Origin of the sequence: Sphingobium sp. DC-2, assembly GCF_000722555.1 — a bacterium.
In the GTDB taxonomy this organism is placed as follows: Bacteria; Pseudomonadota; Alphaproteobacteria; order Sphingomonadales; family Sphingomonadaceae; genus Sphingobium; species Sphingobium quisquiliarum.
The window spans coordinates 1-42,775 of sequence record NZ_JNAC01000066.1 but is presented as its reverse complement, the minus strand read 5'-3'; the positions used below and the strand labels follow the sequence as shown (position 1 = coordinate 42,775).

48 protein-coding genes and 2 tRNA genes are annotated in these 42,775 nt (G+C 63.7%); 28 read left to right on the top strand and 22 right to left on the bottom strand.

The window, feature by feature from the left end:
- Window positions 1–437: 437 nt before the first annotated feature.
- Together ET21_RS27720 and ET21_RS0114825 are read left to right on the top strand one after the other, a co-directional pair.
- Window positions 438–614, top strand: coding sequence for a hypothetical protein (locus tag ET21_RS27720; protein ID WP_156029197.1), 177 nt, complete (start codon window positions 438–440; stop codon window positions 612–614).
- A 1-nt stretch (window position 615) separates the two neighbouring features.
- Window positions 616–1,689, top strand: coding sequence for a tyrosine-type recombinase/integrase (locus ET21_RS0114825; RefSeq protein ID WP_030540293.1), 1,074 nt, complete (start codon window positions 616–618; stop codon window positions 1,687–1,689).
- Window positions 1,690–1,713: 24 nt separating this feature from the next.
- On the opposite strand, the gene ET21_RS0114820 is transcribed toward ET21_RS0114825, so the two are convergent.
- Window positions 1,714–1,790, bottom strand: a tRNA-Arg gene (locus ET21_RS0114820).
- An 87-nt stretch (window positions 1,791–1,877) separates the two neighbouring features.
- Between ET21_RS0114820 and ET21_RS0114815 the strand changes: the two genes are divergently transcribed.
- The gene (locus tag ET21_RS0114815; RefSeq protein ID WP_030540292.1) at window positions 1,878–2,597 is read left to right on the top strand and encodes a queuosine precursor transporter; all 720 of its coding nucleotides are present in this window, start codon (window positions 1,878–1,880) and stop codon (window positions 2,595–2,597) included.
- A gap of 10 nt (window positions 2,598–2,607) precedes the next feature.
- On the opposite strand, the gene truA is transcribed toward ET21_RS0114815, so the two are convergent.
- Both truA and fmt read right to left on the bottom strand, forming a co-directional pair.
- Entirely contained in the window at window positions 2,608–3,351 is a 744-nt protein-coding gene (gene truA / locus ET21_RS0114810; protein WP_030540291.1) for a tRNA pseudouridine(38-40) synthase TruA, read from the bottom strand.
- A 74-nt stretch (window positions 3,352–3,425) separates the two neighbouring features.
- Window positions 3,426–4,334: a methionyl-tRNA formyltransferase gene (gene fmt, locus ET21_RS0114805; protein WP_030540290.1), complete on the bottom strand. Its 909-nt coding sequence runs from the start codon at window positions 4,332–4,334 to the stop codon at window positions 3,426–3,428.
- 53 nt (window positions 4,335–4,387) lie between these two features.
- Here fmt and recR point away from each other — a divergent pair, with 53 nt between their 5' ends.
- Window positions 4,388–4,984 carry a recombination mediator RecR gene (recR, locus tag ET21_RS0114800; RefSeq protein ID WP_021237609.1) on the top strand — a complete coding sequence of 199 codons (597 nt, stop codon included), beginning with the start codon at window positions 4,388–4,390 and terminating at the stop codon, window positions 4,982–4,984.
- Between the two features lie 31 nt (window positions 4,985–5,015).
- Entirely contained in the window at window positions 5,016–5,546 is a 531-nt protein-coding gene (gene def / locus ET21_RS0114795) for a peptide deformylase (protein ID WP_021237610.1), read from the top strand.
- 194 nt (window positions 5,547–5,740) lie between these two features.
- Here the strand turns inward: def and phoB are convergent, their stop codons facing one another.
- From phoB to ET21_RS0114760, 7 genes are all read right to left on the bottom strand, one after another.
- On the bottom strand, window positions 5,741–6,442 hold the full coding sequence (gene phoB, locus ET21_RS0114790; RefSeq protein ID WP_021237611.1) for a phosphate regulon transcriptional regulator PhoB: 702 nt from the start codon (window positions 6,440–6,442) through the stop codon (window positions 5,741–5,743).
- 2 nt (window positions 6,443–6,444) lie between these two features.
- Entirely contained in the window at window positions 6,445–7,140 is a 696-nt protein-coding gene (gene phoU, locus ET21_RS0114785; protein WP_021237612.1) for a phosphate signaling complex protein PhoU, read from the bottom strand.
- A gap of 61 nt (window positions 7,141–7,201) precedes the next feature.
- Entirely contained in the window at window positions 7,202–7,990 is a 789-nt protein-coding gene (gene pstB / locus ET21_RS0114780; protein ID WP_051209621.1) for a phosphate ABC transporter ATP-binding protein PstB, read from the bottom strand.
- Between the two features lie 5 nt (window positions 7,991–7,995).
- Complete coding sequence (gene pstA / locus ET21_RS0114775) at window positions 7,996–9,240, bottom strand: phosphate ABC transporter permease PstA (protein WP_030540289.1); 1,245 nt, start codon at window positions 9,238–9,240, stop codon at window positions 7,996–7,998.
- A gap of 49 nt (window positions 9,241–9,289) precedes the next feature.
- Window positions 9,290–10,684 (bottom strand): phosphate ABC transporter permease subunit PstC, encoded by a 1,395-nt coding sequence (gene pstC / locus ET21_RS0114770; protein ID WP_021237615.1) that lies wholly within the window; start codon window positions 10,682–10,684, stop codon window positions 9,290–9,292.
- Window positions 10,685–10,693: 9 nt separating this feature from the next.
- Window positions 10,694–11,752 carry a substrate-binding domain-containing protein gene (locus ET21_RS0114765; RefSeq protein WP_030540288.1) on the bottom strand — a complete coding sequence of 353 codons (1,059 nt, stop codon included), beginning with the start codon at window positions 11,750–11,752 and terminating at the stop codon, window positions 10,694–10,696.
- A 145-nt stretch (window positions 11,753–11,897) separates the two neighbouring features.
- Entirely contained in the window at window positions 11,898–13,154 is a 1,257-nt protein-coding gene (locus tag ET21_RS0114760; protein WP_030540287.1) for an ATP-binding protein, read from the bottom strand.
- Between the two features lie 97 nt (window positions 13,155–13,251).
- Here ET21_RS0114760 and ET21_RS0114755 point away from each other — a divergent pair, with 97 nt between their 5' ends.
- From ET21_RS0114755 to ET21_RS0114740, 4 genes are all read left to right on the top strand, one after another.
- Complete coding sequence (locus tag ET21_RS0114755; protein WP_030540286.1) at window positions 13,252–13,677, top strand: hypothetical protein; 426 nt, start codon at window positions 13,252–13,254, stop codon at window positions 13,675–13,677.
- A 61-nt stretch (window positions 13,678–13,738) separates the two neighbouring features.
- The gene (locus ET21_RS0114750) at window positions 13,739–14,026 is read left to right on the top strand and encodes an HPr-rel-A system PqqD family peptide chaperone (protein WP_051209619.1); all 288 of its coding nucleotides are present in this window, start codon (window positions 13,739–13,741) and stop codon (window positions 14,024–14,026) included.
- Window positions 14,023–14,886 (top strand): HprK-related kinase A, encoded by an 864-nt coding sequence (locus ET21_RS0114745; protein ID WP_030540285.1) that lies wholly within the window; start codon window positions 14,023–14,025, stop codon window positions 14,884–14,886. Before ET21_RS0114750 ends, ET21_RS0114745 begins: the two co-directional genes overlap by 4 nt.
- On the top strand, window positions 14,883–15,875 hold the full coding sequence (locus ET21_RS0114740) for a nucleotidyltransferase family protein (RefSeq protein WP_030540284.1): 993 nt from the start codon (window positions 14,883–14,885) through the stop codon (window positions 15,873–15,875). Before ET21_RS0114745 ends, ET21_RS0114740 begins: the two co-directional genes overlap by 4 nt.
- Before the next feature lie 43 nt (window positions 15,876–15,918).
- Here the strand turns inward: ET21_RS0114740 and ET21_RS26690 are convergent, their stop codons facing one another.
- The 5 genes from ET21_RS26690 to ET21_RS0114710 all read right to left on the bottom strand — a co-directional run bounded on the left by ET21_RS26690 (window position 15,919) and on the right by ET21_RS0114710 (window position 20,592).
- Window positions 15,919–16,197 (bottom strand): hypothetical protein, encoded by a 279-nt coding sequence (locus ET21_RS26690; RefSeq protein WP_162180710.1) that lies wholly within the window; start codon window positions 16,195–16,197, stop codon window positions 15,919–15,921.
- A 137-nt stretch (window positions 16,198–16,334) separates the two neighbouring features.
- Window positions 16,335–17,687: an amidohydrolase gene (locus ET21_RS0114730; protein ID WP_030540282.1), complete on the bottom strand. Its 1,353-nt coding sequence runs from the start codon at window positions 17,685–17,687 to the stop codon at window positions 16,335–16,337.
- Window positions 17,688–17,883: 196 nt separating this feature from the next.
- Window positions 17,884–18,438 carry an opacity-associated protein gene (locus tag ET21_RS0114720; protein WP_021237624.1) on the bottom strand — a complete coding sequence of 185 codons (555 nt, stop codon included), beginning with the start codon at window positions 18,436–18,438 and terminating at the stop codon, window positions 17,884–17,886.
- 187 nt (window positions 18,439–18,625) lie between these two features.
- Window positions 18,626–19,417 carry a 3-hydroxybutyrate dehydrogenase gene (locus ET21_RS0114715; protein WP_021237625.1) on the bottom strand — a complete coding sequence of 264 codons (792 nt, stop codon included), beginning with the start codon at window positions 19,415–19,417 and terminating at the stop codon, window positions 18,626–18,628.
- Window positions 19,414–20,592 (bottom strand): DUF3734 domain-containing protein, encoded by a 1,179-nt coding sequence (locus ET21_RS0114710; RefSeq protein WP_021237626.1) that lies wholly within the window; start codon window positions 20,590–20,592, stop codon window positions 19,414–19,416. Before ET21_RS0114710 ends, ET21_RS0114715 begins: the two co-directional genes overlap by 4 nt.
- A 140-nt stretch (window positions 20,593–20,732) precedes the next feature.
- On the opposite strand from ET21_RS0114710, the gene ET21_RS0114705 reads away from it, so the two are divergent.
- A complete protein-coding gene (locus ET21_RS0114705) occupies window positions 20,733–21,605 on the top strand; it encodes a neutral zinc metallopeptidase (RefSeq protein WP_030540281.1) in 873 nt (290 codons plus the stop codon).
- A gap of 192 nt (window positions 21,606–21,797) precedes the next feature.
- Here ET21_RS0114705 and ET21_RS28780 read toward each other — a convergent pair whose 3' ends face one another.
- Window positions 21,798–21,923, bottom strand: a complete 126-nt coding sequence (locus ET21_RS28780; RefSeq protein WP_272945217.1) for a hypothetical protein — start codon at window positions 21,921–21,923, stop codon at window positions 21,798–21,800.
- Between the two features lie 137 nt (window positions 21,924–22,060).
- Here ET21_RS28780 and ET21_RS0114695 point away from each other — a divergent pair, with 137 nt between their 5' ends.
- From ET21_RS0114695 to ET21_RS0114665, 7 genes are all read left to right on the top strand, one after another.
- Window positions 22,061–24,760, top strand: a complete 2,700-nt coding sequence (locus tag ET21_RS0114695; RefSeq protein ID WP_030540279.1) for a bifunctional [glutamine synthetase] adenylyltransferase/[glutamine synthetase]-adenylyl-L-tyrosine phosphorylase — start codon at window positions 22,061–22,063, stop codon at window positions 24,758–24,760.
- Between the two features lie 2 nt (window positions 24,761–24,762).
- Window positions 24,763–25,224 carry a peroxiredoxin gene (locus tag ET21_RS0114690; RefSeq protein ID WP_030540278.1) on the top strand — a complete coding sequence of 154 codons (462 nt, stop codon included), beginning with the start codon at window positions 24,763–24,765 and terminating at the stop codon, window positions 25,222–25,224.
- Window positions 25,221–26,030 carry a ferritin-like domain-containing protein gene (locus tag ET21_RS0114685; protein WP_030540277.1) on the top strand — a complete coding sequence of 270 codons (810 nt, stop codon included), beginning with the start codon at window positions 25,221–25,223 and terminating at the stop codon, window positions 26,028–26,030. The genes ET21_RS0114690 and ET21_RS0114685 overlap by 4 nt, the downstream gene beginning before the upstream one ends.
- Window positions 26,031–26,134: 104 nt before the next feature.
- Window positions 26,135–26,854 (top strand): M23 family metallopeptidase, encoded by a 720-nt coding sequence (locus ET21_RS0114680; protein WP_030540276.1) that lies wholly within the window; start codon window positions 26,135–26,137, stop codon window positions 26,852–26,854.
- Between the two features lie 81 nt (window positions 26,855–26,935).
- A complete protein-coding gene (erpA, locus tag ET21_RS0114675; protein WP_021237633.1) occupies window positions 26,936–27,262 on the top strand; it encodes an iron-sulfur cluster insertion protein ErpA in 327 nt (108 codons plus the stop codon).
- 80 nt (window positions 27,263–27,342) lie between these two features.
- Window positions 27,343–28,116: an exodeoxyribonuclease III gene (xth, locus tag ET21_RS0114670; RefSeq protein WP_021237634.1), complete on the top strand. Its 774-nt coding sequence runs from the start codon at window positions 27,343–27,345 to the stop codon at window positions 28,114–28,116.
- 62 nt (window positions 28,117–28,178) lie between these two features.
- A complete protein-coding gene (locus ET21_RS0114665) occupies window positions 28,179–28,709 on the top strand; it encodes a DUF2239 family protein (protein WP_030540275.1) in 531 nt (176 codons plus the stop codon).
- Window positions 28,710–28,717: 8 nt separating this feature from the next.
- On the opposite strand, the gene ET21_RS0114660 is transcribed toward ET21_RS0114665, so the two are convergent.
- On the bottom strand, window positions 28,718–29,602 hold the full coding sequence (locus ET21_RS0114660; RefSeq protein WP_030540274.1) for a metallophosphoesterase: 885 nt from the start codon (window positions 29,600–29,602) through the stop codon (window positions 28,718–28,720).
- Window positions 29,603–29,675: 73 nt separating this feature from the next.
- Between ET21_RS0114660 and ET21_RS0114655 the strand changes: the two genes are divergently transcribed.
- Window positions 29,676–30,566, top strand: coding sequence for a diacylglycerol kinase family protein (locus tag ET21_RS0114655; protein WP_030540273.1), 891 nt, complete (start codon window positions 29,676–29,678; stop codon window positions 30,564–30,566).
- A 12-nt stretch (window positions 30,567–30,578) separates the two neighbouring features.
- Here ET21_RS0114655 and ET21_RS0114650 read toward each other — a convergent pair whose 3' ends face one another.
- The gene (locus ET21_RS0114650; RefSeq protein ID WP_030540272.1) at window positions 30,579–31,736 is read right to left on the bottom strand and encodes a GNAT family N-acetyltransferase; all 1,158 of its coding nucleotides are present in this window, start codon (window positions 31,734–31,736) and stop codon (window positions 30,579–30,581) included.
- Between the two features lie 130 nt (window positions 31,737–31,866).
- Here ET21_RS0114650 and ET21_RS0114645 point away from each other — a divergent pair, with 130 nt between their 5' ends.
- A complete protein-coding gene (locus tag ET21_RS0114645) occupies window positions 31,867–32,934 on the top strand; it encodes a fatty acid desaturase (protein WP_030540271.1) in 1,068 nt (355 codons plus the stop codon).
- Window positions 32,935–32,971: 37 nt separating this feature from the next.
- Here the strand turns inward: ET21_RS0114645 and lptG are convergent, their stop codons facing one another.
- Complete coding sequence (gene lptG / locus ET21_RS0114640) at window positions 32,972–34,072, bottom strand: LPS export ABC transporter permease LptG (RefSeq protein ID WP_021237640.1); 1,101 nt, start codon at window positions 34,070–34,072, stop codon at window positions 32,972–32,974.
- A gap of 4 nt (window positions 34,073–34,076) precedes the next feature.
- Window positions 34,077–35,297, bottom strand: coding sequence for an LPS export ABC transporter permease LptF (gene lptF, locus ET21_RS0114635; RefSeq protein ID WP_030540270.1), 1,221 nt, complete (start codon window positions 35,295–35,297; stop codon window positions 34,077–34,079).
- 133 nt (window positions 35,298–35,430) lie between these two features.
- On the opposite strand from lptF, the gene ET21_RS0114630 reads away from it, so the two are divergent.
- Window positions 35,431–35,922 carry a DUF2141 domain-containing protein gene (locus ET21_RS0114630; RefSeq protein WP_021237642.1) on the top strand — a complete coding sequence of 164 codons (492 nt, stop codon included), beginning with the start codon at window positions 35,431–35,433 and terminating at the stop codon, window positions 35,920–35,922.
- Between the two features lie 6 nt (window positions 35,923–35,928).
- A complete protein-coding gene (locus ET21_RS0114625) occupies window positions 35,929–36,897 on the top strand; it encodes a diacylglycerol kinase family protein (protein WP_021237643.1) in 969 nt (322 codons plus the stop codon).
- A 72-nt stretch (window positions 36,898–36,969) separates the two neighbouring features.
- On the opposite strand, the gene ET21_RS0114620 is transcribed toward ET21_RS0114625, so the two are convergent.
- Window positions 36,970–37,818: a methyltransferase domain-containing protein gene (locus tag ET21_RS0114620; protein ID WP_030540269.1), complete on the bottom strand. Its 849-nt coding sequence runs from the start codon at window positions 37,816–37,818 to the stop codon at window positions 36,970–36,972.
- Window positions 37,819–37,862: 44 nt separating this feature from the next.
- On the opposite strand from ET21_RS0114620, the gene ET21_RS0114615 reads away from it, so the two are divergent.
- The 7 genes from ET21_RS0114615 (at window position 37,863) to ET21_RS0114585 (ending at window position 41,279) form a co-directional block, all read left to right on the top strand.
- On the top strand, window positions 37,863–38,612 hold the full coding sequence (locus ET21_RS0114615; protein ID WP_193378979.1) for a ComF family protein: 750 nt from the start codon (window positions 37,863–37,865) through the stop codon (window positions 38,610–38,612).
- Between the two features lie 49 nt (window positions 38,613–38,661).
- Complete coding sequence (gene grxC, locus ET21_RS0114610) at window positions 38,662–38,919, top strand: glutaredoxin 3 (RefSeq protein ID WP_021237646.1); 258 nt, start codon at window positions 38,662–38,664, stop codon at window positions 38,917–38,919.
- Between the two features lie 5 nt (window positions 38,920–38,924).
- Window positions 38,925–39,755: a carbon-nitrogen hydrolase family protein gene (locus ET21_RS0114605; RefSeq protein ID WP_030540267.1), complete on the top strand. Its 831-nt coding sequence runs from the start codon at window positions 38,925–38,927 to the stop codon at window positions 39,753–39,755.
- Complete coding sequence (locus ET21_RS0114600; protein ID WP_030540266.1) at window positions 39,752–40,228, top strand: DUF1178 family protein; 477 nt, start codon at window positions 39,752–39,754, stop codon at window positions 40,226–40,228. Before ET21_RS0114605 ends, ET21_RS0114600 begins: the two co-directional genes overlap by 4 nt.
- Before the next feature lie 34 nt (window positions 40,229–40,262).
- Window positions 40,263–40,339, top strand: a tRNA-Arg gene (locus ET21_RS0114595).
- On the top strand, window positions 40,312–40,755 hold the full coding sequence (locus ET21_RS27715) for a hypothetical protein (RefSeq protein WP_156029194.1): 444 nt from the start codon (window positions 40,312–40,314) through the stop codon (window positions 40,753–40,755). The genes ET21_RS0114595 and ET21_RS27715 overlap by 28 nt, the downstream gene beginning before the upstream one ends.
- A 167-nt stretch (window positions 40,756–40,922) precedes the next feature.
- Window positions 40,923–41,279: a hypothetical protein gene (locus ET21_RS0114585; RefSeq protein WP_202807131.1), complete on the top strand. Its 357-nt coding sequence runs from the start codon at window positions 40,923–40,925 to the stop codon at window positions 41,277–41,279.
- 293 nt (window positions 41,280–41,572) lie between these two features.
- Here ET21_RS0114585 and ET21_RS0114575 read toward each other — a convergent pair whose 3' ends face one another.
- Complete coding sequence (locus ET21_RS0114575; protein ID WP_030540263.1) at window positions 41,573–42,700, bottom strand: TIR domain-containing protein; 1,128 nt, start codon at window positions 42,698–42,700, stop codon at window positions 41,573–41,575.
- Between the last annotated feature and the right edge of the window lie 75 nt (window positions 42,701–42,775).

Here is a 42,775-nt window from a genome sequence, read left to right as displayed (position 1 = left end):
GAGCGCGCCCGCACCTTCCTCCAGGAACAGGAGAAGCAGAATGGATAGCAACCTAGAGGATGGGCGCGTCCTGCCGGACCGGGCTCTCGTGAACCAAGCCCCTGCGGGTCTTGGCCCTTCGGGCTTCGATCCCTCGCGCATCGGCCCTTGGGCCTGTGCAGAAATAATGAGCACCGAGGAGGCGAGCGCAGTCAACCACGCGATGTATGATCGGTGGGTAGCGCAATCGAAGGTGCTGCCGCCACTGGAGCGGAATGATTGTGGGTGGTCCGACATTGCGGCCATCGCCATCATGTGCCTTCGCTATATCCGCGATAGCGATGGAAACCCGAAGGGCGGAGACAGCGAAGCGGCTCCTTCGCGAAGCGATGACAGCGCGGGCCGTGAGGCATCGCCCGTCTCTAGTCGCCTCTCCGACACAGAGGGGAGGTAGGGGGATGACTGCTCCTGCACGCATCACGCAGGCAGACATGGATCGGGCGGCCAAGGCGGTCAGGGCGGGCGGCTTTGAGCGCGCTCGCATTGTGATGGATTTGGAGAAGCGCCGCATTGAAGTCATCATTGGGGACGCGGTAGCCGAATCGGACGGCCCGAACCCATTTGACGAGGACTGACATGCGCCGCCGCTGGCTGCCTGACAATGTAACACCCTTCAAGGATAAGTGCGGCCGCACCCGCTACCGCTTCCGCAAGAAGGGCCTGCCTCAATATCTCTTCCGCGCCGAACCCGGCTCGCCAGAGTTCATGGAGGAATATGACCGGGCAAAGAATGCTGTCGCGGTCAAGAAGGAGAAGCACGCAGCCGGGACGTTCAACGCCGTAATAGAAAGCTACTACCGTTCGAAGCGCTGGGCGCGGATGCAGGAAAGCACCAGAGCGATGCGCCGCAATATTCTGGAACGGTTCCGCGCCAAGCAGGGGCATAAGCCGGTAAACCGCCTGGAAGCCCGCCACGTGGATAAGTGGATGAGCGAGATGGCCGACACGCCTCACGCCGCGAATAATCTACGGAAGATTCTTGCCCAGATCATGAAGCACGCCATCATGCTCGGACTTCGCCGCGATAACCCGGTGGACGTGATCGACGCAATCCAGACCGATGGCGATGGCTTCCATTGCTGGAGCGAAGAAGAGATCGCGCAGTATGATGCCAAGTGGGCGCTTGGAACCCGTGAGCGGCTCGCGAAGGAATTGCTGCTCTATACCAGCCTGCGCCGGGGTGACATGGTGAAGATCGGTCGCCAGCACCGGAAAGGCGACAAGCTCATACTGCGCCACGCCAAGAACAAGAGCGATACGGTGATCAGGATATTGGACCCGCTGGCGAAGGCGCTTGACGCCATCGAGGCGCAACATTTGACCTATCTCGTCACGCAGACAGGGAAGCCGTTCACGCCCGCAGGCTTCGGCAACTGGTTCCGGGAGCGCTGCGATCAGGCGGGATTGAACCACTGCACCGCGCACGGATTGCGCAAGGCAATGGCCCGGAGGCTCGCAGAATCCGGGGCCACAACAATGCAGGGGAGGGCAGTCACCGGCCATCGCTCCGACGCCATGTTTATCCACTACGCAGCAAAGGCGAACCGGGAAGCGATGGCCGACGAAGCGCTCGAAAGGATGGCGGAAAATATTGGCATCGGTGGCAAACCAGTTGATAAGTTTGCCAATTCAGGCCAAGATAATGGCTGATTTCTGCGGTTTTCGGGAGGTGGATGGCGACCCCGGCAGGATTCGAACCTGCGACCATTCGCTTAGAAGGCGAATGCTCTATCCAGCTGAGCTACGGGGCCGCACCGGCGCTTCGATAGCGGGGCTTGTGCCCGCGCGCAATCATGCGCGCCATTGCATTTGCGCTGCGGCCCGATATGCAAGTGGCCATGGCGGATATGGGGGTTCGGAAAATCGATGCGCAGGCGCTCGCTGAGCGGCCGATGCGCTATTTCGATTTCTTCATCGCCGCCTTTGTCGCCATATTGCTGCTGTCCAACCTGATCGGCGCGGCGAAGCTGTCGACGCTGTTCGGCTTCACCTTTGGCGCTGGCATCCTTTTCTTCCCGCTGGGCTATGTGCTGGGCGACGTGCTGACCGAAGTCTACGGCTATGCCCGCGCGCGCCGCTGCGTCTGGGCGGGGTTCGGCGCGATGCTGTTCATGGCGCTGATGAGCTGGGTGGTGGTGAAGCTGCCCCCGGCGGAAGGATGGCCGGACCAGAAAGCCTATGAAGCGGTGTTCGGCAGCACATGGCGCATCGTCTTTGCATCCCTGACCGCCTTCTGGGCGGGCGAGTTCGCCAACAGCTTCGTGCTGGCGAAGATGAAGCTGCTGACGCAGGGCAAGCATCTGTGGATGCGCACCATCGGCTCCACCATCGTCGGGCAGGGGGTGGACAGCCTGCTTTTCTACCCGCTCGCCTTCTACGGCCAGTGGACCAATGCCCAGGTGCTGACCGTGATGGTCACCAACTGGCTGCTGAAGGTCAGTTGGGAAGCGGTGCTGACGCCGGTCACTTATCTGGTCGTGAACAGCCTGAAGCGCGCCGAAGGGCTCGACATCTATGACGAAGGCACGGACTTCACCCCGTTCCGCACGCGGCTGTAAGGGAAGAACGTCAGCCGGGATACCGCGCCCGCACGAAATACAACCCATCCGGCGGAGCATTAAGCCCCAGCGCTGCGCGATCCTTTGCGTCGCGCGCGGCACGCATGTCCTCTACGGTCCAGCGGCCCATGCCCACCAGGGCGAGGCAGCCGGCCATCGAGCGGACCTGATGATGGAGGAAGGAGCGCGCTTCCGCATGGATGGCGATGCGGTCGCCGTCGCGTTCCACGTCGAGGCGGTCGAGCGACTTTAGCGGGCTCTCCGCCTGGCAATGCGCCGATCGGAAGGTGGTGAAGTCATGCCGTCCCACCAGCAGTTGCGCGGCCTCCTGCATCGCGGCGGCATCCAGCGGCTGGATGACGCGCCAGACGAGCCCGCTTTCGAAGGTCAGCGGCGCTCGCCGGTTGGCGATGCGATAGACATAGGAGCGGCCGGTGCAGGAAAAGCGCGCATGCCAGTCACCAGGCACGATCTCGCAGCCCATTATGGCGACGGGCTGGGGCCGCAGCCGCGCATTCATCGCTTCCATCAGGCGAAAGGGCGTGATCGGCTTTTCAATGTCCGCATGGGCGCGCATGGCGAGGCCGTGGACGCCCGCATCGGTGCGGCCAGCCGCGTGGATCACCGCCTGTTCGCCGGTGATGGCGTGGATCGCGTCTTCCAGCGCCTGCTGCACGCTCGGCCCATGCGCCTGCCTCTGCCAGCCCATGAAGGGGCGGCCGTCAAATTCGACGGTGAAGGCGAAGCGGGTCATGCGGTCACTTCCGTTCGCTTCGAGCGTGTCGAGAAGCGCTCTCCGGCCTCGCTCGAAACGGACGGTGAACGGCTTCAACCATCGACGCGGGTGCCTGCGGGCATGTCGTAGCCGCGAAGCAGTTCGCCCGGCGGCATGGCCCCCTTGCCCGCGCGCTGGATAAGGGCGGGGCGGATCGAACCATGGCCGCAGCCGATGAGCAGGCTGTTGTCCAGCAGTTCGCCGCTCGGGCCGCCATGCTCCTCGACATGGGCGGCCAGGATGCGGAAGCGTTCGCCGCGATATTCGAAGAAGGCGCCGGGAAAGGGATTGAAGGCGCGGATTTGCCGTTCGACCTGATGCGCGTCGCGCGTGAAGTCGATCCGCGCCTCGCTCTTGTCGATCTTGGCGGCGTAGGTGACGCCGTCCTCTGGCTGGGGCACGGGCGGGTGAGCAGGCAGGTCGTCCAGCACCTCCACCATCAATTCCGCTCCGGCCTGCGCCAGTTCCCCGGTCAGCGCGCCTGCCGTCTTGTCCTCGATCGGGGTCACATGCTTGGCGCGCATGGGCCCGGTGTCGAGTCCCGCTTCCATGTCCATGATGGTGACGCCGGTGACATTATCGCCCGACAGGATCGCGCGCTGGATCGGCGCGGCGCCGCGCCAGCGGGGGAGCAGCGAGGCATGAATGTTGAGGCAGCCGAAGCGGGGCGCCTCCAATATGGCGCGCGGCAGGATCAGGCCGTAGGCGGCGACCACCGCCACGTCTGCGTTCAGCGCGGCGAAGGCGGCCTGCACCTCCGCATCCTTGAGCGAAACCGGCGTGCGCACCTCTATGCCCATTTCCTCGGCCTGGCTTTGCACGGGTGAGGGGCGCAGCGCCTTGCCGCGCCCTGCCGGACGGGGCGGCTGGCTGTAGACCGCCGCGACCTCATGCCCGGCTTTGGCCAGCGCGACGAGCGCGGGGACGGCGAAATCGGGGGTTCCCATGTAGATGATGCGCATGGCGGCCTCTCAACTCTTTTGACCCCGGACTTGCAAGCCCCTATCTCGGTTCCATGGCTTCTCCCGAGATCGATGCGTTGACGCAGGCGCTGTCCCGTCTGCCCGGCCTTGGCCCGCGTTCGGCGCGGCGCGCCGTCCTGCACCTGCTCAAGAAGCGGGAAAGCGCGCTGGAACCGCTGCTGCGCGCACTTGATGCGGTGAACGACCGGCTCGTCACCTGTCATATATGCGGAAATGTCGACACGGTCGACCCTTGCGGCATCTGCGCCGATCCGCGCCGCGACGCGCGGGCGCTGTGCGTGGTGGAGGATGTGGCCGACCTGTGGGCACTCGACAAGTCGCGCCTCTTCCCCGGCCGCTTCCATGTGCTGGGCGGGCGATTGTCGGCGCTGGAAGGGGTGCGGCCGGAGGATCTTTCCATCGACACGCTGATCGCGCGGGTCGAGGCGGGCGGCATCGATGAAGTAGTGCTGGCGATGAACGCCACGCTGGAGGGGCAGACCACGGCGCATTATCTGGCCGAGCGGCTGGAGCGCTTCCCGGTGCGCCTGACGCAGCTTGCGCATGGCGTCCCAGTAGGCGGCGAACTCGACTATCTGGACGAAGGCACGCTGGCGCAGGCGTTGCGCGCGCGCCGTCCGGTCGCTTGAAAAAGCCCGGCATTAGGGCTATTTTAGCATCATGGCCATTCTTCCGATCCTTGAGGCGCCTGATCCGCGCCTGCGTACCATTTCGTCTCCGGTGGAGACGATCGATGACGATCTGCAACGCCTGATCGACGATATGTTCGAAACGATGTACGATGCGCCGGGCATCGGCCTTGCGGCGATCCAGGTGGGCGTGCCCAAGCGCGTGCTGGTGATCGACTTGCAGGAACCCGAATCGGATGAAGAGGGCGCGCCAGCGGTCAAGAAGCCGATGGTGTTCATCAATCCTGAGATATTGGAAGGATCGGCGGAACTGTCGGTCTATAATGAAGGCTGCCTGTCGGTGCCGGACCAATATGCCGAGGTGGAACGCCCCGCGACGATCCGGGCAAGCTGGATGGACCGCGACGGCCGCATCCATGAGGAGCAGCTGGAAGGGCTGCTCGCCACCTGCCTCCAGCATGAGATGGACCATTTGCAGGGTGTGCTGTTCATCGATCATCTCTCACGCCTCAAGCGCGACATGCTGATGAAGAAGCTGGTGAAGGCGCGCAAGGCGGCCTGAACGCTGGATTGAAGTGTCAAGGAAGGCGCTCCGGCTGAAAAGCTGGGGCGTCTTTGCTTATGAGCTATGAGCCGTGCGCTCTGCTCACGATTATTGGCCGCGCTTAAAATCCTCCCCATGCGCCATGGGGAGGATTCGAGTAGCTGCAAACCTTCCTTTTGCGTTCCTTTGGCTCAGCCGGAGGCCATTCCGGCTCAGCCCACCCCGTCCGTGTCCAGCGCATATCCGGCAGACCGGACCGTGCGGATGATGTCGCGATATTTCCCGTCCGCGTTGATTGCCTTGCGCAGGCGGCGGATATGCACGTCGACGGTGCGCAGTTCGATGTCGCTATCCTGTCCCCAGACGCTGTCGAGCAGCCGCTCGCGCGAAAACACCCAGCCCGGATGCTCCAGGAAATGCTTGAGCAGCCGGAATTCGGTGGGGCCGAGCGGGATCACCTGGCCGCCACGGCGGACCTTGTGGCCGACCGTGTCCATCTCGACATCGGCGAAGGTCAGCGTCTCGCCCGCCAGCGCAGGGCGGACGCGGCGCAGCACCGCGCCGACGCGGGCGACCAGTTCGCGGGGGGAAAAGGGCTTGGTCACATAATCGTCCGCGCCCGTTTCCAGCCCGCGCACGCGATCTTCTTCCTCCCCGCGCGCCGTCAGCATGATGATGGGCACATTGGCCGTGCCGTTCATGCGGCGCAGGCGGCGGCAGACCTCGATCCCCGACAGGCTTTCGACCATCCAGTCGAGCAGAACGATGTCAGGCACATTTTCCTGCGCCAGGATCAGCGCTTCCTCACCATCGACGGTGTGGGCGACTTCGAAATCTTCACGCTTGAAATGCCAGATGAGAAGTTCTGCGAGCGCCGCGTCATCTTCGACCAGAAGCATCTTGGCTCTCGCCATATTCAGTCCTCCAGGGGCTGGGTGCCGCCGCGCTCGCGCTCCGGCAGGGTCTGGCCGGTGGCGGCATAATAGACCATCTCGGCGACGTTGGTGGCATGGTCGCCGATCCGCTCGATATTCTTGGCGATGAACAGCAGATGCGCGCATTCGCTGATCGTCTTTGGATTTTCGACCATGAAGGTGACGAGCGTGCGGAACACGCTGTTGTAGAAATCGTCGACCACCGTATCGCGCTTGCATACCGCCACGGCCAGGTCCGCATCGCGCGCGGCGAAGGCGTTCAGCGCGTCATGCACCATCTCGCCCGCGACCTGGCCCATCGAAGGAAGAAGCGCGATCGGCTCCTGCGTGCGCTGGTTGGACGCGACCAGCGGCACGCGCTTGGCGATATTCTTGGCATAGTCGCCGATGCGTTCGACCACGCCGACGATCTTCAGCGCCGCGATCACGTCGCGCAGGTCGTTGGCCATGGGCGCGCGCAGGGCGATGATCTCGATCGCCAGTTTCTCGACCTCCGCCTCGATCGCGTCGATGCGCTTGTCGCCGGTCACGACTTCCGCCGCCAGCGCCTTGTCATGGCGTTGCAGCGCCAGCATCGCGTTTTCGATCGCCGATTCCGCGCGCCCGCCCATTTCGGCGATCAGGCCGCGCAGCTTGTCCATTTCCTCGTCAAAGGCCTTGATCGTATGTTCTGCCATGTCTCGTCTCTCCGCTGGCATCGTTTCTTGCAGGCCGATGCCGGGTGTTTCGTTCGCCGGCTCAGCCGTAGCGGCCGGTGATATAATCCTTGGTCCGCTCCTGCCGCGGATTGGTGAAGATGTCAGACGTCACGCCATATTCGACCAGTTCGCCCAGGTGGAAGAAAGCGGTGCGCTGCGACACGCGCGCGGCCTGCTGCATATTGTGGGTGACGATGACGATGGCGTAGCGGCCGCGCAGTTCGTGGATCAACTCCTCGATCTTGGCCGTGGCGATCGGGTCCAGGGCCGAGCAGGGCTCGTCCATTAATATGACTTCGGGTTCGACGGCAATGGCGCGGCCGATGCACAGGCGCTGCTGCTGACCACCCGACAGGGCGGTGCCGCTGTCGTTCAGGCGGTCCTTCACTTCCTCCCACAGGCCAGCGCGGCGCAGCGACTTTTCGACGATGACGTCAAGGTCCGCCTTGCTGCTGGCAAGGCCGTGGATGCGCGGCCCGTAGGCGATATTCTCGTAGATCGACTTGGGGAAGGGGTTGGGTTTCTGGAACACCATGCCGACCCGCGCGCGCAGCTGCACCACGTCCATGCTGGGGGCGTAGATATCCTCGCCGTCCAGCGTGATCGTGCCTTCGACCCGCGCGCTCGCCACCGTGTCGTTCATGCGGTTGAGCGTGCGCAGGAAGGTCGACTTGCCGCAGCCCGACGGGCCGATGAAGGCCGTGACATTGTCCATGTCGACGTCGATGGAGACGCCCTTGATCGCCTGCTTTTCGCCGTAAAAGACCTTCACGTCGCGCGCGGTCATCTTGGTTTCGGTGGCTGGCACCAGGGTTTGCGGTTCGTGCATCATCGTTACCACCGTTTTTCAAACTTGTTGCGCAGGTAGATGGCGAGGCCGTTCATCGCGAGCAGGAAGATCAGCAGGACGATGATGGCGGCGGATGTCTTTTCGACGAAGCCCTTGGAGACTTCGTCCGACCAGAGGAAGATCTGCACCGGCAGCACCGTTGCGGGATCGGTGATCCCGCCCGGCGGCGTGGCGATGAAGGCGCGCATGCCGATCATCAGCAGCGGCGCGGTTTCGCCCAGGGCGCGGGCCATGCCGATGATCGTGCCGGTGAGGATGCCGGGCAAAGCGAGCGGCAGGACATGGTGGAACACCACCTGCACGGGGCTGGCCCCGATGCCGAGCGCGGCGTCGCGGATGCTCGGCGGCACCGACTTGATGGCGTTGCGGCCCGCTATGACGATGACCGGCATGGTCATCAGCGCCAGCGTCATGCCCCCGACGAGCGCGGCCGAGCGCGGCAGGTGCAGGAAGTTGAGGAAGATCGAAAGCCCCAGCAGACCGAAGATGATGGAGGGGACGGCCGCCAGATTGTTGATCGACACTTCGATGATGTCGGTCAGCCAGTTCTTGCGCGCATATTCCTCCAGATAGACGGCGGTCGCAACGCCGATGGGGAAGCTCAGCACCAGCGTCACCAGCATCGTGAGCAACGATCCCTTGAACGCGCCCCAGATGCCGACCTGCGTCGGATCGGTGCCGTCGCTGCCCGTCAGGAAGCCAGTGTTGAAGCCGGTCGACAGCAGGCCCGCCTTTTTCAGGCGATCGACGGCCGCTTCGGCTTCGGGCGCGCCATCGCTCTTGGCGGCAAGGTCGATCGCGGTGGAGGCGGGCAGGCGCAGCGTTTCCGTCCGCCCAAGGATTTCGGGATCAGCCTTGATCGCGTCGCGCAGCACGGTCCAGGCGGTGGGGGACACCCATTCTTCGGCATCGGGGCCGAGCGCCTTCTTCACGACTTCGCCCGTCACCATCGGCAGGTTGGCGTTGGCGAGCGCCTGATCAGTGATCGCGGCGGGGTCCAGCAGGATGGGGGAGGCAGGGAAGTCGGTCTTCACCGCGATCTCCGTGCGCGTGAAGCCGTTGAGGCCGTTGCCCAGCATGCTGAACAGCAGGAAGGCGAGGAAAGCGGCGGACAGCAGCACCGCGAGCAGGCCCGCGGCCTTGAACCGGCGCTCCGACGCATAGCGCCGCGCGATCCGCCTGCGCATGGCGTCCGACTGCCAGTCGGTGGGGAGGCGTTTTGCGGTCATAGCGCTTTCCCGTTCGGACTCAGGATGAACGGCGTAGGTAAGGACAGGCTCATTCGTAGGCCTCGCGATATTTCTTCACGACCCGCAGGGCCACGATGTTGAGCAGCAGCGTCACCACGAACAGGACGAGGCCCAGGGCGAATGCCGCCAGCGTCTTGGCGCTGTCGAATTCCTGGTCGCCGGTCAAAAGCTGCACGATCTGCGTCGTCACGGTCGTCACGCTGGCGAACGGGTTCAGGGTGAGGTTGGCGGCAAGGCCAGCAGCCATCACCACGATCATCGTTTCGCCGATCGCGCGGCTCACCGCCAGCAGCACGCCGCCGACCACGCCCGGCAGGGCGGCGGGGATCAGCACCTTGCGGATCGTCTCGCTGGTGGTCGCGCCCATGGCCAGGCTGCCGTCTCGCATCGATTGCGGCACGGCGGCGATGCTGTCGTCGGCCATGGAGGAAACGAACGGGATGATCATCACGCCCATGACCAGACCAGCCGCCAGCGCGCTTTCCGACGATGCGCCATGAATGCCGATCGCAACGGCGAAGTCGCGCAGCGCGGGCGCGATGGTGAGCGCGGCGAAATAGCCGTAGACCACCGTTGGAACGCCCGCCAGCACCTCAAGCATCGGCTTCATCCACCTGCGGACGGCGGGCCGGGCATATTGGGTCAGATAGACGGCGCTCATCAGCCCCAGGGGGATGGCGACGACCATGGCGATGATCGCGCCGATGAAGATGGTGCCCCAGAAAAGCGGCACCGCCCCGAACGCATCGTCATTGCCATAGCCGAGCGCCGCGGATTGGGGGCTCCATTTCGTGCCGAACAGGAAATCGACGGGGCTCACCATCGAAAAGAAGCGGAAGCTTTCCCACAATAGCGACACCACGATCCCCAGCGTCGTGACGATCGCCAGCAGAGAGGCGATCAGCAACGCCGCCATCACCAGCCGCTCGACCCGCGTGCGCGCCCGGAAATCGGGGCGAACGCGGGTAAAGGCGTAAGCGCCCCCAGCAAAGGCGAGGACGATCGCCAGCGCCGCCCCGGCATAGCCGAACTTGTCGCTCGCCTGCCGGTAGGGTTCGACAAGGCCCTGCGAGAGAGGGTTGAACGCGCCCGCCTGACGCCCGGTCGCAATCGCGCGGGCTTCTGCCAGCACGGCGGAGCGCGAAAAGGCGTCGGCGGGCAGGTCCTGCGCCGCCGGGCTTTGCAGCACATCCTGCGTCACGAGGCCCGGCGCGACATTCGACCAGACGGCAAGGAAGATGGCCGCCGGAATGAGCGTCCACAGCGCGACATACCAGCCATGATAGCCCGGAAGGCTGTGCACCGCGTCGCGCCGTCCCGACGCCCGCGCCGTGGATTGCAGCCGCAGCGCGCGGGCGCGGGCGCTGACCCAGGCGATCGCGCCAAGCCCGGCCAGCAGCAGGAGGATTGCAGGACCTGTCATCGTCTTCGCTTATTTCAGCTTCGAACCGTCAAGCACGGCCAGCGATTTGACCGCTTCGGCGTTCGCCTTGCGGACATCCTCAGGCGCGGCGACCATGCCGCGCTTGGTCAGGGCGCCGTTCGGGGCCCAGTTCGCGACGAAGGTGTTGAGATAGGCCTGAAGGCCGGGGATGGCCGTCATGTGCGCTTTCTTGATGTAAAGATAGAGCGGACGCGCGCCGGGATATTGGCCGGTGGAAACGGTTTCGTAGGTCGCTTCGATGCCGTTGACCGGCACGTCCTTCAACGTGTCCTTATTTTCTTCAAGGAAGCTGAAGCCGAACACGCCGACGGCCTGCGGGTTCGCGCCCAGCTTCTGCACGATCAGATTGTCGTTTTCGCCCGAGTCGACATATTTGCCGTCTTCGCGGACGCGGGTGCACGTCGCCTTGAACTCGTCCTCATCCTTGTCCTTGAGCGCCTTCATCGCCGGATCGCTCTCGCAGCCCTTGGTCAGGATCAGCTCGGCGAGCGAGTCGCGGGTGCCGCTGGTTGATGGCGGGCCGAAGACGCTGATCGGGGTGGCGGGCAGGCTGGGGTCCACATCCTTCCAGTTCTGGGTCTTGTTCGGTCCCTTGCCATAGGGATTGGCGGCCAGCGCCTCATAGACGATCTTGGGCGTCAGCTTGAGGCCGGGACCCTTTTTGGATTCGGCGAAGGCCAGGCCGTCCACGCCAATCTGGACTTCGATGATGTCCTTGACGCCATTCTTCTGGCAATCGTCGAATTCCGACTTCTTCATGCGGCGCGACGCGTTGGCGATGTCGGGGTGCTGCGCGCCCACGCCAGCGCAGAACAGCTTCATGCCGCCGCCAGTGCCGGTCGATTCGATGATTGGCGACTTCATGCCCGGATTGCCCTGCACGAACAGTTCAGCCGCCGCCGTGGCGAAGGGATAGACGGTCGATGAACCAACGGCGCGAATCTGGTCGCGCGTGCCGCCAGCGCCGCCGCCCGCACCCTGGTCGCCGCAGCCGGTGAGAGTGAATGCAGCCGCAGCCGTCGCGGCGAACAAGGCGAAATGCTTCACGGGAAATCTCCATCATTATGGCCGCGATCGCAGTCGCCGCCCCCCTCATGGGAACGCGCCTTAACCGCGCTACGTCGCGCCTTTGTGACAATCCAATTGCATTTTTATGACATCGCCTCCTGCACGTCATTTCAATCGCTTGATTTCAGCCGTGCCGCCACGCGGCCTTGTCGCCTTCGGTGCTGCGCGGCAGCAGGATGGAAACGGTGGTGCCCTTGCCCAGCACGCTGCTGATATCCAGCCTTCCCCGGTGGCGTTCGACGATATGCTTCACGATGGCGAGGCCAAGGCCGGTGCCCCCCATGGCCCTGCTGCGCCCCGAATCGACGCGGTAGAATCGTTCGGTCAGGCGGGGCAGGTGATCGGGGCCGATGCCTTCCCCCTCGTCGGCCACGCAGATGCGCGACATGCCGCTTGGCCCTTCGCCCAGGCTCACGCGAATCGGCGTGCCGGGGCGGCCATATTTCACCGAATTGCCGATAAGGTTGTGGAGCAGCTGCGATAACTGTGCCCGGTCGCCCTGCACGGCGGGAAGGCCCGGCGCGATGTCCATTTCCACGTCGCGGCCCCGCTCGTCATGGCTGGCGCGGAAGACGCTCACTGTTTCGGCCACCAGTTCGGACAGGTCGACCTCGCTGACCGGGGCGCGATATTTCTCCGCCTCGATCCGCGACAGCGACAGAAGATCCTCGATCAACCGCTGCATCCGCCGCGCTTCGCCCTCCATGATCTTCAGGAAGCGCTGGCGCGTTTCGGTGTCGCGGCCAAGATCGGGATCGGCGAGCGTCTCGATAAAGCCCAATATGCCCGCCAGCGGCGTGCGCAGTTCGTGGCTGGCGTTGGCGACGAAATCCACCCGCATCCGCTCCGCCGCATAAGCGCCGCTATGGTCGGCAAGGTGGACCAGCCGCCGCACCTGCGCGGGATCGCCCAGCGGCGCGATCCGCATCTGCCAGCGCTGCTCGCGCGTGCCCAGCCCCACCAGTTCGACCATCGCGGGCTCCGCCATCGGGGCCTGATTCGCCAGCCGTTCCGCCGCAGCCGGATGGCGGATGGCGATGCGCGCATCCTCCCCCTCGATATGAGTCCCCAGCAGGCGCTGCGCTGCACGGTTCGCCCGCAGGATGCGGCCTTTCTCGATCAGCAGCAGCGGGTCGGAAATGCCCTCCAGCAGGCTTGTGAAGTCGGGATGGGCGGCAAGGTCGGGTATGGGCGGCTCGGCAGGGGCGGCGGGTGCCTCCGTTCCGGGCTCCGCGCCCTGAGAGGTGATCAGCAGCACCGCCACGCCTGCCAGCACCGGCAAGGCGACCGCCAGCGGCGCTGCGCCCAGCATCAAGGCGCTGCCCGTGGCCAGCAGCACGGCGAGAGAGGCGATGATCTGGGAGATGGTCAGTCGATTCATGGTTACCAAGCTGGATTTTCAGCGCACTTGCTGCGATGGCTGGCCAATAGCGAGCAATCTTTACGCTTTGGCAAGCGCGATAGCGGATCATTATGGTATGAGCGAGCAACTGCCCGGACAGGCCGCAAAGGCGGATGAAGAGGAAGCAACCAGCCTTGCCGTGTCCTCCCGCCGTCAGTTGCTGATGGGCGGCGCGGTGGCGGCTTCGGCCATCGTTTCCATCCGTCCGGCCCTCGCCAACACGGCCGCCTCGGTCCTCAACTGCACCATCAACGTCCCGGATCAGGGGCGGGCGGGCAATTATATCGCCCCCAGCGGACAGGTGGTGCCCGCTGGCACGCCGGGCGCTTTCCCCGGCACTGGGCGCAGCTTCACCGGGGAACAGGTGAAGCAGGCCCTGCGCGGACGGCCGCTGCCGGGAACGAGCTATGAGCAGAATCAGGCCTATCTGAACTATATCCGCCGCCTTCAGTCCGGGACGAGCGGCTTTACCTGTTTCGCTTCCTTGCAAATGCCGCGTTAGGCACCTGATTACTCCTCTGCTGTAAAGCGGTGGCGAAGGACCACCGGCAGGAAGCAGGGTTGTGACCAGATTAAGCCGCTATTGCCGATTGGAACGCGATGCGATCGCGGCTTGCGCGCTGGACGGCATGACGCTGCTCTACCATCGCGCGTCGGGCCAGACCCATATGGTGATCAGCCCCGTGCCGGAGATATTGGACGCTCTGGACGAAACGCGTCCCGCTTCCCCTGCGGACATCCACCGCCACATGAGCCAGCGCTACGAATTGGGCGATGCCGCCGAAGCGGTCGCCCTCATCGGCGCGCATCTGGCGGAACTGGCCGGGCTGGGGCTGGTGCGCGGCCTGTGAAGCATCATATCACCATCGGGATCGGACCGGCGGTCTTCCGGGTCGGGTCGGCCTGGCGCGATCCGATCGACCGGCTTGCCAGCCTCTATGCCGCCTATCCCATTTTGCCCGGCGCGATAGCGGATTTCAGCGTGCGGCTGGAGCCTGTAAGCCCGTTGCGCCGCTGGCTGCGTCCCTCGATCTTCATCACCGGCGATCATGGCCTTGCCGAAGCCGCGCCGATGAGCCTGGCGCATGGTCTGCTCGCGGCGGAAATGGGCATGAACCTGCAAATGGCGCTGGGCTGGCGGCGGCACCTTCTGCTCCACGCCTCCAGCGTCGAGAAGGACGGGCGCGTGCTGGTGATGACGGGCGAGTCCGGTTCGGGCAAGTCCACCCTGGCCGCGCAGCTTGGCGAGCGGGGCTGGCGGCTGATGGGCGACGAATTCGCGCTGCTGGACCTAGAAAGCGGGTGGATATTTCCCTTCCCCCGGCTCGTGTCGCTCAAAAATAGCGCGATCGGCGTGCTGGCGGCGGACGTGCCGGAACAGCGGATGGGGCCCTTGCTGGCTGGCACTGCGAAGGGGGACATCCGCCATCTCGTGCCGCGCTCCACCGCGATCGATCGCATGGAGGCGGGCGGGCAACCGGCCTTGCTGCTGTTCCCCCGCTTTGGCGGAGACGCCGACATCCGGCCGGTGGGACAGGCGGAGGTCTTCATGCGCCTCACCCAGGCATCGACCAACTATGTCGCGCTGGGGGAAGCGGGATTTCGCGCGCTGACCCTCTTCGTCCAGAATGTTCCCGCCCACGCGATCGACTTTCCATCGGGCGAACAGGCGATCGCCATGGTCGAGCAATTATGGGCGGAGCGGGCATGAGCGCCGCGCTGCTGGTGCAGGCCTTGCGGCAACCGGCCGCTGTCGCGGCGCTGGACGGGGCGGGGTGGAACGCCCTTATCGCGGCGGCACGGGCGGAAAGGCTGATCGGCACGCTGGCGCTGCGCATTGGCGATGGCCCCGTGCCGGAGCCGGTGCGCCGGATCTGGGCCGACGCGCGCAGGGAGGCGGAACGCGAAACCCGGCAGGCGCTGTGGGAAGCGGACCGGGCAGCGGCGGCGCTTGCGGATTGGGACGGCCCGGTGGTCCTCCTCAAGGGCACGGCCTATGCCGCCGCCGGACTGACGGCGGGGGAGGGGCGCTTCATCGGCGACCTTGACATATTGGTCCCGCGCGGGGCCATGGCGGATGTGGAGCAGCGCCTCATCGCGGCGGGCTGGGAATGGGTCAAGCAGGACCCTTATGACGACGCCTATTACCGCCAATGGATGCACGAACTGCCGCCGCTGATCCACCGCGATCGCGACCGCATGATCGATGTGCATCACACCATATTGCCGTTGACCGCGCGGCAGAAGCCTGATGCGGACGCGATGCTGGCCGCCGCCGTTCCCATTACCGGAAAGTTATATATTCTCTCGCCGGAGGACCGGGTCTGCCACGCCGCCGCCCACATGCTTGCCGATGGCGACCTTGCGGGCGGGCTGCGCAATCTCTGGGACATTCACTGCCTGCTGGCCGATGCCGACCTGCGCAAGCTGGATGCGCGCGCGCGGCGGCACGGCATCGCGCCGCATGTGCGGCAGGCGCAGCGGCTGGCGGATGCGCTGTATGGCACGGGCAAGGCGCGGCTGACCCTCTGGGACCGCATTGTCCTGCGCCGCCTGCTCGCGCGTGACGGCTGGGGACGGGAAAGCCGGAAGCTGCTGCGCTCGGCCTTCTATATCCGGTCCCACTGGCTGCGGATGCCGCCGCTGATGCTGGCGCGGCACCTGCTCACCAAATGGCGCAAGGGGCATCGTCCCGGATAGGCCGCTGGCCCGCGCCTGTCGGGGAAGGAACCGGACGCTCCGGTCAGTTGCCCTTGTTCCTTTCAGGATGATCGCGCACGGGCTCAGGCTGCTTCACGCCTATATCCTTCCCGCTTTTCACGCCGGAGTCCGCGCCGGTCTTGACGCCGCTATCCTTTGTGCCGCCGCCACCTCCGCCGCCAGCCGACTGCGCGATCGCTTCGGACGTGAGCGAGGTGGACACCAGGATCGTCATCGCAGGAGGAACCGTCGCAGCGAACCTGCCGCAGGTCTTGAGGAAGCTGCGTCTGTCTTCGGCGGCGGAAATCGGCTTGTCTTCCATGGTCATCACCTCCTTGCGAAGCGCACAGAGTAGATCACCTCATCACTTCTCCCGCTTGCTAAAGAGGGTGATGAACCAAAGTCCAGGGTCAGCCGAAGGGTGGAGGAGGGCCGCCGTCCCGCCAGCCCGCCTTCCGGTCAGTCCCTCTTCAATATGTCGAGCGCCAGCACGGTCATCGCCTCGCTGGCGGTGGCGATGACCTTGTCGGCTTGCGGGGCCCAGAAGGGGCTGTGGAGCGAAGGGAGGCTCGCCTGGCCCGCCGCCGCCTTCGCCATCTGTTCCGCGGGCACCCCGCCCACCCAGAAGATGAAGCTGTTGATGCTCTTGTCCGCGCGATAATAGCGGCCGAAATCCTCGCCGCCCATCGACGGCTTGACCTCCATGACATCGCCGCCGGGGAAATGCGCCTTCAGCCTGTCGGCCATCTGGTTGGCGAAGGCGGGCGGATTGTAGGCGGCGGGAGTGAACTCATCCTTCACGCTCACCACCGGCATGCGGTCTTCGGGGATGCCCGCCGCGATCGCTTCGCCGCGCGCGATCCGCTCTATGCCCCGGATCAGCTTTTCGCGGGTCTCGTCCGAATAGCTGCGCACCGTGAGCAGCAGCTTCGCTTCGTCCGGGATGATGTTGTGCTTCGCCCCGCCGATGAAGCTGCCGACCGTCACCACCGCCGGGTCGAGCGGGTCCTGTTCCCGGCTGACCAGCGTCTGGAGGGAGGAGACGATCCGCGCGCCCAGCACGATGGGGTCGCGCGCGGTCTGGGGATAGGCGCCGTGCCCGCCGGTTCCCCGCACCACTATGTCCACGCTGTCGACATTGGCGAGCGCATAGCCCGGCGTGTAGCCGATCTTGCCCGCCTCCAGATTGGCCGCGTCGTGAAAGGCCAGCGCATGGGTCGGGCGGGGGAAGCGCGTGTACAGCCCGTCCTCCAGCATCAGCCGCGCGCCCCGGCCGACTTCCTCCGCCGGTTGCAGGATCATCACCAAAGTGCCCTTCCACCTGTCCTTCATGGAGGAAAGCAGGCGCGCCGTTTCGATGAAGGCGGTCATGTGCGTGTCATGGCCGCAGGCGTGCATGACGCCCGTCTCCACGCCATCGGTCGTCTTCGTCCTCACCTTGGAGGCGAAGGGCAGGCCGGTCTGTTCCGTCACCGGCAGGGCGTCCATGTCCGCGCGGATCAGCAATACCGGCCCGCCGCCATTCTTCATCACCGCGACGACGCCCGTGCCGCCTACCTTTTCCGTCACGTCGAACTTCATCGCCTTCAGCCTGCGCGCGAGCTTGGCGGCGGTGGCGCTTTCCTGTTCCGACAGTTCGGGATTGGCGTGAAGGTCGCGATAGAGCGACATCAGCCCGTCCATGTCCCTGGCGATGGCGGCTGCGATCTCGTTAGGCGGGGCAGGAGCAGCGGGGGGCGCGGGCGGCGTCTGCGCGTGCGACGGTGATGAAAGGCTGGACGCGGCCACCAGAGCCGCCAAGGCATGACGCATGATGATGAAGCTCCCGTTTCGATGGCGAGCATAGCTGTTTGGCATCGACTTGGAAGGGGGGCGGCAACGCCTGCGCGATGAAGCGGCGCAGGAGCGCAACAGGCCCGGCCAGCATAATGCAAATGCCGGAAGCGCCCGCAAAGGAAAAGGCGCCCGTCATGAGACGGACGCCTTCCTCTGATCGCTATGGGATGGATCAGAAGTGGAAGATCACACCCGCGGTCGGGCGGAAGCTGTCGAAATCATAGGTTTCGGTCTGGAAACGCAGGCGAATGCCGCTGTTGCCGGTGATGCCGCCCAGGCCGATGTCCTTCGGGCCGACTTCAACGCCGACGCCGTACATCCAATCCTTGCGGTTCGGCCAGCCCTGCTTGCCATTGACCCACTGATAACCCGCCGATGCGAAGATCATGCCGCTGTCACCGGCGCGGGCGCCGAAGCGGCCCTTCACGCCATATTCCCAATCGATGTCAGCCCAGCCCTTGGTCGCATTGCCTTCCACGCCGACGAAGACGGGGCCGAGCGGCACGTTGATGCCCGCGACGCCGCTGAGGATCGCGCCGCTCATCACGGTTTCGCCGGGAACGCTGCCGAATTCCGATCCACGGTCGAAGCTGTGCCAGCCGCCAAGCACGCCGACATAGGGTTCGACGCCGAAAGCGGGCGTGCCGTCAGGTGCGGTTTCTTCCTGAGCGAAAGCCGCCGAAGGCAGCGCTGCCGCCAGCGCGGCTGCGAAAAGAAATTTCTTCATGGATTACTCCCTTTAAGCAGTTTTGATGATCAAACCCGTCGGGGAGGAAAACTGCACGAGGGAAGGTTGGTTTCCCGCCCGGAAAACAAATGCTTCCGCGCGTGACAAATTTATCACAATAATTTAGCGCGGCTGGCGGCGCCGGAGCAGGGATGCTGCGGCGCCGAAGAGGATGTTCGACGCGCGGCTATTGCGCGGTCCAGCCGCCATCGATGCTCATGTTCGCGCCGGTGATATTGGCCGCTGCGTCGCTGCACAGGAACAGCGCCATGGCGGCGACCTGCTCCACGGTGACGAACTGTTTCGTCGGCTGTCCGGCAAGCAGGACGTCGTTCATCACCTGCTCGCGCGTCATGTTCCGCGCCTTCATCGTGTCGGGGATCTGGTTTTCCACCAGCGGGGTCCAGACATAGCCGGGCGAAATGCAATTTGCGGTGACGCCGAAGGTCGCGAGTTCCAGCGCCAGCGTCTTGGTAAGGCCCGCTAGGCCATGCTTGGCCGTCACATAGGCGCTCTTGAACGGGGACGCGGTCAGCGAATGGGCGCTGGCCGTCTGGATGATGCGGCCCCACTTTTTCGACTTCATATAGGGCACGGCCAGACGCGACGTGTGGAAAGCACTGGTCAGGTTGAGCGCGATGATCAGGTCCCATTTTTCGACCGGAAATTCTTCGATCGGAGAGACATATTGCATGCCCGCATTGTTGATCAGGATGTCGACCCCGCCAAAGGCATCGGCGGCTTCCTTCATCATCGCCTCGATCTCGGCGGGCTTGGTCAGGTCATGACCGCTGTAGAGCGCCCTGGCTCCGCTCGCCTGCTCCAGCGCCTGCCGCTCCTGCTCGATCGCCTGCGCGTCGCCAAAGCCGTTGATGACGATGTTCGCGCCCTCCGCCGCCAGCGCCTTCGCATAGGCAAGGCCAATGCCGGAGGTGGATCCCGTGATCAATGCGGTCTTTCCGGCCAGAGACTTGGTCATGCGTTCTTCTCCTTGAGGTGATCGGGCGCGTCGAGGTCGAATGTGGCGCTTTTCCCGTTCAATATGTTGCGGGCGATCAGGTCGCCCTTGTGCATGACTTCCTGCACCGCGTCGCGCCCTTGCGACCAATGGTCGAGCATGGTCGAGCGGGAAAATTCGAAGTCGCGCGCGCCGCTTTCCCAGGCGCGGCTGCGGTAGATCAGGTGGACGATGTTGACCGATCCGCGATCCAGGCACTGGCGCAGCCTCAGCGCGTCGGGATCGTTCTGAAGCTCCGGGGGCAGCTTTTTCAGCAGCGCGGCGATGGCGCGGTGCTCGCGGCGCAGGCGCAGATATTGATCCGTCACCTGACGCGTGCGGCTGGAATATTGAATGTCCTTGGTGCGCGAGTAAACGTCCGTCATCTGCTGCGGCTTGGGGCCTTCGGCGGGGAAAAGGTCCACCTGGAACACCAGCATGTCCTCGCTCTGATGATCCAGCACATGGGCGAGCGGCGTATTCGACACGATGCCGCCGTCCCAATACCAGCGCCCGTCAATCTCGATCGGCGGCAGGCCCGGCGGCAGCGCGCCCGAAGCCATGATGTGGCGGGCGTCGATGCGTGTCTTGCCATCGGGGCCGCGCGTGTCCCAATAGGCGAAATTGCCGCTTTCGACATCGACCGCGCCCACTGACAGGCGCACCGGCCCGTCGTTCAGCAGGTCCCAGTCGACGCAGGCGTCCAGAGTGTCCTTGAGCGGCGCGCTGTCATAGAAGCTGATGGCCCCCGGCGTTCCCTCCGGCATCAGCGGCGCCGGCCACAGGCGGGGGCGGAACATGCCGGGCACGCCGAATGTCGCCACCGCGCCCGCCGCCATCAGATGCGCGGCTTCGCGGATATGGTCGATTTCCGGCAGCACGATATTGGGCATGCCGCCCGACACGGTCAGCCAGAATTTCTTCAGCCTGCTGAGCCGCCGGTGCGGCAGGTTGCCCGCGATGATCGCCGCATTGACCGCGCCGATGGAAATGCCCGCGACCCAGCTTATGTCGATCCCCAGATTGTCCAGCCGCTCGTAGACACCGGCCTGGAAGGAACCGAGCGCTCCGCCGCCCTGCAACAACAAGGCGACCTCATTGGGAAGGGGCAGCGGTGTCGTGCCGCGGCGGCGGATTGGGGGATCGATATCAGCCATGTCGCAGTGCAATATAACTAATGTCAGCGGCATTCCAACGGGCGGCGTGTGATTATCCGTGCGCTTAGGCAACCAAAGCCGTATCGCAACCGTTCCGAGGCTGGTCTACAGCCTGCACCAGGGCGGCGAGGGAGAATGTCATGCGGTTGGACAATGAACAGGAAAGTTCCAACTTCGAGGTGCAGAGCGGACGCGGGGGCGGATTCGGGGGCGGGCTTGGCGGCGGCCTTGGCATGCTGCTGCCCTTCATCGGCAGCCGCTTCGGCTGTGGCGGCATCGTCGTCGTCCTGATCATCCTGGCGGTGATGGGCGTCAATCCGCTCAGCCTCGTCGGTGGCGGAGGCGGGCCGGTGCAGCAGAATGCGGAGGTCAGCCGCGATCCGCAGAAGCTGACGGACATTCAACATTGGTCGCTGCGGGTGCTGGGGTCGACCGAGCGGGTCTGGGGCCAGATTTTCAGCGAGGCGGGTCAGCAATACCGGCCAACCGTCCTGTCCTTCTATTCCCAGAATGGCGCGTCGGGCTGCGGCGCGGCGCAAAGCGCGATGGGGCCCTTCTACTGCCCCAATGACCAGAAAATCTATCTCGACACCGACTTTTTCACTGAACTGCGCCAGCGTTTCGGTGCGCCGGGGGATTTCGCGCAGGCCTATGTCATCGCTCATGAGGTCGGCCATCATGTGCAGGATCTGGAAGGCACTTTGCGTCAGGTGAACCAGCGCCAGCGCGCGGTGAACGAAGCGGAAGGCAACGCCCTGCAAGTCCGGGTCGAATTGCAGGCGGACTGCTATGCCGGGGTCTGGGCCAAGCGCACCGGCCTCATGGAGGCGGGCGATCTGGAAGAAGGCATGACCGCCGCGCAGGCGATTGGCGACGACACGTTGCAAAAAGCCGCTGGCCGCCGCCCCGTGCCCGAAAGCTTCACTCACGGCAGCAGCGAGCAGCGGATGCAATGGCTCCGCAAGGGACTGGCCAGCGGCGACCCCGCCCAATGCGACACATTCAAGGGGTGAGGGGATAAGTACGCCTATTAGCAGGGTGAAAGGTGAAGGCTGAAAGGGTGAGGGACCGATCAACCCGAACACCCACCCCGTTCGCCCTGAGCCTGTCGAAGGGTCCTACTTCTTCTTCAAAAGGAAGAGTCGGATTCAATAACCAGCCTAACCATAAATGATTGTTTTTAAATCATCTGACCGCCACGCAAATCAATGATGATCAAGCTTCCTGAGCAAATCCATCATATCGTCGGGCAGGCTCTCCCGCCGCGCGCGGAAGGTGGAACGAAGCGCATTGCCGATGCCTTCATCAGGCTGGGGAAGACCGATCGTCACGACAGCGCGCCGGGAGCCGTCAGGCCCTCCGCTCGATGCTCTCAACGATTTTCGCTGCATTTCCATGTATGTTCAACGGCCAAGATGACGAAAAGTTTCTGGCGTTCACGTTCCACCGGCGCGATAGCGGTCCCGTTATGGGAGAGGCGCAGGTGACGGACTGGACGGCGGTAGCGGAGCGGATGCAGGCGCATTCGCCTTTTCTTTCCAGGCAGATGGATCGTTTCCCGGCGGTGACGGACCTGCTGGCGGCGGGCGATTACGACGTGGCGCTCCAGGCTGCGCGGGACATTGCCGATCCGGCCGATGGCGTCGCCCGGTCGCTGCGGCGGCGCAGGGGCGCGCTGGCGCTGGTTACGGCCGCTGCGGACCTTTCGGGGGCATGGCCGCTGGACCGCGTGACCCGCACCTTGTCCGACTTTGCCGACCAGGCGCTGGAGGAGGCTCTGGCAACCGCCTTTGCCGAACGCTACCCCGATGCGCGGCCGGAGGGCTTTGTCGTGCTGGCCTTGGGCAAGCATGGCAGCCGCGAACTCAACTATTCCTCTGATATCGATCCCATATTGCTCTACGATCCCGCCCGCCTGCCCCATGGCGAGCGGGAGGATGTGGCGGACGCGGCGGTCAGGATCGGGCGGCGGGTCAGCGAGCTGTTGAACGCCCGTGACGGCGACGGCTATGTGTTCCGCATCGACCTGCGCCTGCGTCCCTCGCCTGAAGCCACCCCCATCGCCCTGCCGGTGGAAGCGGCCATCGGCTATTATGAATCGACCGCCGTGGGCTGGGAACAGGCGGCCTTCATCCGCGCCCGGCCAGCGGCTGGCGATTTCGCATTAGGCGACTATTTCATTCAGCAGATTCGCCCCTTCGTCTGGCGCCGCAGCCTCGATTTCGGCGCGATCGACGCCATCGTCGACATCTCCCGCCGCATCCGCGATCATTATGCACAGGGCCAGGCATTCGGCCCCGGCTATGACCTCAAGCGCGGGCGGGGCGGCATCAGGGAAGTCGAGTTTTTCGCGCAGGTCCACCAGCTCATCCACGGCGGCCGCGATCCGGCATTGCGATCGGGCAATACGCGCGAGGCGCTGCGCGCTCTCGCCACAGCAGGCGTGCTGGAACAGGAAGACGCGCAGCGGCTGGACGAAGCCTATGTGCTGTTCCGCACGATCGAGCACCGGTTGCAGATGGTCGAGGATCGCCAGACGCACGAACTGCCCAAGACAGCCGAGGCAATGGACAATGTCGCGCGGCTGCATGGGCTGGCGGACGGCGGCGCGCTGCTGGACCTGCTGCGCCCGAAGGTCGAATGGGTCGGCCGCAACTATGACAAGCTGACGCCCGCAGCGAAAGACGAAGCGTTATCGCATGATGAGGAGCGCTTGGCGGCGCAACTGACCGACCTGGGCTTTGCCGATGCGCAGACGCCGGTGGCGCGCATCACACGATGGCGCGGCGGCACGATTCGGGCGTTGCGCAGCGCGCCGTCCCGCGAAGCGCTGGAAGAACTGCTGCCGGGCCTCATGCGCGCGCTCGCCAAGGCGCCTGATCCGGCGCGAGCGCTCAACCGGCTGGACGACCTGATCGGCCGGTTGCCGAGCGCCATCAACTTCTTCAAGCTGCTTGCCGCCCGGCCGGGGCTGGTGGAGCTGCTGGCCGAACTTCTGAGCCATGCGCCGACGCTGGCCGATGCACTTGGGCGCAGGGCGGAATTGCTGGACGGCTTGATCGACACATCCGCCTTCGATCCGCCGCCGCCGGTGGAGGTGCTTGCCGAACAGTTTGCCCAGCTGGAGCCGGGCGAGGATTATCAGGCGCTGCTCGACCGCGTGCGCCAACGGGTGAATGATCGCCGCTTCGCGCTGGGCGCGCAGATTATTCGCGGCGGCGATCCGCTGGAGGCGGGCCGTGGCTATTCCCGCGTGGCGGAGGGCGCAATCGAAGCGCTGGCGCGTGCGACCGTCGCGGAGTTCGAAAGCGCGCATGGCAAGGTGCCGGGTGGGGAGATGCTGATCCTCGCGCTGGGCAGGCTGGGCGGGGGCGTACTGACCCACGCGTCCGACCTTGACCTCGTCTATCTCTTCACGGGCGATTTTTTGACGGAATCAGATGGTGCCCGGCCGCTGGGCGCGACGCAATATTTCAATCGCCTTGGCCAGCGCATAACCAATGCCCTGTCGGTGCAGACCGCAGCGGGTCCGCTGTACGAGGTGGACACGAGGCTGCGGCCTTCGGGCGCACAGGGGCTGCTGGCAGTAAGTCTGGACAGCTTCGCGCGCTATCAGCGGGAGGAGGCCTGGACCTGGGAGCATCTGGCGCTCACTCGCGCGCGGCCCGTGTTCGGTTCCCGGCAGGGCAGGGCGGCGCTGAACGCCATCCTTTCCGAAACACTGGAGCGGCCGCGCGATTTTGACGAGCTTGCGCGCAATGCCGTCAAGATGCGCGGCGACATCGCCAGGCACAAGCCGCCGTCGAGCGATCTGGACGTCAAACTTGTCCCCGGTGGACTCGTCGACCTGGAGTTCCTGATCCATGTCACGCAATTCCAGCATAATATGGCGTTCGACCCGGATCTGCGGGCGGCGCTGGCGCAATTGGCCGCTGCCGGGCATCTGCCCGCTGAGCTGGTTGCGGCGCATGACCTGATCACGCGCTTCCTGATTGTGTCGCGCCTTGTTTCGCCGGGATCGACCGAGCCGCCTGAGGCCACGCGGCCGGTGGTCGCGCGCGCATGCGGCGTTGAAAACTGGGAGGCGCTGCTTGAAAGCTACGATCAGGCCCGGCAAAGGGTGCGCGATGCCTGGGCGGCGCTGGCTGCGCGCTTTGAGGAGAAGTGACGATGCTGGAAGTTGGTGACGTCTTGCCCGATGTGACGCTCAAGGATGCGGATGGCGTTGATTTCAACCTGTCACGCTACCGTGGCGCGCCGCTGGCGGTCTATTTCTATCCGAAGGCGGATACGCCGGGCTGCACCAACGAGGCGAAGGACTTCACCAGTCTGCAACAGGATTTCGCGGCGATCGGCGTACCCGTCGTCGGTATTTCGAAGGACAAGCCCGCCAAGCTCAAGAAGTTCGCCGATAAATATGGCCTTGCCGTCACGCTGGCGTCGGATGAGCCAGGCACGGCATGTGAGGCTTTCGGCACTTGGGTGGAAAAGTCACTCTACGGCCGCAAATATATGGGCATCGAGCGGGCAACCTTCCTGTTCGACGCTGGCGGCAAGGCCGTCCGCGTCTGGCCGAAAGTGAAGGTGAAGGGCCATGCCGCCGAGGTGCTGGAGGCTGCGAAGGCGCTTTGAGCCTGCCTCTGCCAAACGAGAGCGTAGGAGCCGCCTGCGCCCATGTGCTGAACTGCGCTGATCCTTATAAGAAGGTGATGGCGGCGCGGCAGGCCGCTCGCACATGGGCGAAGGGGCGGCTTGATCACCGCTTCGACGTGGCGATGCCCGATCGGCCTGCACGCCCCGGCAAGCCGGAGCTCCTGCCACCCAACCAGATGCCAAGGCGCGGCAAGATGGGGGCGGACCGGGCACGCGCTGCCATGCTACACGCGCTCGCACATATTGAATTCGTCGCAATCGATCTGGCGTTCGACCTGATCGGCCGGTTCGGAGGAGATTTCCCCCGCGCCTTTACCGAAGACTGGATGCGGGTGGGGGCGGAGGAGGCGATGCACTTCGCACTGCTCGACCGCCGCTTGCGGCAACTGGGCAGCTTTTACGGAGCGCTGCCCGCGCATGACGGTTTGTGGCAGGCCGCGACTGAAACCGCGCATGATGCAATGGCGCGCTTGGCCGTGGTGCCGATGGTGCTTGAGGCGCGGGCGTTGGACATCACTCCCGCCACCGTGGAGCGGTTTACCCAGGCGGGGGACGAACTGTCAGCGCGAATGTTGAGGCGCATTATGGCCGATGAGATTCGGCATGTCGCGGCGGGGACAGCATGGTTCAACCATGCGGCGAACCGAGTGGGGCTGGACCCCGCAAATTCTTACCAAATCCTTGTAAAACGCCATTTCCGGGGCGCGTTGAAACCTCCGTTCAACGACTCGGCGCGTCGGCAAGCCGGTTTAACGCTGGAATATTACGCCGCGCTTGCACAATGAGCCGTGATTTGCACTTCTGCCGCTGCGGGTGGCGGCTTGTGCCGCAATTTGGTCAAACGGGAGCGCCGAGAGGCTACAGCCTTCGGTGAATAGTCGGGGTCGCAATGTTGATTACTCATTTCAATGCACGCCGGGCGCGATGGTTCCTGTCGGCTTTAAAATTGGCGGGCGCCGCAGGTTTGGCAGGTGTCCTTTCGGCGGCGGCGCCAGCCGCGGCCAAGAGCATCGAGGATGATCCGTACGGAGATGCCTCCGAAATCAACACCAGCCCCCTTGGGCCGTCCGATGTTGGTTTTTCCAATCTTTTCTCCAGCTTGCAGCGGCTTGATGGCGAAGCCAAGCAGGCCAACTACATCCCCTCTGGCCGTCCTGTCGAAAAGCTGTCGCTGACGTCCAACTTCGGCGTTCGCTCCGACCCGTTCAATGGCGGCGCGCGGATGCATAAGGGCGTCGATATTCCCGGCCCGGTTGGCACCCCGATCTATGCGACCGCTGATGGCATCGTCAGCCGCGCCGGGTGGGCCAGCGGCTACGGCAACCTCGTCCAGATTTCGCATGGCGGTGGTATGGAAACCCGCTACGGTCATATGTCGAAGCTGATCGTTTCCGCTAACAGCTATGTACGCCGTGGCCAGCTCATCGGCCTTATGGGATCGACCGGCCGTTCGACCGGCAGTCACCTGCATTACGAAGTGCGCGTCGACGGCCAGGCTGTGAACCCGCTGCCCTTCGTGGCTGGTCCCGACTATCTGGTGGCGATGAACACCAAGCCGCCGATCGCCATGGGCGGCCCCACCAAGGCGCAGGAAAAGGCCGCCGACTGAACGAGCTTCTTCTTCGACCCTTTGCAAAGGCCCGGCACGCCATGGCTTGCCGGGCCTTTTGCTTGACCCTATCTAAGCGCCATGGCCGATATTGACCTCACTCCTTCCGCTGCCGCCCGCGTAGCGGCCATTGCCGCCAAGCAGGGCAAGCCCGCGATCCTGCGCCTCGCTGTGGAGGGCGGCGGCTGTTCGGGCTTTCAATACCGGTTCGGATTGGCCGATGCGATCGAGGCGGAGGATGTCAGTGTCGAGCGGGATGGGGTGACGCTTGTGGTCGACGATGTCAGCCTTGACCTGGTGCGTGGTTCGGCCGTGGACTTCGTGTCGGATCTGGGCGGGGCCGCGTTCAAGGTGACCAATCCCAATGCGACCGCCGGCTGTGGCTGCGGGTCAAGCTTTTCGATCTGAATTTTCTTGAATTATGCCCTAGGAGCACGTTCGGTTGCACAGGCTGGACTGGCGCAGTTGCAATGTAAGAAAGGCTCCGGATGCGCATCGCGACCTACAATATCAACGGCATCAAGGCGCGCCTGCCGCGCTTGCTGGAGTGGCTGAACGAAACCCAGCCCGATATCGCGTGCCTGCAAGAGATCAAGACGTCCGACGAGACCTTTCCGCTCAAGGATATCGAGGATGTGGGCTATGGCGCGATCTGGCACGGGCAGAAGGGGTTTAACGGCGTGGCCATATTGGCCCGTGGCGAGACGCCGGTGGAAGTCCGGCGCGGCCTCGAAGGTGAGCCTGAGGATGAGCATAGCCGCTATATTGAAGCGGATGTGAAGGGGGTGCGCGTTAGCAGCATCTACCTGCCCAACGGCAACCCGCTGCCGGGCCCGAAATTCGATTATAAGCTGCGATGGATGAAGCGGCTGCGTGAACGAGCCCGGCAGATCTGGGCGGAAGAGGTGCCCGCCATTCTCGCTGGCGACTATAATGTCATCCCCCGTGACAAGGACGTCTATTCAGTCAAGGCCATGGCGGGTGATGCATTGATGCAGCCGGAAAGCCGCGCAGCTTACCGCCGTCTGCTGGGCGATGGCTGGACCGATGCGATCGCCAGCAAGCATCCGGCAGGCGGCGTCTGGACCTACTGGGATTATCAGATGAATGCCTGGCCGCGCGATGCGGGCTTTCGTATCGACCATCTGCTGCTGAGTCCCGCCGCGGCCGACCGCTTGATCGATGCGCAGGTCGACAAGGATTTTCGCGGGCGGGAAAAAGCCAGCGATCATGCCCCTGCATGGGTAGAACTGGCCGAATAATTTATCCGGGTATATTGACTATAATTACCCGGATATTATAAATGCTGCCGCAGGAGGACGGCATGACGCGGACATACACGGTTTTTTCAGGAGATCTTTGGATCGCGACCGGCGATGAAGATGAAGTGCGCGCGGCCATGCGCGCCATAGGAAATGACGCGCAGAACCTATTGCTGTTTGATGACGCTACTGGCCGCCAGGTCGATATCGATCTGCGTGGCGATGGTCAGGAACCATCACGAGGACGCGGCCGTCCTAAGTTGGGGGTGCAAGCCCGCGAAGTGACATTGCTTCCGCGTCATTGGGAGTGGCTGGCCGCGCAGCCGGGGGGCGCATCGGCGGCGCTGCGGCGGCTGGTGGAGGATGCGCGGAAGGCAGGGGAGGACGCACCCTCTCCACGCGCAGCCATGGATGCAGCCTATCACTTCCTGACCGGCATGGCGGGAGATCGCCCCGGCTATGAGGATGCGATAAGGGCGCTCTATGCGCGGGACAGGCAGGGCTTTGCCAAGGCGTCGGAAGAATGGCCGTCCGCCATCCGTGATCATGGCGCTACGCTGGCCGAGCCCGCCTTCGCTACTCCCAGGACATAGGGATCGCTTTATGCGCGGGCCATTGCGGCTACCTTAATGCCTTGGCGCGTGGAACGGGCGCTGGAGACTTCCTGGGAGGTCCAACCCTGCGCCTGGCGGCGATAGGCGACGTGCTGGCCGCGCTGGAAGCCTGCACCGTCCCAGACCACGACCTGTAACTCGATCTCATCGTTGTGATGGACGTGCAACCAGTTGAAGCTCTGTGGTTCGGCATTGCGCAGCCGTGTCGAGGTGGCGGTGCCTGCCTGGATCACGAGAGCGCCGCCCGCGTCCGCCACCATTTTTTGCGCGGCTTCGGCATAGGTGCGGTGGAAATGCCCGGCAAGGGCGATGTGGATGCCCGCCTGGCGCGCAGCCGCGACGGCATCCTCATGCCGTCCAACCGCTTCGCTGAGTTCCCCCCCCTTGCCAATCGGCATGGCGAAGAGCGGATGGTGGGTCACCAAAATGCGCGTCTTTTCCGTTGCGACCGCAGCGAAACGTTCACGCAGCAGGCGCATCTGTTCATGGTTAATGCGGCCATCCTTGATCGTCAGCGACCGGGCCGTGTTGATCCCCAGGATGGCGACTTCCGCATCCTCATACCAGGGGCACAGATCATTGCTGATGTAGCGTTTGTAGCGGCGTAGCGGCGCAGCGAACCGCCGGATCACGTCGTAGAGCGGCACGTCATGGTTGCCGGGAATGACCAGCAGCCGCATGCCAGCAGCCCTTAGCCGGTTGAGCCAGGCGGATGCATCCCTGAATTGTTGCAGGCGCGCCCGCTGGGTCAGGTCGCCGCTGATGATGACAAGATCGGGTTGCGCTTGTTGGAGCCATGCTTCGGCGGCGGATACGACCTTGGGATCATGCGCGCCGAAATGTATGTCGGACAGGTGAGCGATGCGAGCCATGCCCTTCCAACGAGCGCATGCGCGATATTGTTTCGCGTTGGACCCGGCGCGCCGCTGGCGAGTTGTTGAGGCCATGGAAAATAGGTCCTTGCCGCAGGATGCGGCCCTTGTCGTCAATGTGCACAGCCGCAGGGGCGAGGCGCTTTTCGAAGAGGCGAAGCAGAAGCTGGAAGCCGCTGGCGTCAGGCTGATCAAGGCGCATGCCGTGTCCGATCCTGCCCGATTGCAGGAAACAGTGCGGCAAATGGTGGAGGAAGGCGCGCCGATGGTCATTGTCGGCGGGGGCGACGGGTCCCTGTCCGGCACGGTCGATGAACTGGTAGGCAAGGAGTGCGTGTTTGGCGTGCTGCCTTTGGGGACGGCGAACAGCTTCGCCAGGACGCTCGGCATTCCTCTGGACCTGGACGGCGCGATCGACGTCATTGCAACTGGCAGACGGCGGCGGATTGATCTTGGCATGATCGATCGCGACTATTTCGTGAACGCGGCCTCGCTCGGCCTGTCACCGATGATCGGGCAGACCGTGCCCGCTAAACTGAAACGCTATCTGGGACGCGTGGGATATCTGGTCTGGGCCGTCAAATGCTCCGTCAGCTTTCGTGCCTTTCGCCTGACCATCGACGATGGTGCGCAGCAAAGGCGCATGTGGTCGACGGAGGTCAGGATTCTCAACGGCCCCTATCATGGCGGCGTCGAACTGTCGGAGCGGGCCGATGTCGACAGCGGTGAACTGGTGATCCAGGCAGTCGTCGGGCGGAGCCATGCACGGCTGGCGTGGGACTGGTATTCCAAATTCTTCAAGCTGCGCGATCGCGATGCCCATACTGAGGAGTTTCGCGGCAAATCCTTCCGCATTGAAACGCATCCGCGCCAGCGTATCTCGATCGACGGGGAAGTCGTGGCGGCCACCCCCGCGACGGCGAAGGTGGCGCCGGGGGCTATCGACGTGGCGGTGCCGCGCTGACGGGCGCTGCGATCAGAGGTCCTTTTCGTAGATCTGGTAGATCTTGTTCACCTTGCTTTCGATCGCGTCGGCGATGGCGTTCATGCCCTGATTGTCGTCAAGCACCCAGCCGATCTCGCCCCGTGTCGCGCCATAATGAGTGGTCGCGGCGCGCCGGATATATTCGATCATCATGAAGGCGAGCTGGCTGGCGAGGCGGGACGCCTGGAGCCGCTGAACCACGCCCATCAGCGGCACGCGCATGGTACGGACCTGGGGCTTGCGCAGCCACCAGAGCAGCTTCGCCCAGCCGAAGGGGAACAGCGATCCATTGAGCGGCGCGGTCGCTTCGTTTAGGTCGGGCAGGGTCATCATGAAGGCGACTGGTTCGCCCTCCAGCTCGGCGATCATGATGAGGTCGTTGAAGACGATCGGTTTCAACTGCTTGCCGAAATGCGCCACTTCCTCGTCGGTGATCGGGACAAAACCCCAATTGCGGCCCCATGCGTCGTTCAGAATGGCGAGGATGATGGCCGCCTCTTCATCGAACTTGCTCTTGTCGACCTTGCGGACGCGGATACGATCGCTCTTTTCACCGGAAGCGACAATCCGCTGGATCAGCGGAGGAAAGGGCTTGGTGATGTCCAGCTCATAGGTTTTGAGCTGCTTGACCGGCTGATATCCGGCCCCTTCGATCATTGGCTGATAGCTGGGCTTGGCATGGCCCATCATCACCGTCGGCCTGTGGTCAAAGCCCTGGATGAGCAGGCCCGGTTCTTCCCAGATCGACAGAGATATCGGTCCCAGGACCCGTGACATGCCCTTTGCGCGAAGCCAGCCTTCCGCGGCTTCGATCAGCGCGGCACCGATTTCGGCGTCCTCCGCTTCGAACAGGCCGAAATTGCCGGTGCCTGGCCCCATGCCCTGTTCCGCTGGCTGGCTGAGCGCCAGATGATCGATATGTGCCGACACGCGTCCCACCACTTGGCCGTTGCGGCGGGCGAGGAAATATTGCGCTTCGGCATGACCGAAGAACGGGTTTTTCCCAGGGGTGATCAGGGCATACACCTCACTCTTCAACGGCGGTGCCCAATGGGGATCGCCCGCATAGACACGCCAGGGAAGATCGACAAAGGCCTTGCGATCGGCCTTGGAAGCGATGGGAGTAATCACCAGATCGGAATGGGCCACGGCTGAGCTTTCGCTAAGAGATGGGAGCAGTTCGGCGCTTGGCCCGCGATTGTCAATCGGGCTTTCACAAAGGCGAAAACGTCATCTTGCTGCCACGATCTAAGCGCAATTCCTGGTTAGGAGCGCATGCATGACTGTGCATGACCCGATCTTTGCGAGCGCTCCGGTGAATCGTAAGGCGATCCCCGACGATGCCGCGATGCTGCGCGCCGCCGCAGACCTGACGCGCGAATATTCGGTGGCGAATCCGGCGATCTATTGGCCGGACATGCTGGCTTCGGCACTGCTGGGATATGCCGCGCTGGCTACTGGTATCATGGTGGACAGCGTTCCCCTGGCCCTGTTGAGCGGGTTGGTGGCGATGCTGGCGCTCTACCGCGCGGCCAGCTTCATTCACGAGCTGACCCATATTCGCAAGGGCGCGCTGCCAGGCTTCCGGCTGGGCTGGAATCTGCTGGTGGGCATTCCGCTGATGATTCCCTCCTTCCTCTATGAAGGGGTGCATACGCAGCATCATGCGCGCACCCGCTATGGCACGGCGGACGACCCGGAATATCTGCCGCTGGCTCTGATGAAGCCGTGGTCATTGCCGCTGTTCATCATCGTAGCCTCGCTCGCGCCCATCGGCCTGATCCTGCGTTTTGCCGTTTTGACCCCGCTGGGCCTCGTTCTGCCATCGTTGCGGCGGTTGGTGCGGGAGAAATATTCGGCGCTGTCGATCAATCCCGCCTATCGCCGCCGCGCGCCGGAAGGCGAGTTCCGCCGGCAATGGCTCTGGCAGGAAGGGGGCGCTTGCCTGTTCGCGATCGCGCTGGTGGCCAGCCCGGCTGTTCTCGGATGGAAGCCGCTGCTCGTCTATATGGCCGTGCATTCGGGCATGACCGTCATCAACCAGCTGCGCACCCTTGTCGCACATCTGTGGGAAAATGAAGGCGAGGCGATGACAGTGACCGCCCAATATCTGGACTCCGTCAACGTTCCGCCTCCATCGCCCTTCGCCGCCCTCTGGGCTCCGGTAGGGCTGCGCTATCACGCGCTCCATCATCTGCTGCCCAGTGTGCCCTATCATGCACTAGGCAAGGCGCATGCCCGGCTGATTGCGACGCTGGACACGGAATCACCTTATCATCGGGGCAATTATGCCGGCATGTGGCCGCTGGTGGGTAAGATCGCGCGCAGCACGATGGTGAAGCGCTAAGGCAGGGTGCGGCGCGCCCCTGGCCTGGGGCAGGCGCTCATTCCTCAGTGCGGAACAGGACGGTTTCGCCCAGCAGCAGGAACAGGAAGAAGGGCGCCCAGGCGGCAAGGAAGGGCGGGTAAGCGCCAAGATTGCCCATGGCGAGCGAGAAATTATCCGCCACGAAATAGGCGAAGCCAAGCGCCATTCCCATGACCGCGCGGACAAATAACTGGCCGGAACGCGCGAGTCCGAACGCGGCGACCGATCCCAAAATGGGCATCAGCAGTGCCGACAAGGGCCCCGATACCTTGTGCCACAGACTTCCTTCCAGTTCCGCCGTTGGCCTGCCTGCATCGCGCAGGTCCGTAATGGCGTCGCGCAATTCGCTGAAAGTCATGGCATCGGGATCGACCTTGGCCAGCGTGAACTGATCCGGCCGTATGTCGCGCCCGAAGCGGACGGTGCCGACCTGCCGTTCGGTGCCGCGTGCGACGTCGAACTGGCGCGCGTCCTCCAGCACCCAGCTTTTCGTCGCGGCGTCATAATGGCCCCTGGGAGCCTGGATGATGGTGACGAGGCTGTTGTTCACGCGGTTGAAGATCTCGACCTTCCGCAACTGAACGGCGGTGCCGCGCCCCGCGACGATGGCGGCCGTCACCAGATTATTGCCCTCCCGCACCCAGGGACTAGTCTTTATCCCGCTGTCGCGCGGCAGGGGTCCATAATCTACCGCCTGCCACGCGCTGAGCCGGGCAGTGGAGCGCGCCACGATCCTTTCATTGAAGGCGAAGCTGATGAGCGCCACAACCAGCGCCGATGCGATCAGCGGCGCCAATATCTGATGCGCTGACAGGCCAGCCGCCTTCATCGAGATGATTTCGCTATTCTGGTTGAGGCTTGCGAGCATGATCAGCGTGCCGAGCAGCACTGAGAAGGGCAGGAACCGGGCAATGATCTGCGGCATGCGCAGGCCTACATAATGCCACAGCTGCGCGTCGCCATTGCCCGCATAGGCGAGGATATCACCGGATTCGCCCAGCAGGTCGAGCGTCTGAAGAACGACAACGAGCAGCGCCAGCACCGCGAATGTGCGGGTGAAGAACAGGCGCGCCATGTACCAGCTAAGCTGGCGGGAGGGGAAAAAGTCGAACTGCATGATTTCAGCTTATCCCTTCCGCTGCGAGATCGGGCTTTTTGCGCCGTCGCCCAAGGCGCAGCAGCTTGCCCACCTGCTTGCCAAGCTTGGCGAAGGCATATTCCAGCGCGCCGATCGGCTGTCCGCCAGGGCGATGGGCAACGACATGATACATCCACAGGATCAGGGCAGCGGTGGTCAGGAACGGCGTCCATAAAGCTATGATCGGATCGATCCGGCCAAGAGCGCCGATGCTCTGCCCATATTCGTTGATCTTGTGATAGGTGACGATGAAGACGATCGACAGGAACACGCCCAGCGCCGAGGTCGATCGCTTGGGCGGAATCGCGAAGGCGAGCGCTGCGAGCGGCAGCAGAAGCATCATCGCCACTTCCACCATGCGGAAGTGAAAATTGGCGCGTATCTCGTTGCGCAGCTTGGGCTTGACCGAAGGATCGCGGCCCATGACCGCCAGTTCGATGATCGTCTTCTCCCGGTCGACATTGCGTCCCCGGAACCGCTCAATCTGCGGCAGGTCGATGGGAAGGTCGTGGCTGGAGAAAGACAATATGCGCGGCGATTTATATTTGGGCGCGTCGTTCACCAGCACGCCGTCGCGCAGGCGGAAGATGATGGTGTCGGGATCGTCGGTGGCAAGGAAGCTGCCCTGCGCAGCCGTGACGGCGACGGTCTGCCCATCCTTCCCCACGGCGCGCACGAATATGCCCTGCAAATTGCGCCCGCCCTCCAGGCTGCGCTCGATTCGCAAGGTCATCCGCTTGCCCAGACTCGTGAACTCGCCGACCTTGATCGATGCGCCAAGCGCGCCCGAACGCAGTTCGAAACGCAGCGCTTCATAGGCATGGCGGGATAGCGGCTGGACGAAGCCGACGATGCCGAAATTGAGCAATGCCAGCGCGATCGCATACATATAGGGCACGCGTAGCAGGCGGCCGTAAGACAGGCCCACCGCACGCATCACATCCAGTTCGGACGAGAGGGCCAGCTTGCGGAAGGCGAGCAGAATGCCCAGCATCAGCCCGATCGGGATACCCAGCGACAGATATTCGGGCATCATATTGGCCAGCATCCGCCATACGACGCTGACCGGCCCACCCTCTGCCGCCACGAAGTCGAAAAGACTGAGCATCTTGTCGAGTACGAGCAGCATCGCGGAGATCACCAGCGTGCCGAGCATGGGCAGGGCGATCAGCCGGGCCAGATATCGATCAATGGCGGTCAGCATTCTCTATGTGGTCGTCCCATCACCATGATTTGGCCGCAAACCCACCCCATAGCGGAATCACGGAAAGAAGTTTGCGGGGCGAACAGGGGCTCGCCGTCCGGTTCATTGGGCGGCTATAGCTTCACGGAGTTGGATGGTCATGTTCAAAGTTTCGGTGGGTCTCTTGCCGGTGGCGCTGCTCACCGCCACCCCCGCAATGGCCCATGGACAGGAAATCAGCAACGACCTCGACCGCTGCGGCGCTTCGGCCACGGGGCCGGCGGTGCTGGTGGACGTCCGGGGATTCGCTGCGCCAACGGGCAAGGTGCGTCTGCAAACCTACCCCGCCACCAAAAGCGCCTGGCTGGCAAAAGGCGCCTGGCTGAACCGCATCGACACGGCAGTGCGGCCCAGCAATGGGGCCATGCGCTTCTGCATGCCGGTGCCTGAGCCCGGCCGCTACGCCATCGCCGTCCGCCATGACCGCAACGGCAATGGCAAGACGGAGATTTCGCGCGACGGCGGCGGCTTTTCCAACAATCCGTCCATCAGCATCTTCAACCTGGGCAAGCCTTCGGTCGAGAAGGCCGCGATTCAGGTTGGTCCAGGTGTGACGCGGATCACCATCAACCTTCAATATATGTGATCCCAGATGGTCCACGTCGCGCTCCTGTCCAATCCCAAATCCACGGGCAACCGGCAGAGCCTGCCGCGCGTGCGCAGTTACTGCGCCAGCAATCCCGACATCTTCCATTATGAGGTGGAGCATGTCGACCAGATCGGCCGGGCGTTGCAGACCATCGCGCGCGTCGATCCGGTGGTCATCGTCATCAATGGCGGGGACGGCACTGTTCAGGCCGCGCTGACCGAACTGTATCAGGGTGAGCATTTCAAGGGCCGGGTGCCGCCGATCGCCGTGCTGCCCAATGGCAAGACCAACCTGATCGCGCTCGATCTCGGCATCCACGGCGATCCTATCAAAGCGCTGGAAAGGATCGTTCAGATCGCCAAGGCGGGCGTTGACGACCATGTCGTTGCGCGAGAATTGATCGCTCTTTCCGATGGCGGTGCCGATACGCGGCCGGTGCTGGGCATGTTTCTGGGCGGGGCAGGCCTTGCCGATTACATGCTCTATTGCCGTAACCGCATCTATCCGTTGGGACTGTCCAATGGCCTCAGCCATTTCCTGACGGTGCTAGCAGTGCTGGCGTCGCTGATCTTCGGGATCAAGGCGCACTTCCTGCCGCAATCCAGCCATCCGGTGCGCATTTCTCTGATCCGTGACGGTCAACTTGCGGGGCGATTCGCGGTACTGATCGTGACGACGCTGGAACGGCTGCTGCTGGGCGTGCAGCCGGGCGACAGCCGGCGCGGCAATATGAAGCTGATGGCTGTCGATCAGAGCCTTTCCGCCTTGCTGCGCCTGGCCTGGGCCAGCGTGACCCGCCGGGTGGGCAAGGCGAAGATGCAGGGCATCCACCTTGAGCAGGGCGATATCATCCGTATCGAGGGCGAGCATAGTAGCGTCATCCTGGACGGCGAGCTGTTCGAAGCGTCGGAAGGCAAGCCCATCGTGCTGCGTTCCACCGAGCCTGTACCATTTCTCCGGCTCGCTGCTTAACCCCGTTCAGAAGGGGAGGGGGACCGCCTGAGGTAGTGGAGCGGAACATGGGCAACGCCGGTTCCTTCGCTCTCATTCCTTCCGTTTAAGCGCTTCCGCCAACGAAACCGTCGCGCTGCCGCGCCGGGCGGGCTTCGCCTGGCTTGGATGCGGTTTCCAGCCACTAAGGTACAGGATCGCCATCTGCTCCGCCGTGCGTCCATCGGGGTCGGCAGCGGCCGCAAAATGCCCTGCCGCCCCGATCAACGCTTCGCGCCGCAAGGCAGGCGGCCGCGAGGTCAGGACATTGCCCGCCCCCATGCCGCGCAGATCCTGCATCAGCCGCACTATGTCGCCATAGCGCACGGACATCGTTTCGCTGTCTGCGACCGGCATGGCGAAACCGGCACGGCTGAGCAGATCCCCAGCGGCGCGCACATCGACCTGGGGGTGGATATGCTGTCCGGGGCGGTCGCCTTCCCCCGCCATCAAGGCGGCGCGCAGGCGGGGCAGGGTGCCAGCGCCAGTGAAGGCGGCCAGCATCAGACCGTCCGGCCGCAGGATGCGGCGTATCAGGATCAACGCGCCGGGGAGATCATTGACGCTGTCGAGTGTTCCACAGGCGACCACCAGATCGAAACTATCGTCGGCGAAGGGGAGGGCATCTTCATCCACCTGTACGCCGCCCTGCCGCCTTGCCGCCGCAAAGCCAGGATCGGCGCAGACGACTCGCTTGCCCATGGCTTCCAGAGCGGTCCGGCCGCTGTCGTCCGGGCATCCAATCAGCAGCACTTCGGGGAAATCGCGCCTCACATCCGCAAGCCTGTCGAGCAGTTCGTCCAGCATCGTGCGATAGAGAAAGTCATGATCGGCGAACCGGCCCATCATCCGGTCCCGCCGTCTGGCTCTCAAGGCGCGGTCGAAGATGTCGGGCTGGGTCATGGCGGGCCTTGTGCATCGGCGGAGGAGCGGGAACAAGGGAGATCATGCCGCTCCTCAGCTTTCTCAAGGACGTGTCACGTCCGGTGATCGACTACGCTCTGCCGCCGCGATGCCCCGGATGCGGGATCATCGTGGATGCGGACGACGCCTTTTGCCTGCGCTGCTGGAGCGGGATGCAATTTCTGGGCGACCCCTGCTGCGCCCGGTGCGGGCTGCCCTTCGATTATGACATGGGGGAGGGCAGCGCATGCGGATCATGTCTTGCCGATCCGCCGCCGTTCGACACTGCGCGGGCGGTGCTGGCCTATGGCGATGTCGCGCGAAGGGTAGCGCTGCGGCTCAAATATGGTCGGCGGATCGGCCTCGCCCGGCTGATCGCGCGGCAGATGGCGCGGCACGTCGGGATCAGCGATCCGCCGCCGCTGGTGGTGCCGGTGCCGCTACACCGCTGGCGGCTATGGTGGCGGGGCTTCAACCAATCCGCGCTGATCGCCGATCATCTGGGCAAGCTGCTGGGGCTGGATGTCGACAAGCATGGCTTGCAGCGCATCCGGGCGACGCAACCGCTGCGCGCCATGGACCCCAAACGCCGGGCCAAGGCCGTGCGGGGCGCCTTCGCTCTCGCAGGAAACCATCGGTTCAAGGGGCGGGCAGTGATTCTGATCGACGATGTGCATACGAGCGGGGCCACCGCTGCCGCCTGCGCCCGCGTGCTGAAACGCGGCGGCGCGTCCAGCGTTCATTTGTTGTGCTGGGCGCGCGCCTTGCCCGGCCGCGACGAGGCGGCCGATTGACAAAGGCGCGCCCAGCCACAATTTGAACTGGCAAGGAGTATCGGGACCCATGGCGAAAGTCGAAATCTATACCAAGGCGTGGTGCGGCTATTGCGCGCGAGCCAAGGCGCTGCTCCAGGGGAAGGGCGTCGACTTCGAGGAATATGACATCACCATGGGCGGACCCAAACGCACCGAGATGCTGGAGCGCGCCAATGGCGGAACGACGGTGCCGCAGATCTTCATCGACGGGCGGCACATCGGCGGCAGCGACGACATGGCGGCGCTGGACCGGCAGGGAAAGCTCGACCCGCTGCTGGGCGTATAAAACCGATGCGCGCCGCGATCTTCCAGATGACGAGCGGGGTCGATCCCGCCGTAAATGCCGCAGCGATGACGGACATGATCGCGCGCGCTGCGGGGGAGGGTGCGGACATTCTCTTCACGCCGGAAATGGCGGGCTATCTGGACCGCGACCGGCAGCGTGCTGCGGCAACCCTGCGGTCCGAAGCGGATGATCCTGTCTTGCCCCGGGTACAGGAGGCCGCAGCGAAGCATGGCCTGTGGGTCCATGTCGGATCGCTGCCATTGAAAGATGAACGGGAAGACGGCCGCTGGGCCAACCGGAGCTTCATGATCGACGCGGCGGGCGAAATCCGCGCGCGCTATGACAAGATCCATTTGTTCGACGTCGATCTGGCGACTGGCGAAAGCTGGCGGGAATCCTCCGTCTATGGACCGGGCGATCGCGTGGTGGCTGTGAATACGCCATGGGGACGCATGGGCATGTCGATCTGTTATGACATGCGTTTCCCCGACCTTTACCGGGCGCTTACCGATGCGGGAGCGTCCGTGCTGCTGATGCCTGCCGCCTTCACGGTGCCTACCGGACAGGCCCATTGGCATGTCCTGCTGCGCGCCCGTGCTATTGAAGCGGGCTGTTTCGTCATCGCGGCGGCACAGACCGGCCGACATGCGGACGGGCGGGAGACCTATGGCCACAGCCTGATCGTCGATCCCTGGGGTGACGTGCTGCTGGACATGGGGTCTGACGCAGGCTTGGGTCTTGCCGAAATCGACCTTGCCCGCATAGAGGAGGTTCGCGCGCGCGTGCCCGCGCTCGCCAACCGGCGGGTCATAGCCCAGGACGTGATAATATCGTGATCGTTTTCGATTTGAAGTGCAGCGCTCAGGATCATGTGTTCGAAGCCTGGTTCGGGTCGAGCGCCGATTATGAGGATCAGGCGGCGCGGGGCTTGCTCACCTGTCCCATGTGCGGCGACACGCAGGTGGCCAAGGCACTGATGGCTCCTGCCGTTGCGCCCAAGGGAAACAGCCGCCCCGCCGCTGTGCGCCAGCCTGAAAGTGACGCTGCGCCTGTGGCGGTGACGGGCGATGAAGCGCGGATGCGGGAATTGATGGCGAGCCTCGCTCAGGCGCAGGCGAAGGTATTGGAAGGCTCCACCTGGGTTGGACGCGGCTTTGCCGAACAGGCGCGCGCGATGCACTATGGCGAACAGGACCGCGTCAGCATCCACGGCGAAGTCGCCCCCGACGAAGCTCGCGCCCTGATCGCTGAGGGCGTGGAGGTGGCCGCGCTGCCTTTTCCCGTCATCCCGCCCGAAGCGAAGAATTGACCCCGCGCCTCCCGCAGAATAGAGCCGTCATCGGGCACCCGTAGCTCAGCAGGATAGAGCATCAGATTCCTAATCTGAGGGCCATGGGTTCGAATCCCGTCGGGTGCGCCATTTTTATCAAAGAAATTCAGGCGCATAAGTGTAAAAAGCTGGCTAGCAGCGTGATTTCTGTGTGCCGATCCGTTACCACGTTTTACCTTAGTTTTCCGAGCTTTTCCGCCACATACCGGCGGTTCCATGGCACAAGAATGGCACATGAGATGGCGGTGAACCGTGACTATCCTGAAGCTGTCATCGACCTCGATCGCAAAGTTTCCCGCGCGCTTCAGCAGGGGCGCGGCATCACCCTTTCTCCTTCACAGCTCGATGTGCTCGCCAGCATCGGCATGATAGGTCGCCTGGCCGAAGAGAAAGCACGCATCCTAAGCGAGCAAGCGCGCGAGCGTCAGGAGCAGCGTCGGGCGCGCGATCCGAACAAAACAAACTCGCGCCATGCTCGCGCTCGAGCGCGACAGCTGTTCGAATAACAGCGAAGCGGAATTGGCCGCGTCAGAAAATCTCCAGATTGCGCTTTGCTTCTGGACCAAGCGCGGTCCTAGGGCGGCAGCGGCCGGACTTTCTGCCTACCCCCCGCCACCCGTTCATGGATAAGATGGTTCCGTAACGATTCGCGGAGAAGATGATGTTTGAGGTAATGTTGACGTTCGTGCCACCAGGAGGCGGCGAGGCGGATTACTCTCTCCGCATGCGGGTGCCTGCTCTGCCGCGAGCGGGCGATTACATCACCGTCATGCGGAAGTATGCCAGCCCGCCCGACGACAAGCACGTAGGGACCGAGGATTTCATCGTCAGGCGCGTGTGGTGGGGCTTTGAATACCCTGACGACGGCAAGCACTACCACGAAGCCGGCAAGGACCCAGTTGGGGAAGTGTCTGGTATCACGATCGAATGCGAGTTCGCGATCGGGCCGTATTCGAGCAGGGCACATCAAGAGAATACTCCGCGCAAGGCTCGGGCAGAGGCGCAGGCCTTCGAAGCTTCCGCGTACTAATATGCAGATGATGGTCGAGGTGTGGGGCGAGCGTATCGCCATAGAAGTGCGCCAGCGGTCAAAATCCGTCTGGGTAGCTCAAGGCTCCTATCTCGGCCAGCACGTCCAGACGACTGACCGGAGCGCTGACACTGCGGCGAAACGCTGGAGAGAAGCGGCGCGGTATGAAGGTGGGTAGTCTCACGCATTTCGCAAGCAGCTAGTCGCTGGTCCTAAGGCGCCCCGGGAGCAGCAACGGTCAACCTCCAGCGCGGCACGTAGCGAGCGTGTGCGCTTTGCGGGCCCTGTACAGACTAGCCGTCAGCCAAGACCCCCTCGCGCTCCAAGACGCGACGGACTTCTTCGAATGCAGCCGCGATATTCCCCCTCGGGAACCGGATTTGCCCCAAACCCTGGATGTTACTGAACTCGTCGCACCCTTCTTCCAAAAGAACGATCGCTTTCGTGAAACCCAAACGTCCCTGAAATAATCCAACTTCGTGGATGACGTTCATGCGGGCCTGCATGGCCCCTTCTGCCGTTTCATCCTCCGCAGTCATGATCACAAGGGCGATCGCGGCAGCATCGAGCATTTCAGCCAGTCGTGCCTGGTTTGTGACGCCGGCCACGGGAACCCGATTGAATTCGTCCCAAGGAAGGCGCAGACGATCTTGCACAAAATCCTTCAGCTCGCGCCATGCGCTGGCTCGACCGTGGCCGATGAAGACATTAGTGCCGATGCGCGCCTCCCTAGTCCGCTGCCGAGATTTCCGCTGTAGGTGTGACGCGGCTTTGCGGGCGATAACGGCCGCTTCCGCGCATATCAAGAACGACTGGCGGTAAGACGCAACCTCGGCCTTGATTATCAAATGGGGTGGCGCTTGGGTCCCTTGACCAGCCGCGGTGGTGTCGCGGGTTATCGTTTGCCCCTTGGGTGCCCAATGGCGAATAAGATCGCCAGGAGCCACTGGCTTTAGGTTGTCGAGCTCTTGCAGCAGGGACGCAAGGAAGCTGTCAGTGCCGCCTCCGTCTTCGGTCTGGATAATTGACCTGATCTCCGCCTTTGCGGTCCCGAATACCCTTTCTGCGCCGACTGCGGCAGCCGCGACCGTCCCCAAATCGGGATTGCCTGCTCGCTTGCGAAGATAATCAACCAGTTGCTTGGAGTCATATTCGCGCCACTCCCCAACGCTCCCGAGCGTAGAGTAGGAATCGCGCAGGCCCCATTCTTGACTGAAGTGCGCGCCAGGAGGTGCTGGCTCAAGATCCTTGTAGTAGACCCGGGCGTGGTAGCCGAGCCATGAACCTGAAAAGGCTCTTCCAGCGGTGCTGGACACTTCCTCTAGCTTGGCGAAGTGGGGCTGCATTGCTTCCAAAACTGCAGATTTAGCGCTCGCTTCAAGTCTCTCAGCGATGCCAAACAATTCATCATGCGGCGTCATGGATTCCCCTGTGACTGTTCTGTTGTGTCAATCGGCGTCCAATCGGTACCCCCAATCGGCGCGCAAAAGGGACCC

What these genes read in the sequence shown, in the direction of transcription:
- ET21_RS27720 (WP_156029197.1), top strand. Translation starts at nt 438, where the DNA reads ATGACTGCTCCTGCACGCATCACGCAGGCAGACATGGATCGGGCGGCC.
- ET21_RS0114825 (WP_030540293.1), top strand. Translation starts at nt 616, where the DNA reads ATGCGCCGCCGCTGGCTGCCTGACAATGTAACACCCTTCAAGGATAAG.
- ET21_RS0114815 (WP_030540292.1), top strand. Translation starts at nt 1,878, where the DNA reads ATGGCGGATATGGGGGTTCGGAAAATCGATGCGCAGGCGCTCGCTGAG.
- truA (WP_030540291.1), bottom strand. Translation starts at nt 3,351, where the DNA reads ATGACCCGCTTCGCCTTCACCGTCGAATTTGACGGCCGCCCCTTCATG.
- fmt (WP_030540290.1), bottom strand. Translation starts at nt 4,334, where the DNA reads ATGCGCATCATCTACATGGGAACCCCCGATTTCGCCGTCCCCGCGCTC.
- recR (WP_021237609.1), top strand. Translation starts at nt 4,388, where the DNA reads ATGGCTTCTCCCGAGATCGATGCGTTGACGCAGGCGCTGTCCCGTCTG.
- def (WP_021237610.1), top strand. Translation starts at nt 5,016, where the DNA reads ATGGCCATTCTTCCGATCCTTGAGGCGCCTGATCCGCGCCTGCGTACC.
- phoB (WP_021237611.1), bottom strand. Translation starts at nt 6,442, where the DNA reads ATGGCGAGAGCCAAGATGCTTCTGGTCGAAGATGACGCGGCGCTCGCA.
- phoU (WP_021237612.1), bottom strand. Translation starts at nt 7,140, where the DNA reads ATGGCAGAACATACGATCAAGGCCTTTGACGAGGAAATGGACAAGCTG.
- pstB (WP_051209621.1), bottom strand. Translation starts at nt 7,990, where the DNA reads ATGCACGAACCGCAAACCCTGGTGCCAGCCACCGAAACCAAGATGACC.
- pstA (WP_030540289.1), bottom strand. Translation starts at nt 9,240, where the DNA reads ATGACCGCAAAACGCCTCCCCACCGACTGGCAGTCGGACGCCATGCGC.
- pstC (WP_021237615.1), bottom strand. Translation starts at nt 10,684, where the DNA reads ATGACAGGTCCTGCAATCCTCCTGCTGCTGGCCGGGCTTGGCGCGATC.
- ET21_RS0114760 (WP_030540287.1), bottom strand. Translation starts at nt 13,154, where the DNA reads ATGAATCGACTGACCATCTCCCAGATCATCGCCTCTCTCGCCGTGCTG.
- ET21_RS0114755 (WP_030540286.1), top strand. Translation starts at nt 13,252, where the DNA reads ATGAGCGAGCAACTGCCCGGACAGGCCGCAAAGGCGGATGAAGAGGAA.
- ET21_RS0114740 (WP_030540284.1), top strand. Translation starts at nt 14,883, where the DNA reads ATGAGCGCCGCGCTGCTGGTGCAGGCCTTGCGGCAACCGGCCGCTGTC.
- ET21_RS26690 (WP_162180710.1), bottom strand. Translation starts at nt 16,197, where the DNA reads ATGGAAGACAAGCCGATTTCCGCCGCCGAAGACAGACGCAGCTTCCTC.
- ET21_RS0114730 (WP_030540282.1), bottom strand. Translation starts at nt 17,687, where the DNA reads ATGCGTCATGCCTTGGCGGCTCTGGTGGCCGCGTCCAGCCTTTCATCA.
- ET21_RS0114720 (WP_021237624.1), bottom strand. Translation starts at nt 18,438, where the DNA reads ATGAAGAAATTTCTTTTCGCAGCCGCGCTGGCGGCAGCGCTGCCTTCG.
- ET21_RS0114715 (WP_021237625.1), bottom strand. Translation starts at nt 19,417, where the DNA reads ATGACCAAGTCTCTGGCCGGAAAGACCGCATTGATCACGGGATCCACC.
- ET21_RS0114710 (WP_021237626.1), bottom strand. Translation starts at nt 20,592, where the DNA reads ATGGCTGATATCGATCCCCCAATCCGCCGCCGCGGCACGACACCGCTG.
- ET21_RS0114705 (WP_030540281.1), top strand. Translation starts at nt 20,733, where the DNA reads ATGCGGTTGGACAATGAACAGGAAAGTTCCAACTTCGAGGTGCAGAGC.
- ET21_RS0114695 (WP_030540279.1), top strand. Translation starts at nt 22,061, where the DNA reads ATGGGAGAGGCGCAGGTGACGGACTGGACGGCGGTAGCGGAGCGGATG.
- ET21_RS0114690 (WP_030540278.1), top strand. Translation starts at nt 24,763, where the DNA reads ATGCTGGAAGTTGGTGACGTCTTGCCCGATGTGACGCTCAAGGATGCG.
- ET21_RS0114680 (WP_030540276.1), top strand. Translation starts at nt 26,135, where the DNA reads ATGTTGATTACTCATTTCAATGCACGCCGGGCGCGATGGTTCCTGTCG.
- erpA (WP_021237633.1), top strand. Translation starts at nt 26,936, where the DNA reads ATGGCCGATATTGACCTCACTCCTTCCGCTGCCGCCCGCGTAGCGGCC.
- xth (WP_021237634.1), top strand. Translation starts at nt 27,343, where the DNA reads ATGCGCATCGCGACCTACAATATCAACGGCATCAAGGCGCGCCTGCCG.
- ET21_RS0114665 (WP_030540275.1), top strand. Translation starts at nt 28,179, where the DNA reads ATGACGCGGACATACACGGTTTTTTCAGGAGATCTTTGGATCGCGACC.
- ET21_RS0114660 (WP_030540274.1), bottom strand. Translation starts at nt 29,602, where the DNA reads ATGGCTCGCATCGCTCACCTGTCCGACATACATTTCGGCGCGCATGAT.
- ET21_RS0114655 (WP_030540273.1), top strand. Translation starts at nt 29,676, where the DNA reads ATGGAAAATAGGTCCTTGCCGCAGGATGCGGCCCTTGTCGTCAATGTG.
- ET21_RS0114645 (WP_030540271.1), top strand. Translation starts at nt 31,867, where the DNA reads ATGACTGTGCATGACCCGATCTTTGCGAGCGCTCCGGTGAATCGTAAG.
- lptG (WP_021237640.1), bottom strand. Translation starts at nt 34,072, where the DNA reads ATGCAGTTCGACTTTTTCCCCTCCCGCCAGCTTAGCTGGTACATGGCG.
- lptF (WP_030540270.1), bottom strand. Translation starts at nt 35,297, where the DNA reads ATGCTGACCGCCATTGATCGATATCTGGCCCGGCTGATCGCCCTGCCC.
- ET21_RS0114630 (WP_021237642.1), top strand. Translation starts at nt 35,431, where the DNA reads ATGGTCATGTTCAAAGTTTCGGTGGGTCTCTTGCCGGTGGCGCTGCTC.
- ET21_RS0114625 (WP_021237643.1), top strand. Translation starts at nt 35,929, where the DNA reads ATGGTCCACGTCGCGCTCCTGTCCAATCCCAAATCCACGGGCAACCGG.
- ET21_RS0114620 (WP_030540269.1), bottom strand. Translation starts at nt 37,818, where the DNA reads ATGACCCAGCCCGACATCTTCGACCGCGCCTTGAGAGCCAGACGGCGG.
- ET21_RS0114615 (WP_193378979.1), top strand. Translation starts at nt 37,863, where the DNA reads ATGCCGCTCCTCAGCTTTCTCAAGGACGTGTCACGTCCGGTGATCGAC.
- grxC (WP_021237646.1), top strand. Translation starts at nt 38,662, where the DNA reads ATGGCGAAAGTCGAAATCTATACCAAGGCGTGGTGCGGCTATTGCGCG.
- ET21_RS0114605 (WP_030540267.1), top strand. Translation starts at nt 38,925, where the DNA reads ATGCGCGCCGCGATCTTCCAGATGACGAGCGGGGTCGATCCCGCCGTA.
- ET21_RS27715 (WP_156029194.1), top strand. Translation starts at nt 40,312, where the DNA reads ATGGGTTCGAATCCCGTCGGGTGCGCCATTTTTATCAAAGAAATTCAG.
- ET21_RS0114585 (WP_202807131.1), top strand. Translation starts at nt 40,923, where the DNA reads ATGTTGACGTTCGTGCCACCAGGAGGCGGCGAGGCGGATTACTCTCTC.
- ET21_RS0114575 (WP_030540263.1), bottom strand. Translation starts at nt 42,700, where the DNA reads ATGACGCCGCATGATGAATTGTTTGGCATCGCTGAGAGACTTGAAGCG.